This is a genomic window from Trichocoleus sp. AS-A1 (genome assembly GCF_039962015.1).
In the GTDB taxonomy this organism is placed as follows: domain Bacteria; phylum Cyanobacteriota; class Cyanobacteriia; order Cyanobacteriales; family FACHB-T130; genus FACHB-T130.
Genome location: NZ_JAMPKG010000004.1, coordinates 1 through 57,671 on the forward strand (window position 1 = coordinate 1; position 57,671 = coordinate 57,671).

49 protein-coding genes, 1 tRNA gene and 1 pseudogene (1 of these 51 running past the window's edge) are annotated in these 57,671 nt (G+C 47.3%); 25 read left to right on the top strand and 26 right to left on the bottom strand.

Features of this window, described 5'->3' with window-relative positions; all coding sequences use genetic code 11:
* Positions 1–206 precede the first annotated feature (206 nt).
* The 4 genes from clpB to NC994_RS04400 form a co-directional block, all read right to left on the bottom strand.
* Entirely contained in the window at positions 207–2,834 is a 2,628-nt protein-coding gene (gene clpB / locus NC994_RS04385) for an ATP-dependent chaperone ClpB (RefSeq protein ID WP_190412691.1), read from the bottom strand.
* 158 nt (positions 2,835–2,992) lie between these two features.
* Positions 2,993–3,715 (bottom strand): Uma2 family endonuclease, encoded by a 723-nt coding sequence (locus NC994_RS04390; protein WP_190439617.1) that lies wholly within the window; start codon positions 3,713–3,715, stop codon positions 2,993–2,995.
* A 310-nt stretch (positions 3,716–4,025) separates the two neighbouring features.
* A complete protein-coding gene (locus NC994_RS04395) occupies positions 4,026–5,525 on the bottom strand; it encodes an HlyD family efflux transporter periplasmic adaptor subunit (protein ID WP_190439911.1) in 1,500 nt (499 codons plus the stop codon).
* Positions 5,526–5,664: 139 nt separating this feature from the next.
* Positions 5,665–5,871: a hypothetical protein gene (locus tag NC994_RS04400; protein ID WP_190429472.1), complete on the bottom strand. Its 207-nt coding sequence runs from the start codon at positions 5,869–5,871 to the stop codon at positions 5,665–5,667.
* A gap of 187 nt (positions 5,872–6,058) precedes the next feature.
* Here NC994_RS04400 and NC994_RS04405 point away from each other — a divergent pair, with 187 nt between their 5' ends.
* The gene (locus tag NC994_RS04405) at positions 6,059–8,116 is read left to right on the top strand and encodes a pre-peptidase C-terminal domain-containing protein (RefSeq protein ID WP_190439618.1); all 2,058 of its coding nucleotides are present in this window, start codon (positions 6,059–6,061) and stop codon (positions 8,114–8,116) included.
* Between the two features lie 152 nt (positions 8,117–8,268).
* Positions 8,269–8,835 (top strand): hypothetical protein, encoded by a 567-nt coding sequence (locus NC994_RS04410; RefSeq protein ID WP_348225572.1) that lies wholly within the window; start codon positions 8,269–8,271, stop codon positions 8,833–8,835.
* A 52-nt stretch (positions 8,836–8,887) separates the two neighbouring features.
* On the opposite strand, the gene NC994_RS04415 is transcribed toward NC994_RS04410, so the two are convergent.
* From NC994_RS04415 to NC994_RS04430, 4 genes are all read right to left on the bottom strand, one after another.
* Positions 8,888–9,763, bottom strand: coding sequence for an SDR family oxidoreductase (locus tag NC994_RS04415; protein WP_190439623.1), 876 nt, complete (start codon positions 9,761–9,763; stop codon positions 8,888–8,890).
* Between the two features lie 49 nt (positions 9,764–9,812).
* Entirely contained in the window at positions 9,813–10,592 is a 780-nt protein-coding gene (xth, locus tag NC994_RS04420) for an exodeoxyribonuclease III (RefSeq protein ID WP_190424877.1), read from the bottom strand.
* A gap of 87 nt (positions 10,593–10,679) precedes the next feature.
* Positions 10,680–12,323 carry an acetolactate synthase large subunit gene (locus tag NC994_RS04425; protein WP_190439625.1) on the bottom strand — a complete coding sequence of 548 codons (1,644 nt, stop codon included), beginning with the start codon at positions 12,321–12,323 and terminating at the stop codon, positions 10,680–10,682.
* 177 nt (positions 12,324–12,500) lie between these two features.
* The gene (locus NC994_RS04430) at positions 12,501–13,868 is read right to left on the bottom strand and encodes an NAD-dependent succinate-semialdehyde dehydrogenase (protein WP_190439626.1); all 1,368 of its coding nucleotides are present in this window, start codon (positions 13,866–13,868) and stop codon (positions 12,501–12,503) included.
* Positions 13,869–14,427: 559 nt separating this feature from the next.
* Here NC994_RS04430 and NC994_RS04435 point away from each other — a divergent pair.
* Complete coding sequence (locus NC994_RS04435; RefSeq protein ID WP_190439628.1) at positions 14,428–14,916, top strand: response regulator; 489 nt, start codon at positions 14,428–14,430, stop codon at positions 14,914–14,916.
* Here NC994_RS04435 and NC994_RS04440 read toward each other — a convergent pair.
* Positions 14,894–15,271, bottom strand: a complete 378-nt coding sequence (locus NC994_RS04440) for a DUF2294 domain-containing protein (protein ID WP_190439629.1) — start codon at positions 15,269–15,271, stop codon at positions 14,894–14,896. The two genes, NC994_RS04435 and NC994_RS04440, sit on opposite strands and share 23 nt — an antisense overlap.
* 686 nt (positions 15,272–15,957) lie before the next feature.
* Here NC994_RS04440 and NC994_RS04445 point away from each other — a divergent pair.
* Positions 15,958–16,389 carry a response regulator gene (locus tag NC994_RS04445; RefSeq protein ID WP_190439632.1) on the top strand — a complete coding sequence of 144 codons (432 nt, stop codon included), beginning with the start codon at positions 15,958–15,960 and terminating at the stop codon, positions 16,387–16,389.
* Between the two features lie 191 nt (positions 16,390–16,580).
* Here NC994_RS04445 and NC994_RS04450 read toward each other — a convergent pair whose 3' ends face one another.
* The gene (locus tag NC994_RS04450; RefSeq protein WP_190412703.1) at positions 16,581–16,949 is read right to left on the bottom strand and encodes a DUF2294 domain-containing protein; all 369 of its coding nucleotides are present in this window, start codon (positions 16,947–16,949) and stop codon (positions 16,581–16,583) included.
* 124 nt (positions 16,950–17,073) lie between these two features.
* The gene (locus NC994_RS04455) at positions 17,074–18,132 is read right to left on the bottom strand and encodes a zinc-dependent dehydrogenase (protein WP_190412704.1); all 1,059 of its coding nucleotides are present in this window, start codon (positions 18,130–18,132) and stop codon (positions 17,074–17,076) included.
* A gap of 99 nt (positions 18,133–18,231) precedes the next feature.
* Here NC994_RS04455 and NC994_RS04460 point away from each other — a divergent pair, with 99 nt between their 5' ends.
* From NC994_RS04460 to NC994_RS04500, 9 genes and pseudogenes are all read left to right on the top strand, one after another.
* On the top strand, positions 18,232–20,160 hold the full coding sequence (locus NC994_RS04460) for an FAD-dependent oxidoreductase (RefSeq protein WP_347276588.1): 1,929 nt from the start codon (positions 18,232–18,234) through the stop codon (positions 20,158–20,160).
* 136 nt (positions 20,161–20,296) lie between these two features.
* Positions 20,297–20,503 (top strand): hypothetical protein, encoded by a 207-nt coding sequence (locus tag NC994_RS04465; protein WP_190439638.1) that lies wholly within the window; start codon positions 20,297–20,299, stop codon positions 20,501–20,503.
* A 362-nt stretch (positions 20,504–20,865) separates the two neighbouring features.
* On the top strand, positions 20,866–21,765 hold the full coding sequence (hetR, locus tag NC994_RS04470) for a heterocyst differentiation master regulator HetR (protein ID WP_190412890.1): 900 nt from the start codon (positions 20,866–20,868) through the stop codon (positions 21,763–21,765).
* Positions 21,766–22,122: 357 nt separating this feature from the next.
* Complete coding sequence (gene nirB, locus NC994_RS04475; RefSeq protein ID WP_190439640.1) at positions 22,123–24,666, top strand: nitrite reductase large subunit NirB; 2,544 nt, start codon at positions 22,123–22,125, stop codon at positions 24,664–24,666.
* Between the two features lie 44 nt (positions 24,667–24,710).
* The gene (locus NC994_RS04480; RefSeq protein ID WP_190412708.1) at positions 24,711–25,136 is read left to right on the top strand and encodes a hypothetical protein; all 426 of its coding nucleotides are present in this window, start codon (positions 24,711–24,713) and stop codon (positions 25,134–25,136) included.
* A gap of 66 nt (positions 25,137–25,202) precedes the next feature.
* Positions 25,203–25,565 carry a nitrite reductase small subunit NirD gene (gene nirD, locus NC994_RS04485; protein WP_190412709.1) on the top strand — a complete coding sequence of 121 codons (363 nt, stop codon included), beginning with the start codon at positions 25,203–25,205 and terminating at the stop codon, positions 25,563–25,565.
* A 100-nt stretch (positions 25,566–25,665) separates the two neighbouring features.
* Positions 25,666–26,235, top strand: a pseudogene (locus NC994_RS04490) (Uma2 family endonuclease).
* 81 nt (positions 26,236–26,316) lie between these two features.
* Entirely contained in the window at positions 26,317–26,502 is a 186-nt protein-coding gene (locus NC994_RS04495; protein WP_190412710.1) for a hypothetical protein, read from the top strand.
* Between the two features lie 112 nt (positions 26,503–26,614).
* Positions 26,615–26,857 (top strand): hypothetical protein, encoded by a 243-nt coding sequence (locus tag NC994_RS04500; protein ID WP_190412711.1) that lies wholly within the window; start codon positions 26,615–26,617, stop codon positions 26,855–26,857.
* A gap of 29 nt (positions 26,858–26,886) precedes the next feature.
* On the opposite strand, the gene NC994_RS04505 is transcribed toward NC994_RS04500, so the two are convergent.
* Positions 26,887–26,960 (bottom strand) — tRNA-Pro (locus tag NC994_RS04505).
* A gap of 137 nt (positions 26,961–27,097) precedes the next feature.
* Between NC994_RS04505 and lipA the strand changes: the two genes are divergently transcribed.
* The 4 genes from lipA (at position 27,098) to NC994_RS04525 (ending at position 31,461) form a co-directional block, all read left to right on the top strand.
* Entirely contained in the window at positions 27,098–27,982 is an 885-nt protein-coding gene (lipA, locus tag NC994_RS04510) for a lipoyl synthase (protein ID WP_190439643.1), read from the top strand.
* Positions 27,975–28,958: an NAD(P)H-dependent glycerol-3-phosphate dehydrogenase gene (locus NC994_RS04515; RefSeq protein ID WP_190439646.1), complete on the top strand. Its 984-nt coding sequence runs from the start codon at positions 27,975–27,977 to the stop codon at positions 28,956–28,958. Before lipA ends, NC994_RS04515 begins: the two co-directional genes overlap by 8 nt.
* 386 nt (positions 28,959–29,344) lie before the next feature.
* Complete coding sequence (gene sigC / locus NC994_RS04520; RefSeq protein ID WP_190439649.1) at positions 29,345–30,622, top strand: RNA polymerase sigma factor SigC; 1,278 nt, start codon at positions 29,345–29,347, stop codon at positions 30,620–30,622.
* A gap of 383 nt (positions 30,623–31,005) precedes the next feature.
* Positions 31,006–31,461 carry a transcriptional repressor gene (locus NC994_RS04525; protein WP_190412715.1) on the top strand — a complete coding sequence of 152 codons (456 nt, stop codon included), beginning with the start codon at positions 31,006–31,008 and terminating at the stop codon, positions 31,459–31,461.
* A 90-nt stretch (positions 31,462–31,551) separates the two neighbouring features.
* On the opposite strand, the gene NC994_RS04530 is transcribed toward NC994_RS04525, so the two are convergent.
* The 13 genes from NC994_RS04530 to NC994_RS04590 all read right to left on the bottom strand — a co-directional run bounded on the left by NC994_RS04530 (position 31,552) and on the right by NC994_RS04590 (position 42,089).
* The gene (locus NC994_RS04530) at positions 31,552–32,922 is read right to left on the bottom strand and encodes a peptidoglycan-binding protein (protein WP_190439652.1); all 1,371 of its coding nucleotides are present in this window, start codon (positions 32,920–32,922) and stop codon (positions 31,552–31,554) included.
* A 73-nt stretch (positions 32,923–32,995) separates the two neighbouring features.
* Positions 32,996–34,225: a peptidoglycan-binding protein gene (locus NC994_RS04535; protein ID WP_190439659.1), complete on the bottom strand. Its 1,230-nt coding sequence runs from the start codon at positions 34,223–34,225 to the stop codon at positions 32,996–32,998.
* A gap of 62 nt (positions 34,226–34,287) precedes the next feature.
* Entirely contained in the window at positions 34,288–35,166 is an 879-nt protein-coding gene (locus NC994_RS04540; protein WP_190439663.1) for a peptidoglycan-binding protein, read from the bottom strand.
* 188 nt (positions 35,167–35,354) lie between these two features.
* Positions 35,355–35,525, bottom strand: a complete 171-nt coding sequence (locus NC994_RS04545) for a hypothetical protein (RefSeq protein WP_190439665.1) — start codon at positions 35,523–35,525, stop codon at positions 35,355–35,357.
* 209 nt (positions 35,526–35,734) lie between these two features.
* Positions 35,735–36,217, bottom strand: coding sequence for an SH3 domain-containing protein (locus NC994_RS04550; protein WP_190412720.1), 483 nt, complete (start codon positions 36,215–36,217; stop codon positions 35,735–35,737).
* Positions 36,214–37,743 carry an AAA family ATPase gene (locus NC994_RS04555; protein WP_190412721.1) on the bottom strand — a complete coding sequence of 510 codons (1,530 nt, stop codon included), beginning with the start codon at positions 37,741–37,743 and terminating at the stop codon, positions 36,214–36,216. Before NC994_RS04555 ends, NC994_RS04550 begins: the two co-directional genes overlap by 4 nt.
* A 274-nt stretch (positions 37,744–38,017) precedes the next feature.
* Positions 38,018–38,524, bottom strand: a complete 507-nt coding sequence (locus NC994_RS04560) for a YceD family protein (protein WP_190439669.1) — start codon at positions 38,522–38,524, stop codon at positions 38,018–38,020.
* Between the two features lie 80 nt (positions 38,525–38,604).
* Positions 38,605–39,120 (bottom strand): R3H domain-containing nucleic acid-binding protein, encoded by a 516-nt coding sequence (locus NC994_RS04565; protein WP_190412723.1) that lies wholly within the window; start codon positions 39,118–39,120, stop codon positions 38,605–38,607.
* Between the two features lie 2 nt (positions 39,121–39,122).
* Entirely contained in the window at positions 39,123–40,271 is a 1,149-nt protein-coding gene (yidC, locus tag NC994_RS04570; protein ID WP_190412724.1) for a membrane protein insertase YidC, read from the bottom strand.
* 180 nt (positions 40,272–40,451) lie between these two features.
* Positions 40,452–40,847, bottom strand: a complete 396-nt coding sequence (locus NC994_RS04575) for a PH domain-containing protein (protein WP_190412725.1) — start codon at positions 40,845–40,847, stop codon at positions 40,452–40,454.
* Positions 40,819–41,217, bottom strand: coding sequence for a ribonuclease P protein component (rnpA, locus tag NC994_RS04580; protein WP_190439914.1), 399 nt, complete (start codon positions 41,215–41,217; stop codon positions 40,819–40,821). Before rnpA ends, NC994_RS04575 begins: the two co-directional genes overlap by 29 nt.
* Before the next feature lie 77 nt (positions 41,218–41,294).
* Positions 41,295–41,432, bottom strand: coding sequence for a 50S ribosomal protein L34 (gene rpmH, locus NC994_RS04585; RefSeq protein WP_190412727.1), 138 nt, complete (start codon positions 41,430–41,432; stop codon positions 41,295–41,297).
* Positions 41,433–41,555: 123 nt separating this feature from the next.
* On the bottom strand, positions 41,556–42,089 hold the full coding sequence (locus tag NC994_RS04590; RefSeq protein WP_190439672.1) for a DUF2808 domain-containing protein: 534 nt from the start codon (positions 42,087–42,089) through the stop codon (positions 41,556–41,558).
* Positions 42,090–42,669: 580 nt separating this feature from the next.
* On the opposite strand from NC994_RS04590, the gene NC994_RS04595 reads away from it, so the two are divergent.
* The 6 genes from NC994_RS04595 to NC994_RS04620 all read left to right on the top strand — a co-directional run bounded on the left by NC994_RS04595 (position 42,670) and on the right by NC994_RS04620 (position 53,127).
* Positions 42,670–43,815 carry a Re/Si-specific NAD(P)(+) transhydrogenase subunit alpha gene (locus tag NC994_RS04595; RefSeq protein WP_190439674.1) on the top strand — a complete coding sequence of 382 codons (1,146 nt, stop codon included), beginning with the start codon at positions 42,670–42,672 and terminating at the stop codon, positions 43,813–43,815.
* Between the two features lie 133 nt (positions 43,816–43,948).
* Entirely contained in the window at positions 43,949–44,239 is a 291-nt protein-coding gene (locus NC994_RS04600; protein ID WP_190412730.1) for an NAD(P) transhydrogenase subunit alpha, read from the top strand.
* A 115-nt stretch (positions 44,240–44,354) separates the two neighbouring features.
* On the top strand, positions 44,355–45,758 hold the full coding sequence (locus tag NC994_RS04605) for an NAD(P)(+) transhydrogenase (Re/Si-specific) subunit beta (protein WP_190439677.1): 1,404 nt from the start codon (positions 44,355–44,357) through the stop codon (positions 45,756–45,758).
* A gap of 183 nt (positions 45,759–45,941) precedes the next feature.
* Positions 45,942–47,303 carry a serpin family protein gene (locus NC994_RS04610; RefSeq protein ID WP_190439679.1) on the top strand — a complete coding sequence of 454 codons (1,362 nt, stop codon included), beginning with the start codon at positions 45,942–45,944 and terminating at the stop codon, positions 47,301–47,303.
* Positions 47,304–47,395: 92 nt separating this feature from the next.
* Positions 47,396–50,392 (top strand): L-glutamate gamma-semialdehyde dehydrogenase, encoded by a 2,997-nt coding sequence (gene pruA, locus NC994_RS04615; protein ID WP_190439682.1) that lies wholly within the window; start codon positions 47,396–47,398, stop codon positions 50,390–50,392.
* A 158-nt stretch (positions 50,393–50,550) separates the two neighbouring features.
* On the top strand, positions 50,551–53,127 hold the full coding sequence (locus tag NC994_RS04620) for a glycosyltransferase family 39 protein (protein WP_190439697.1): 2,577 nt from the start codon (positions 50,551–50,553) through the stop codon (positions 53,125–53,127).
* 40 nt (positions 53,128–53,167) lie between these two features.
* On the opposite strand, the gene NC994_RS04625 is transcribed toward NC994_RS04620, so the two are convergent.
* On the bottom strand, positions 53,168–56,272 hold the full coding sequence (locus tag NC994_RS04625) for a response regulator (protein ID WP_190439717.1): 3,105 nt from the start codon (positions 56,270–56,272) through the stop codon (positions 53,168–53,170).
* Between the two features lie 911 nt (positions 56,273–57,183).
* On the opposite strand from NC994_RS04625, the gene NC994_RS04630 reads away from it, so the two are divergent.
* Positions 57,184–57,609 carry a BON domain-containing protein gene (locus tag NC994_RS04630; protein ID WP_190439720.1) on the top strand — a complete coding sequence of 142 codons (426 nt, stop codon included), beginning with the start codon at positions 57,184–57,186 and terminating at the stop codon, positions 57,607–57,609.
* A gap of 35 nt (positions 57,610–57,644) precedes the next feature.
* On the top strand, positions 57,645–57,671 hold the beginning of the coding sequence (locus tag NC994_RS04635; RefSeq protein ID WP_190439723.1) for an RsmE family RNA methyltransferase. The gene runs 810 nt beyond the window's last position; the window shows 27 of its 837 coding nt (coding positions 1–27); the start codon lies at positions 57,645–57,647; its stop codon lies off the right edge, out of view.

Below are 57,671 nucleotides of genomic sequence, written 5' to 3' on the forward strand. Positions count from 1 at the left end.
GTGAAATACCAGTGGCTTTCTGATTCCTTGATTGAGGAACTGAAACATCCTTCTATTCCCATGCAACTTGTGTAACTTGTACGCTATATCTAGCGCCTTTGCGTAAGTCCTGAAAAGGCAAAATTCACGTTTTGTAGGGGAATGGCACGGCCATTCCCCTATCGAGTGCCCCTTCCCTCGTTGGGAAAGGGTTAACTGAGCGTCAATTAGCTGGACTGAGTAGCTAGTAAATCAGCAGGAAGACGCTTGAAGGCAAGGCGCTCATTTTCCACATCGACAAAGATGGTGTCGCCGTCGTTGAATTCGCCTCGCAAAATCCCTTTAGCGATTTGCGTTTCCAGTTCCCGCTGAATCGCACGCTTGAGCGGACGCGCTCCATAAACGGGGTCGTATCCGACTTCCGCTAAGAAGTAAAGGGAAGCATCGGAAAGTTTCAGGGACATCTTGCGATCGCTCAACCGTGATTCGAGTCGCTTGACTTGCAACTGCACAATCTGCCGCAATTCCTGCTTGTTCAAGCCGTGGAAGATGATAATCTCGTCGATCCGGTTCAGGAACTCCGGACGGAAACTTGTCCGCATCGCATCCATCACCCGACTCCGCATTTCTTCATAACGGGATTCATCGCTAGCAACATCTAGGATGAACTGCGATCCGATATTGCTGGTCATGATAATAATCGTGTTCTTGAAGTCTACGGTGTGACCGTGAGAATCGGTGACGCGACCATCATCAAGAATTTGCAGCATGATGTTGAACACATCCGGGTGCGCCTTTTCGATTTCATCGAACAGCAACACTGCGTAAGGACGACGCCGGATGGATTCTGTCAGCTGTCCGCCTTCGTCATAACCAACATAGCCGGGAGGCGCACCAATTAAGCGAGAGACGCTGTGCTTCTCCATATACTCAGACATATCGATCCGTACCAAGGCTTCTTCTGTATCGAACAGGTAAGCTGCCAAGGCTTTTGCGAGTTCTGTCTTCCCGACGCCCGTGGGACCGAGGAAAATGAAACTAGCCGTTGGGCGATTCGGATCGGCTAAACCAGCACGCGCCCGTTGGATGGCATCAGCAACTGCTGTCACCGCTTCGGCTTGCCCAATCACGCGCTTGTGCAGTTCATCTTCCAATTGCAGAAGTTTTTCTTTCTCCGATTCCACGAGTTTGCTGATGGGGATACCAGTCCACTTGGAAATGATTTCAGCAATGTCGGACTCGGTGACTTCTTCTCGTAAAAGTGACTTACCACTATGCTGAGTTTGAACGAGTTGGGCTTCTGTCTCTTCTAGCTGATGTTGCAACTCGGTCAACTTGCCGAATTTCAGCTCAGCGGCTCGGTTAAGATCGTATTCTCGTTCCGCTTGTTGAATTTCCACATTCACCCGATCGATTTCTTCTTTCAGGGTTTTGCGGCGTTCGAGAACATCTTTTTCAGCTTGCCATTGTGCATTCAGTGTCCGTTGATCTTCTTTTAGATCGGCAAGTTCTTTTTCCAGTCTTTGTAACCTTTCTCTAGAAGCCGGATCGCTTTCTTTTTGCAGAGATAGCCGTTCCATTTCTAACTGGAGGATCTTGCGGTCGATTTCGTCGAGTTCCTCTGGTTTGGAGGTACTTTCCATCTTCAACCGTGCCGCCGCTTCATCTACCAAGTCAATCGCTTTATCTGGAAGGAAGCGATCGCTAATATATCGAGTAGACAAAGTAGCCGCAGCCACTAACGCACTGTCGGAAATTTTCACGTTATGGTGCGTTTCATAGCGATCTTTCAAACCCCGCAGAATCGAAACCGTATCTTCTACACTCGGCTGATCGATATAAACTTGCTGGAAACGACGTTCTAGCGCCGCATCTTTTTCGATGTATTTACGATATTCATCCAGGGTTGTGGCACCGATACAGCGCAATTCACCCCGCGCCAGCATCGGTTTGAGCAAGTTACCCGCATCCATCGCGCCTTGAGTCGCACCCGCACCAACAACGGTGTGGATCTCATCGATGAACATGATAATGCTGCCCTGAGAATCGGTGACTTCCTTGAGAACTGCTTTCAAGCGTTCTTCAAATTCACCCCGATATTTGGCACCCGCAATCAACGCACCCATATCCAGCGCAATCAGTTTGCGATCGCGCAACGACTCCGGTACATCCCCGCTGACAATTCGCTGTGCTAAACCTTCAGCGATCGCAGTTTTCCCTACACCCGGTTCGCCAATCAGCACCGGGTTATTCTTGGTGCGACGAGACAGAATCTGAATCGTGCGGCGAATCTCATCATCGCGCCCAATTACCGGATCTAACTTCCCTTGGCGAGCGAATTCTGTCAAGTCGCGCCCGTATTTTTCTAAGGATTCGTACTTGCCTTCTGGATTTTGGTCAGTCACTTTTTGGCTCCCGCGAACTTGGGCGATGATAGTTCTTAGCTTGTTTTCGTCCAGCTTAAATTCTTGAAACAAAGCCTTACCAAAGCGATCGTCTTTGGGATAAGCCAGCATCATGTGTTCGATGGAGATAAAATCGTCTCCATACTCTTTGCGAAATGCTTCAGCCCGATCCAGCAGAGAATCTAAGCTACGTCCGACATAAACTGAGGTGCTACTGCCGGAAGTTTTTGGCTGACGCTTGATGAAATCTTCGGTGCGTTCTCTGACTCGCGACACATTTACGCCCGCTTTGTTCAGAATACTGCTGACGAGTCCTTCTTGCTCCAGCAGTGATTTCATCAAGTGTTCGCTTTCGATTTGTTGATGCTGGGCAGATTTAACAATATCTGGGGTGCGAGTGATGGCTTCCCAGGCTTTTTCTGTAAATTGGTTGGGGTTGGTTGGTTGCATAAGGAGTTACTCAATTAATAAACCCTAGAGACACCCATAACATACAGAAATTTGCAGTTCATCCCACTTATGGCTGTCCCTATCAGTCATTGTAAGTAGACTGGCTACACTCTTAGGATCGGTGTTCACGGCTTTTAGATAGGTATCTCCGTCCGTTTTTAAGCTTCCGGTTCAACTCCAAGCGCCCGTAACTGTGCGGCTAATCGCTCGGCGCGTTGACTTTCTTGCTCAGCGCGTTCGTAACCCGTCAACAAGAGATTTCCTTCTCGATCCCACCAGCGCAACCAGGGCAGCGTAGCATTTTGATATTCACCCTGCCAAATTCCCAACTCTACTCCTAGAAGTGAAATTGGATAGTGCCCCCGCTCGTTAGCACTAAGGAGTTCATAGCGATTTTCTATCAAATGATACACCTCGACACTGGCTTTTTTCACTTCATAAATGCCGTAAAATGCCGGACGAATCACCGTTTCATAAACCCAAAATTTGCCAGTTATCGGTGTAGTGTCTCGTTCTTCCGTTCCATCGCCAGAAACAAATTCTAATACAATCAACGGGGGAATGTATTCTTGCCACAAGACATAAGAACGCCGGAGTTCACCATTAAGTGTTGGCGGGACATTCGGTATATAAAACCAATCTGGTGCTTCTGCTCCTCGCTCTGGTGGTTCGGCAAGACGCCAGTAAATCCCGGCGTCTTGTCCAATGCAGTATTGTCCATCCGAATGAAGTTGCTGCAAAACGGGTAACAAAGAGTCAGTCAGCAGAATACTTTGAGGGTGTTCTTGGAAATTTTTCACAAATGTGCCATCAGAGTCTGGCAGCTGGGTGTGGTCGGGTAAGCTTAAGCCTAAGCCTGACTGAGGGACAGCAGAAGTCATAAAATTATCTCAAAAATCTAAATTTAAGTTCAACTTTATCCATTCAAGCAGCGCACAGCAGATTCTTGGTTAAAAATTCGCGCGAAAACTGGAGAACTTTTACCATTTCGCTTAGTTGGGGCAAAGTGGCATCGCTAGAGTAGCAAGAAACTCTAGCGCTACTTTCTTGACGATATATTTTTTAGGTTTAATTTTCGTGTTTTTATTCCGCTCAATCCGATGTTTCATGGTTATAAAGATTATTGTCTTTTTTTATCTCTTAATTCCAGCTTTTTATTGCCTTTTGCTAGTGCAAATGGATCAAGTCGAGCTAAGACCTGACCGAAAATGCCTCGCTAAACCGGCGAGTCACCGGCTCAATTAAGAAAGTGAGAACTGATTTTTTGCGAGTAACAATTTCTCCGGTTGCCGCCATACCTGGAGTAAAAGCAACCTTCTGACTTTGCACCTGAAGTGAATGCTGTTTAAGCCGAATTCGGGTAGGGAAAACTAAGCCTAATTCTTTGTCAGCGATCGCATTCGGACTCACTTGCACCACTTCACCCTCAACTGTGCCAAATTCCTGAAACGGGAAAGTAGCCATTTTGACTTTTGCCTTCATTCCCTTACGGATAAAGCCAATATCGCGGTTGAGGACTTTTACTTCTACCAACAATTCTTCGGATTCCGGAAGAATCGATAACAACTCCTCTCCCGCCTGTACCGGCCCTTTGGTTGCTTTGACGCTGTAAACTGTCCCCGTAACCGGCGAGGAAATTGTTTCTACTTCTCGCTGCTTTTTCGCCTCCTCCAACTGACCGGCAACGGTTGTTAGTTCTTCTTGGCGCTGGTTAAACTTAGTTAGAATTTCACTCTGGCGCTCAGACTGTAATCGATCTGCCTGATTGCGAACTGATTGATACGCTTGTTCAGCTTGGCGAATAGTTTGCCCTTGAGCAGCGATATCTTTTTCCAAGGAGGTTATTTTGTCCTGAGCTTCCGTGACTTTGTTTTGAACATTCGTAATACTATCTTGGGCTGTGGTAACTTCAGCTTGCGCCCTCACGACTCTCTCTTGTGCATCAACGTAATCGAGTCGAGGGACAGCACCGGGAATTAGGAGAGTGGTAAGCGCCTTTTCTCTTTTTTCGGCTAAAGCGAGGCTGTTGTTCGCTTTGTTGAGAAGGCTTTTGCTGTTGGCGAGATTGGTTTTGGCGTTGACGAGGTTGATTTTGGCGTTGACGAGGTTTTCTTGCAGGCGGGTGAGGCGAACTTTGGCTTCATTGATGACTGCAATTTGGCGATTCGCTTCTGCGATCGCACCCGCTCTTTTTGCTTCAAAATCTTGTAGCCGAGCGGTTAAAAGCTGGTCTTGCAAAGCGGTTCCGGCAGTTGCAGCTCCAGTGCGTTCGGCTTCCAGACGCCCTAAATCTTCCCGAATCAGCTGGGTAGATTTAGCGAGGCGGTCAACTTCTGCTTGCGGCAGATCGGGGTCGCGTTCGATCAGGATATCGCCTTTTTTAACGCGATCGCCTTCTTTGATTTTTACCGCTTTGATTGTGCCTCCTCCTAGCGATCGCAGGGGTCGCACTTGCGTTGAGGCAATCAGTTCGCCGGGAGCGATCGCGACTTCATCCACTTGGCTGTAGTGTGCCCAAGCGATCGCCCCAAATACCAGTAAGCTAATGCTTGCTGCCAATAACCGCGTGTACAGTGGCGGCAGCTCTTGCACTGCTTTCCCTAATTCATAGGAGAGTGAATCCTCTGGATTCGCTAGCTGCTGTCTTGTTTGACGAGCTTGAGCAGGTGTTGACGCTAAGGGCGATCGCATAAAATTTTGACTCAAAGGCTTTGAGCGGGCAGAGAGACACTCTAGCTGTGATTCTATCGACTGAATCCGGCAATGGATTGTCGAAAATTAAGAATTTTGGCGTAAGTTATTGTAATTGTAAGTAAATTTACGCGAAAAACTATTGTCCTTCTCCCCTTAGAGAGATTTTGATCGAGTTATATATAAGATACTTTTTTGAATTGTTGGGTGCATTTAAAACCGTGAATGTGGTGAGCAAGACCTTAGAGACGCTTGGCATCGACATATCGCGGCAAATCCTCAGATATTCAATAATTTCGATTACCTCACCATCGGCAATTGGCGCAACTTCAATTTTTGCATTCATGGCTTCAGTGAAGGTGCTAGTTGTTGCGTTCAGATAATTTAAAAACCACTATTAAATCAATTAATATAGCTTTAGTTATTGCGCTTGCGATCGCAGCATTCTTAAAATTTTCTGTCTCCAGCCTTGAGAAATTATCCCGTTATTGCCCAATTTTTTAGGGGCTTAAAATCGGGAGTATAACAGTTCTATGATGCTCCATCGTGGAGAAAGCAAGCAAATGTTAAATGGATTTAAATTTTCAAATGAGCGCCAGCTTTTAAGTGCAGATTTCGCTAATTCTGCACCGCTAGAGTTTGATTCAAAAATAGCCGGAATCTGGTCAGGATTTAGAGGACTGGGCGATCCGCTACAGCAAAGAAGTCTATTTAAAAGTAGCGCGATCGCTGCGGCTTCTACCGTCAGTGAGGTCGGCGGTACAATTGACATCACCGACCTGAAAAACCCACTCCGTGGCGGTAGCCTTCGGGATGACTATCTGTTGACTGGCATTAGCGCCGGAGAGCAGGTGGAGGTGAAACTAAACTCCACAGAATTTGACGCTTACCTGCAAGTGGTAAATGCCTCTACTGGAGCGGTTGTTACCTTCAACGATGATTTTGAGGGTCTGAACTCTCAAGTAACTTTTACAGCCGCTCAGGGCATTGATTACATTGTTCGAGCCACGACTTATGAACCAGATGCTACTGGTAACTATACTCTTCGTAGCAATTTGGGAGTCCTCAAACCAGCGTCTCCCATCAGTGGAAACCAAAGCTTTAACGGCGCGATCGCGAATAGCGACCCAAGCAACCCCATTCGTGAAGGCAGTTTTTACGATGGCTATGTGTTAGGCAATTTAGTTGCCGGTCAGCAGGTGCAGGTGAACCTTGATGCGCCCAGCTTTAATGCCTACCTGCAAGTGGTGAATGCTGGAACCGGAGCAGTTGTTGCAGAAAATAATGATTTCAGCGGTACGAACTCGCAGCTAACTTTCACGGTTGCTGAGGGAATTGATTATATTCTGCAAGCTACAACTTTTGAAAAGGGTGCGACTGGCGGCTACACTCTAACTACTAAAATCGCAAGTATTCCAGACCCTTTAGATGCCGGTAATACTCTAGGAACCGCAAAAGCTCAAACTTCAGCAGTTTTCTCAAACAACCAACAAGTCAATGCTAGCGATCGCGATGACTTTTATAGCTTTAATGTTGCTCAATCTGGCATCTTTACCGCTAATTTATCTGCATTGAGTGGTGATGCCGATGTCCGACTCATTCAAGACAGCAACAACAACAGCATTATTGATCAAGGCGAAGTGTTGGGTTGGCAATGGGAGCGCGGGACTAGCAACGAATCAATCCGTCGTTTCCTGAGTGCTGGTAATTACTTTTTGCAAGTAATGAGCTACAACAACCAAGCTGCTAACTATTCTGTAGCGACTACCTTTACTGCTGCTACCAGCGATCCTCTCAGTTTTTCAATCAAAGTCAATTTTGGTCAAGGCTTGGGTAGTTTGAGTACAGAAGCTCTCAATGCTATTACAGAAGCTGCAAAAGTTTGGGAAAAAATTATTCCCTACAGCACCTTTAGCGATTCCCAAATTCTAACCATTGATGTTACGGGGGATACTTTTGGTGAAGATGAATTTCTTGCTTTTGCGGGGCCAAAAGCCTTAGCCTCCGATGCTTTTGGTAATCAAATGACGATATCAGGAGCTTCAACGATTAACACGAGCTTGGCAAATACATACAACAACAATCCAAGTTTCTTACAAGAAACGATGGTGCATGAATTTGGTCACGTTCTAGGAATTGGAACACTTTGGTCAGATTACGGACGCGATTTAATTAATGTCTCCGATGCGACGTATAGTGCTAATACCTATGCAGGGTGGGCTTATGGAGAATTAAAAGGTACATTTTTACAAACTGCTGTTCCCGTTCAAAAAGGCGTGTTTGGTCATTGGGATGAAAATGTCTTTGACAATGAATTAATGTCACCTATTGCTGAAAAAAGCTCTGAGTTATTGAGTCAATTAACGATTGCTTCTTTAAAAGAGATTGGGTGGAATGTGAACTATGGGGGAGCTGAATCTTACACTCTACCTGGATTCAATACTCTTTCAAATTCATTAAATGCTAATGCTTCGCTGATTAATTCATCTTTTCCTTTACGCTGTGGCTGTGCCGCTCACTTAGCATCTTCAAGCTTAGCGACACTCGGATCTTCGAGCTTAGCTGAGCATATATTTAGTAAAGTAGCTTAATTCTCATCTTTCAAAATAATGTACAACCCCATAGGAGTTAGAAACCTCTAAGGAGCTTTTGAGTCAAATTTGCTATATTCCGACCTGGGAGGAATTCTTTCGTGGATTTTCTAACCTGCGTGACTTGCATAACGATAGGAACTCATACTAAGTTGCTTTCAGACATAGTAGGTTGGGAAGCCGCACGAAACGTAGAGTTTCTGCCCTTGAGCAACGTGGCGCTTGAGGGAACGAAACCCAACAAGCTGTTAGAGTTGGGTTTCACGATCGCTCAAACTAACCTACGAGATTCCCCTCAACAAAGTTTAAGTAGGGAAAGGCAAATTGGGATAAATTCTCAAAGAGCGAATATGACGATGACAATCCAGTTACTTCCCTACGAAATTTTAGCAGGGACAGCAATTAGCTATGCTGATATTTCTCTAGTTTTTACCAATCTATCTAAAAAAAATCAGGTGATTGAAATTAGCCAAATAGAAATTGTTCCGGTGAATTCTGAGCAGGTTCTCATGAGTGCAACTCCCCAAGAATTAGAACGTCCCGCTAAAGTATTGCTAAAGCCAGGAGAAAGTAAAGTATTAGAGTATCGCCTCAAATGCAAATCGAAAATTTATCGGCGGGGTGAAAACGCGATCGCTCACATTCACTATCAGCTAAATGGTCGAACCCAAACCGTTGCTCAGTCAGAATCTCAAGCAGTTGCCTTTATGATTCCTTAAAATCACCAGACAATTCTGAAGCACGGTAATCTCTGCATCTAGCGGTGCAAAATCAAGTACCCAGGTAACGGCGCAAGAAAGTCTCTAGGGATTCCATCTTCATTCCAAAAATCGACTCTAAATGCTCAACTTCCTGGGGTGTGCAGAAAAATTCATTATCCAGTAACGTCCGGAGAGTCCCCAAAGCTTTAGACGCTTGAGGATTCAACAATCCCAGCGCCCCACGTACCCCATCAAACACCAATAACGGTGGGTTAATCACGATCGGTTCCTGATTGAAGATGCGACTAAAAATGCGAGGAATATCTTGGCGCTGGAGGATATCTGGACCTCCGACAGGGAAAATTTGATTCCGGGCACCTTCAACGTTGACGGAGTCTATCGCAATCTTCGCTAAGTCATCGGTACTCACAATCGAAGTCCGGCTTTTGGGATCGCCGATAAGCAGATAAATCCCAGTATCCCGAAATCGTTCTGCTAAGGGTAAAAGGTTAGAGGCAAAACCTGAAGGGCGCAGGATGGTGTAATTGAGTCCGCTGGATTGGAGATACTTTTCTACTTCCCGCTTCGCCTTAAAGGATGGTGCGTCTTCGTACCCGCGATCTGCTCCCAGTACCGAAATGAAAACAAAGTGCTGGACTCCAGCTTCTTTTGCCCGGTCAATGAGTTCAATATTCGCTCGGTAGCCTAACGCTTGAGCATCGCTCTCACCGCCGTGAGCAGCGATAATGTACTGAACGCCTTGGCAAGCTTTTTCAATATCTTTATCGCGCTGCAAATCACCAATAAAAATTTCCGCTCCTCGGTGTTCCAGTTCGCTGTAACGGGATGTCAGGCGGACAAATGCTCGCACCGGCATTTCCTTCTCCCGCAGCAGCCGCACAATTCGGCGTCCGAGTCCGCCTGTAGCTCCAGTTACTAAAAACATGATTTTAAGTTCCTAATCAATTTTGGGTATGGGATTGATGCTGGAAAATTTAAAATTCTACAATCACGGGGGTATGGTCGCTGGGTTTGGGCAATTTTCTGGGGGAGCGATCGATGGTGCAGCTGGATGAACGTTCGTAAAGGTCTGGCGTCAAGTAGTGATGGTCAATCCGCCAACCCCAGTTGCGTCGAAACGCTCCAGTTCGATAGTCCCACCAGCTGAAGTGTCCTGTTTCTATTGTGAATTTTCTAAAGGCATCTGCCAAACCCAACTCTAAAATGCTGCTCAAGGCTTGACGCTCTAGATCGGATGCCATAATCCGACCCTTATAACCGAGTGGATCGTGAATATCTCGGTCTTCGGGGGCAATATTGAAATCGCCGCAGATACAGAGGGAACTGGGTTGTTTTTCGAGTATTGCTTGCAGGTACTCGCGGAGGGCTTTCAGCCAAAGCAGCTTGTATTCGTATTTCTCGCTACCGACGGCTGAGCCATTGGGCACATAGAGATTCACGATGCGAATGCCATCGATAACGCCAGTAATGACCCGCTTTTGTTCGTCAAAATCCTCTCTACCCAAAATTGGGGCAAACCCGGTGCTGACATCCTCAAGAGGCGCACGGCTGAGAAGGGCCACCCCGTTATAAGATTTTTGACCGGAAATGTAGAGGTGAAGCCCTAATTCCTCAAAGGGCGATCGCGGAAAATCCTTATCTACGACTTTAGTTTCTTGCAGGCACAGGACATCGACCGGATTATCCTGCAACCACTGCACCACCTGCTCTAAGCGAGAGCGAACTGAATTGACGTTCCAAGTAGCAATTTTCATGGATTATTCACGATTGGTCATTGGTCATTGTTCATTAGTCATCGCTCATTGACAACCGACTGATGACGAATGACCAATGACTCATGATTATTCCCAAATCTTGCAGCTCAAATCGCCAGCCTTTTGCGTGAGGCGGAAGTTTTCGCGGTAATCTACTGGACAATCAATCACCGAGGGAACGTCCTGTTCTAGGGCAGTTTTCAAGGTTGGAATCAGATCCGCAGCGGATTCAACCCGATACCCCTTCAGCCCCATACTTTCTGCCAATTTGACAAAATCGGGATTGCTAAAGTGGACAAACGCAGATTCGCCAAAGTGATTGTGTTGCTTCCACTCAATCAAGCCATAGCCCCCATCATTAAAGATTAAGGTGACAAAAGCAGTGCCGACGCGAAGGGCAGTTTCTAATTCCTGGCAATTCATCATAAAGCCACCATCACCCGTGACGGCGATGACTTTTTTCTGGGGATAAACTAACTTGGCGGCTAAGGCACCTGGAATGGCGATTCCCATTGCAGCAAAGCCATTAGAGATGATGCAGGTATTCGGGCGATCGCAGTGATAGTGACGGGCGATCCACATTTTGTGCGCCCCGACATCTGAAATCACAATATCTTCTGGCCCCATGACTTGCCGCAAGTCATAAATTATTTTCTGCGGCTTAATCGGAAACCCATCATCATTGGCATACTCTTCATAATCCGCCCGGATATCTGCCCGTAATTGCAAGGCATAAGGATCGGGTTTGCCTTGCCGGTCAGCTCGGTTTAAGATTTCCCGTAGCGAGTCGGAAATATCCCCCACTACTTCTACTAGGGGAATATAGCTACTATCAATTTCTGCTGGCGTATCTCCAATGTGGATAATCGGAATTTCTCCGAGGGGATTCCACTTTTTCGGGGAATATTCAATCAAGTCGTAACCGATTGCAATCACTAAATCCGTTTGGTCAAACGCACAACTGATATGGTCTCGCTGTTGCAATCCTACCGACCACAAGGCGAGGGGATGGGTGTAGGGAATGACTCCTTTGCCCATAAAGGTATTCACTACGGGAATATTCAACTTCGTGGCAAATTCGGTCAGTGCAAGGCTAGCGTCTGCACGAATCGCCCCATTTCCCACCATAATCAAAGGATTTTTTGCCTGGGAAATGGCTTCAGATGCCTGTTCAAGGCTATGGAAGGCAGCAAAGGTTTTTTCCCCACAATTCTTGTGTAGGGGCTTGCCAGTGGCTGTCATTTCGGCAATGTTTTCCGGCAAATCGATGTGAACTGCCCCTGGTTTTTCGCTCTGAGCAATTTTAAACGCTTTGCGGATAATTTCCGGTGTGTTGCTGGGACGAACAATTTGAGTATTCCATTTGGTGACTGGCTCAAACATCGCCACCAAATCCAGATATTGGTGGGATTCGATGTGCATCCGGTCTGTGCCGACCTGTCCGGTAATTGCCACTAGTGGCGCACCATCCAGGTTCGCATCGGCAACGCCAGTCATCAGGTTGGTCGCACCTGGCCCTAGGGTGGAGAGGCACACTCCGGCTTTTCCGGTCAGGCGTCCGTAGAGATCCGCCATGAAGGCAGCACCTTGTTCGTGGCGGGTAGTAATAAATTTAATCGAAGAGGTTTTTAGGGCTTCCAATATGTCTAGATTTTCTTCGCCAGGAAGCCCGAAAATGTATTCGACTCCTTCATTTTCCAGACATTTAACTAATAGTTCAGCAGTATTCATTTTTCTTACTCCCCTCTGTATGCTCTTGGCATCTGTAGTGGTTCGTTTCTATGTAGGGGCCAGATGCGCGGATTGCCCCTATTTAGCCCAATACGGGCGCACGGCTGTCCGCCCGTATTGACATCCCCATCCCGCAAGTGGGATGGGATTTAATTCATCGTTGGAATGCACCACCGCTTATTTCACCCACACGGTTTTGATGTTGACAAACTCGTGAATTCCCTCTTTGCTTAACTCGCGTCCGTATCCGGAACGCTTGATACCGCCAAAGGGGAGACGGGGATCGGATTTAACCATGCCGTTAATAAACACGGCACCCGCTTCGAGTTCTTCAATCAAGCGATCGCGTTCTGTCTCTACTTGAGTCCAAGCACTAGCACCCAGTCCAAAGGGCGAGGCATTGGCAAGTGCGATCGCGGCGTTGATATCTGGCACCCGAAATAGCAGCGCCACGGGACCAAAAAATTCCTCCGCTTCGGCTGGGCTACCGGCTGGGATATCTGTCAGAATTGTGGGCAGATAAAAGTTACCCGGACGGTCAGATAATGGCTGTCCACCCGTGAGAACTTTTGCTCCCAGCTTGGCGCTTTCCTGAACTTGCCAATCCAAATCTTTGAGAAGCGATGGGGTTGCCAGTGGCCCTATATCGGTTTCCGGATGCATCGGATCGCCGATTTTGAGTGCCTCAAACTTCTCAATCAGGCCTTTTTCAAATTGGTCTGCGATCGCATCCACGACAATGAACCGTTTCGCAGCAATGCATGATTGACCGTTATTCAGCATTCTGGCACTCACTGCTGTGGCAATGGCTGCATCCAAATCGGCGCTTTCTAGGACAATATACGGGTCGCTTCCCCCCAATTCCAGAACGGTTTTCTTAATTTGTTTCCCGGCGGTAGCGGCGAGGCTCATCCCAGCAGGTTCGCTTCCGGTCAAGGTTGCGGCTTTCACTCGCTCGTCTGTTACAATTGCAGCGACTTTATCTGCTCCCACTAGCAAGGTTTGAAAGACACCTTCTGGGAATCCTGCTTTGTGGAAAATCTCCTCCAGTGCTAATGCACACTGAGGCACGTTAGAGGCGTGCTTGAGTAACCCGACATTTCCCGCCATCAGCGCTGGTGCGGCAAACCGAAACACTTGCCAGAAGGGGAAATTCCAAGGCATGACTGCCAAGATGACGCCTAAAGGCTGGTAGCGCACAAAGCTGTGGCTGGCGTCGGTTTGGGCTGGAACATCCGCGAGGAATTCGGGGGCGCGTTCGGCGTAGAAGCGACAGACGAGGGCGCATTTTTCCACTTCTGCGATCGCTGATTTTAAAGTTTTCCCCATTTCTAGGGTCATGATTTTGCCAAAGCGTTCGCGATCGCTCTCTAAAATCTCAGCAGCGGCATTCAGCCAATCTGCCCTTTTTTGCATGGGTGTCTGCCGATACTGTTTAAAGCTTGATTGCGCTAGTGCTAGCTTCGTTTCAATCTCCGTATCTGTTAGTGCCTCAAACGTTTGAAGCGTTTCCCCAGTTGCTGGGTTAATCGTGGCTATACCCATTGCTTCAACCTCCAATGCCTAATTAGATCGGGGTAGCCCTCAAATCGTGAAGGCTGATTCACCCCATTCATCAACCCGCGCTTTTCTCAAATGCGAACTCCTAGCCGCATCTAAAACGGCATCTACTCTATAGGTCGCATCTGCTTAAAGTTAGTTTCCAGACGCAATTCCTCGCGTCTTATTGCTCCGGTTAATCCCGGGCTAACTCCGGATGATGTGGTACGACTACCAGTCTGCTATCTTGCTACTCCCGAAGATTTCTATTCTAGGTTGCCCTCTAGCCTATGTTTAGTAAGTGCTAAGCATACTTACAAGAATTGTATTTTCTTAACAAATTCTTTAGGTTATTGTAAATTTTATGTACAATAGCAATGTCAATAATAATAAGGCTCCTACTAACTTGGCTCGTCTTTTCCTCTAGCTCGAGCATCGGCTCTCCAACTTAGTAGGTTACACGCGAGCCATTCCATTGCAAGCGCTTCGCCACCGCTTAAGGAGTGCCTCGTCCACTCTTCTGGTGAGGGTGACTGCCAGTCTAGAAATTAGCTGGAAAAAGAGGATGGATGATTTGGAACTTTCCCACCGTACCCGTCAAAATTTTTTGAGCAGTAGCAATCAGTGTCTTACTGCCAAGTTGCCTGTGGTATTGGCAGTCGATGACGATGAAGACAACTTATTATTGCTTGCTTACGTTTTAGAGCCGTTAAATTGCTCAATCATCACAGCAATTGACGGTCATAGTGCTTCTGAAAAGGCACGAACCGAACAGCCAAACCTGATTTTGCTGGATATTATGTTGCCTGACTTAGATGGTCTTCAAATTGTCCGTCAACTCAGGGAAGATCCTGAAACCCGGACAATTCCTGTTATCGCCGTCACGGCGCTGGCAAGGGCGGAAGACAGAGATCGCATTCTCACGGCAGGCTGCAATGACTATATTAGCAAGCCTTACTTGCTGGAGGATCTAGAGGCTGTTGTCCGGCGCAACCTGAGATGGAATCCGTCTCAGGTCGATTCGGTGGAATTCAGTCTGGATTGCGCGTCGTAGGGGTTGCGGCTAAAATCGCAACGGTACTGGTACGACTTGTTTTTAGGGCGGAGTCGATCATCAGATCGATGACTGGGACTTTCACCACTTCCTCAATTAGCTGTTTAAGTTGCAGTTGTAGGACGTGGTTTATATTCTCTCGAACTCTCTGTGCCAGCCTTTGCTGACCGCTTTGTGCCAGAAGTTGTTCGGGTCGAGTAATAGAATCTTCGATAAGAATCGCAATTTTGTCACCCATAAATTGGCAAGTCACCTGACCAGGCTGGTGACTTAGTTGGGCGTGGTAGAAAGCCCGAATTTCCTGTGACAGGGTTCGTTCTAATTCACCACGAGTGGGTTGGATTGTGTCCTGCATAGCGATCGCTCTCAGGAAAGGTAAATTCTTTCACCTTTTTTATTAGACTGTAACAGTGCGAGCAATTTTCCGGACATCTCCTAAAGATAGATATCCACAACATTGGAAAATTTCAATATTTAGTATCTTGACAAGGTTAGTTGTTAAGCGCTAAATCCCTGATGAGGGTAGAGAGTGCCAATCTTACAAAGTAGGGATAGGGTTCAATTCCCCCAAGTATCCGAAACGGTTTTCAATATATTTGTGATGCTTTGCAGCTAACCAAGAAACGCCAAATGTATTCAAAAATTTAGTTTTTCAACGATTCTTAGCACAGAAGTGTGTATATATCTAGTGCTAAAAGTAACAATGAATATTAATGTTTAAGTTGTGCAGTTTTTTAACTAATTTTTTATAGAATCAGGGGACAAGCAACATCACCACTAGCTTGCTGTGTTCTCTTGCCAAGATGAACTTAAAAGATCAACCTAGTGGGGAAGCTACGAGCCAATCGATTCCAAGCGCCAAAAAATGCCGCCTGGGGAATGCCTCGTAATACCGTTTCACTTTTCCCGCAGCCGATCCCTAAACCCTTGTAAAACAAGGGGCAAACAGGGAATCATTCGTGTACCGTCAATCAAGTGAATGGGTATAACTTGGGCAACCCCTCGGTTGTCCACTTCTGGAGAGGATAGCTTCGTATTTTGATGAGTTCCCCCGAACAACGCTTAAATCTGCACTCTTTCTCAAAACCTGCCTCCCAGGCAAATATCGAATCGCCTCTCATTTTGGTTGTAGAAGACAATGAAGACAACTTGCTACTCATGAGCGAAGTGCTGCTCGCTCTTGACTGCTCATTTATTACGACAAAGGAGGGTCGGGCAGCTTTATTTATGGCGCAACATTATCAGCCAAAGCTGATTTTGTTGGATATTCTTCTACCTGACATCCACGGCGTAGAAGTTGTGCGTTCTCTGAAACAGAACCCCGAAACGATGAAGATCCCCATTGTTGCTGTGACGGCTTTGGCAAGAGCAGAAGATCGGGAACGTCTTCTGTTTGCAGGCTGCAATGACTACATTAGCAAGCCTTATGTCATTGATGAGTTAGAAGCTCTCATCGATCGCTATCTCAATTAATTTAAATAAATAAATCTAGATTTATAGATTGAGTCATCAATTGATAAATGGTTGTTTGTTAGTTGTTATAGAGAGACGGGATGCCGCGATCGCATAAGGGTCAGATACACCCTAAAAACTGAAAAAGGCTGCTGAGTGCAAACCATCAATATGAATCTATGCTGAGCTAGATACTTAGCAGAGAAGGGGGATTAATTACGAACTTTAGGGGCGTTTGCTAATACAGCAATCGTACCAGTACGACCTGTATCTACTTTGGCATCACTGAGCAGGTCAATCACGGATACGCCAACTACTTCCTCAATTAGCGCTTTCAGTTTTGGCTCAAGTGCTTTTTCTAAATCTGTCCTTACTTGCTCAGCCAGCTCTTCTTGACCACTATTTGCTAAAAGTTGTTCTGGTGCCGTGATGGCATTTTCTAGAATAATCGCAATTTTTTCATCAAAAATTTGACAGGTAATTTGACTAGGTTGATGCCCCAGTTGATCCCGGTATAAAGCTTGGATGCGTTGCGATAGAGTTCTTTCTAGTTGTCCGCGCGTCGGAGAGGAAGTATCCATACTTTAAAGATTTTAAAAAAATTCTATCATCAGATAGATGATAAATCTATCTGGTTGCCATGTCAAAATCTTTAAAAAAAGACTCTCTAAAAGAGAGTTAAATGAAGACAGACTGTTACTAAAATCACTCGGCTGTTTGGGGATAGATGAGAATTTTGTAAGTTTCGGGGGTGGGAGCGATCGCTTGTTCCACAGCAGCAGCTAAATTTTGCAAAGGATAGCGATCGCTAATTAATGCTTCCACATCAATTCGCTGGTTGAATACAATATCTGCTGCCAAATTTTGTATCCGGTAAGAAGAACTATAGCTACCCATTAAATCAATTTCTCGGCGGTAGAGAATATTTGGATTAATCGGGATTTCTACTTCATCAGGAAACTCCGCAAAAAACAAAATTTTACCGCCCCGACGGGTACAATCGAGGGCTTGGAAAAACGCTTTGTCACTGGGAACTGCAAGTAAAGTCGTATCCACTCCCAATCCACCAGTCAGCGCTTTAATTTTAGTGGATAAATCCGGGTCGCGGGGATCGAATGCAGCTTCTGCCCCCACGCTCAAAGCTTTCTCAATCCGAGAAGGAATTAAGTCAGTCGCGATCGCTCTGGCTCCGAAATACTTCACCAGCATGATAAACATTAGCCCAATTGGGCCAGCACCTGTAATCAAAACGGTTTGACCAGGAGCAACCTGGGCTTTTTTAACTGCTTTTAGACAGCAATTTGTCGGCTCCACAAAACTCGCTTGCTCAAAGCTGACATTGTCAGGAATGGGAATTAATCCGCCACTGCGGACAATGTGACCGGGCACTTTCACATAATCTGCAAAACCGCCGCCGCTAGGAGTAAATCCAGCCGTGGTCGTGACGTTTTTGTAAACATCGCACATCGAGAAGTTGTCGTTGAGGCAATAGTCGCAGCGCATACAAGGAATATGGTGCATAACCACAACTCGCTGCCCAATCTGCCAGCCAGTCACTTCACTTCCTACAGAAGTAATTACTCCAGCAGTTTCATGACCAAAAATGCGCGGTGGCTGGTAGAGAGGATAGCGAATTTTCTTGATGTCAGACTGACACAATCCCACAACCTTTACTTGTACCAGCACTTCATCGGGTGCAATTTCCGGCGTCGGCACTTCTTCGTAACTGAGCTGATTGACGCCTCTGAATACTTGTGCTTTCATGCTTTTCCTTAAACGATGGACTTTATACTTTCGATAGCCGATTGTTTATAGCTAATTGTCTATTGTTCGCGATCGATTGTCTATTCTGAAACGGAATTGCTGATGAATGAATTAATAGAAGTAGATGTCTTGGTTGTGGGAGGCGGAACGGGAGGAACCGCAGCTGCGATACAAGCTGCCCGTCGCGGTGCCAAGACAATGCTGGTGAGTGAATTTACCTGGCTGGGGGGAATGCTCACCTCAGCGGGGGTTGCTGCCCCAGATGGTAATGAACTTGCTGCCTTTCAGACGGGGCTTTGGGGTGAGTTTTTAGGGGAATTGCGTTCTCGGCAGATGGGGGGCTTAAACAATAGTTGGGTGAGTCTGTTTAGTTACGATCCCCGGATTGGTGCCCAAATATTTGCCGATTGGGTACGAGAATTGCCAAATCTAGACTGGGTTGCGGGGCAAGTGCCCTTAGAGGTTTTGCGAACAGGCGATCGCATCCTTGGGGTTCGATTTGCCGATTTCACCGTTCAATCCAAAATCACCCTAGATGGCACCGAACTGGGAGACTTGTTGCCTCTAGCATCTGTGCCCTACCGCTGGGGATGGGAATTGCAATCGGAGTTTGGAGAACCCAGTGCGCCTGTTTCTTACAATGAATTGACTCAGCGATACCCAGTGCAGGCTCCCACTTGGGTGGCAATTATGCAAGATTTTGGTGAGGAAGCAAGTGCGCCGGAAATTCCCCCTCCTCCTTCATCTTTTATCCTTCCTCCTTCATCCTTCCAAGGTAGCTGGGATCGCTACGGTTGGGAGAAGTTTCTCAATTATGGGCGTTTACCGGGGAATCTTTTCATGATCAATTGGCCCCTATGCGGCAATGACTATGGGGAAGGAGTGGGGCGTCTGATAGAGTCGGAGGCGGCGTGGCATCAATTTCTTCAAGAGAGTCTGTGGCACACTCAAAGCTTTGTCCGCTTTATTCAATCTAAGCTGGGGCGGCGTTACGGCTTAGCGACTCAAATCTTTCCCTCACGCTTGACTCCCAAACTCAATCAAAACTCAATCAAAACTCAAAACTCTCTCGGTGGCGGTGGTTATGCGCTACACCCTTACTATCGGGAAAGTAGACGCCTTGTGGGACTCGCGACCGTGCGAGAGCAGGATATCTTGCCAGTGGCGGGGGGAAAGGTTGCACCCCTACCTGTGGATGCGACTGGGGAGGTGAATGCGATCGCCCTCGGCAACTACCCCAACGACCACCATTACCCTAACTACAACTTTCTTGTTAAACCAAAATCAATTCGCTGGGGTGGACGCTGGACTGGCACTCCTTTCACCCTTCCCTACACTTGTCTAATTCCAGAGTCTGTGGATGGACTGCTGGTTTGCGAAAAAAATATCTCCGTCTCCCATATTGCCAACGGTTCCACCCGGTTACAGCCCATCGTCATGAATATTGGTCAGGCGGCGGGAATGGCGGCGGCGCTTTGCGTGCAGCGAAGTTGTCAACCCAGAGATTTACCTGTCCGAGTCCTGCAAGAAGCATTGTTACAAGATGAGCGATCGCCAGCAGCAATTTTCCCGCTGTTCAATTTACCGCGCGATCGCACCGACTGGCTGCACAAGCAACGGGATTACTTGGATCGCCCTGACACCTATCCCTCCAATGGCAACTGCCCTTACCTCGAACCCCAGACGCCACAGAATTCAAAATATATAGGCAATCCCTCACCCTTTACAAAACAGAGAGATGGGGAAGAGGTTGGGGGAAGCCTTGAAGAATCCGCTTCAAACTCAGCACTCTTCTGTGGTGTATTCAAGCGCCATGCCGAGCAAGATTACACCTTTACTTTAAAGGAGCCAGCTGCTGGGGAAGAGCAAACCTGGATAGCGATCGCCTTGCGCCCAGAAGTAGACCGAGAACTCCAAACCTGCCTCGATCGGCAGATGCTCTGTGTGCGGGGATATCTCAATCAATCGGGCAAATGGTTGATTGTGGAAAAAATTATCGCTCCTGGGTGCGATCGCACCCATTTTTGAGCCTTAGGCATCGTACCTCTAACCTCAAAAAAAAGCAGAACTCGATCGGAACCAACTAAGCTCTAACCGAAATTTTTCCTGGTTAACGATCAAGAACTCCGTATCAGGGACTATAACCCTGACACGGACATCTGCTATGCGCCCTTACACCTCTATCATGTTGTTGAGCTTACTATCAATCTCTTCAGGTAATTTCTTAGGGATCGAGTCCGCCTCTGCCAAGCAACTGCCATCCACGTCTTCCGAGCTAGCCGTATCCATGAAACCTAGAAATGAACCGTCTCCGGATAAAGGAACCGGACGCCGAGATGCGTTTTCGCCCGAATATATCTCTATCGTCTAGAATTATCCTCTATTTAGCCAAATCTGAACAAGTCATCGATCCGCTTTTCACCTTGCGACTGAGGTCGATGAAAGCTCATTTGAAGGCAGCAAACTAAGCTCTAGCGGGTTTGTGCCGGTGTACTTGGGGCACTATTTTTCTAATTTTTCCGGTCACGGAGAATTTATTCCCTGACAAAAGCTATATATTAGGCCGTCCTTTTCTATAATTAGAGATTATTTACGTTCATGCTATCGGGGTGCCTAGAGTTCAATAGTTTCAGCGAGTGAATTGAACTCACTGCGAATGTGGAAACATAAGCTTTTCACCATTTTCACCAAGGAACCAGTGTTTTGTCCCCTTGCGATGCGATCACCCCTGATATGAGCAACGACCTGGATCTGATCAAAAGCCTTAGCCCCGGTGCAATGGATCAGATCATGTTTTATCTGGCCTTTAGTGCGATGAGAACCGGCGGGCACCGACACGGAGCCTTCCTGGATGCTGCTGCCACGGCAGCAAAGTGTGCGATTTACATGACTTATTTGGAGCAGGGTCAAAATATCCGGATGACGGGGCACCTGCACCACATTGAGCCGAAGCGAGTCAAAGTCATCGTCGAGGAAGTTCGGCAAGCGCTGACCGAAGGGAAACTGCTGAAGATGCTGGGTTCCCAAGAACCTCGGTATTTAATTCAGTTTCCCTATGTTTGGATGGAGCAGTTTCCGTGGCAACCGGGGCGATCGCGCATCTATAGCACCAACCTGACCGCTGACGAAAAGCGATACCTTGAGGAAAAACTGCCAAATAATCTGCCGGATGCCCAGCTAATCAACGCTTTTCAGTTTCTAGAATTAATTGAATTTCTCCACAGTCGTTCCCAGGAAGACTTGCCAGAAGAACGCCGCATTCCTTTAAGCGAAGCATTCGCCGAACACATCAAGCGGCGCTTAATCTATTCCGGTACGGTAACGCGAATTGATTCTCCTTGGGGATTGCCCTTCTACGCCCTCACCCGTGCTTCCTACTCACCCGCTGAGGACGAAGAACGCACTTATATCATGATTGAGGATACTGCCCGGTACTTCCGACTGATGAAAGATTGGGCAGACCGACAGCTAAATGTGATGCGAATACTAGAGGAACTCGATATTCCACCGGATCGCATTGAGGCAGCCATGCAAGAACTGGATATGGTCATCCGGGATTGGGCAGATAAATATCACCGCGCCGACGGTCAGCCAGTGCTTCTACAAATGGTTTTTGGCCCAAAAGAAGAATAAAACACTTAACTCACATTTTCGTTGAGCAGGGTGGGCAATGCCCACCCTGCTTCAGTTAGAAGCTACATCGGTAAAACTTTTGCCTGAAATCGGGGAAAAATTAACTTAGCCTTGTGTAGGCATTGCCCCAATAGTTTGATGCTGAATGCGGGGTTCTACAAACAAATTTGAAATGAGTATCGCTGCTCAGTTGACCCACATTGGTATAAAGTTTTTCCTCCTCATGCAAAAACACAATCGGGATCATTCGCACACTGCATAGCCAAACAGTTTAGTGTAACAATTTTTACAAACTTACTTTGAAATTTTTTATACGACTAATTAAGAAGATTGTAAAAATAGGCGTTATAAAACTGCATGACCGGCAAAAAGAATCTTATTGTTATTGGCAACGGTATGGTAGGACACAAGTTTCTAGAACTGATAATCGCCAAGGGAGCGGCGCAGGAATGGAACTTGATCGCATTTTGCGAAGAGCCGCGTGTTGCTTACGATCGGGTTAATTTGAGTAGCTTCTTTTCGGGCAAAACTGCGGCAGATTTATCATTAGTTCAACCAGGTTTGTACCAAGAAAATGGAGTTGAGATTCATATCGGTGATAAGGCAGTTGCGATTAACCGGGAAGAAAAAACAGTTACATCAGCGAATGGTATAACAATCGCCTATGACAAAATTGTTCTAGCAACAGGCTCCTATCCTTTTGTACCGCCAATTAAAGGGAATGATGCGAAAGGTAATTTTGTCTACCGGACAATAGATAACCTTGAGGCAATGTCATCCTATGCGAAAAATTGCCAAACTGGTGTCGTCGTTGGGGGTGGATTATTAGGTTTGGAATGTGCGAACGCTCTCAAAAATATGGGTTTAAAAACCCATGTTGTTGAGTTCGCACCCAGATTAATGCCACTACAAATTGATGATGTCGGTGGCAGCATCCTTCGCAACAAGATAGAAGAACTTGGGGTTTCAATTCATACCAGTAAATCTACAACGGAAATTGTCAGCATTGATGGCAAGGTTACTAAAATGACCTTTGCTGATGGTGAAGAGTTAGAGACAGATATGATTGTCTTTTCTGCGGGAATCCGCCCTCGCGATGAAATCGCGAGAGGATGTGGATTAGCAGTAGGCGATCGCGGCGGGATCGTTATCAACGATTCTTGCCAAACTTCAGATCCAAATATTTATGCCATTGGAGAATGCGCCCTCTATCAAAATCGTATCTACGGCTTAGTCGCTCCTGGCTATACAATGGCAAGCGTAGCGGCAGATATCCTGAGCAAAACAGGGACGAGCAGCTTTACTGGCGCGGATATGTCCACCAAGCTCAAACTGTTGGGAGTGGATGTTGCCAGTTTCGGGGATGCCTTTGCCAAATCTCCCGGCGCTAAAGAAATTGCCGTTACTGATACCATCCAGGGTGTTTACAAAAAACTGGTTTTAAATGAAGATGGTAGCCATCTTTTAGGTGGAATTCTGGTAGGAGATGCAGCAGCTTACGGTACGCTGCTGCAATTTGTGCAGAATGCGATCGCGCTCCCGCCTCATCCAGAAGATTTGCTGATGCCACCCCGCGAAGGCAAGTCTGTTACAGTCGGTATGGGTGTGGAGAGTTTACCAGATACTGCCCAAATTTGCTCTTGCAATAATGTTAGCAAAGAGCAAATTTGTAGTGCCATCCAAGAAGGGCAACTCACTGATATTGCCAGTGTAAAGAAATGCACTCAAGCCGGCACAGGTTGCGGCGGTTGCGTACCACTGGTAACAGATATTCTCAAAGCTGAGATGAAGAAAGCAGGGATAGAAGTAAAAAATCATCTCTGCGAACACTTCGCCTATTCCCGTCAGGAACTTTATCACTTGGTGCGTTCTCAAAAAATCCTGACTTTTGAAGATTTAATTCAAAAACATGGAAAAGGGAAGGGGTGTGAAATTTGTAAGCCTGCTGTAGCTTCTATTCTCGCTTCAACGTGGAACGAGTATATTTTAGAAATGCCGCATGTGGGGTTGCAGGATACCAATGATTATTACCTGGCAAACATTCAGAAGGATGGAACTTATTCAGTAATCCCCAGAGTTCCCGGTGGTGAACTAACACCAGATCAGCTGATTGTGTTGGGAGAAGTTGCTAAAGATTTTGGTCTTTATACCAAAATTACAGGTGGACAACGGATCGATTTATTAGGTGCGCGGGTAGATCAATTACCCCAAATTTGGCAGCGACTGATAGATGCTGGATTTGAATCGGGACACGCTTATGGGAAGGCACTCCGCACGGTCAAATCTTGTGTAGGTAGCACCTGGTGCCGCTTTGGGGTGCAGGATTCAACCAGTTTGGCGATTGAAATCGAACTGCGATATCGAGGCTTGCGAGCGCCCCACAAATTAAAATCAGCAGTATCCGGTTGTACCCGCGAGTGTGCTGAAGCTCAAAGCAAGGATTTTGGGATCATTGCTACCGAAAATGGCTGGAATTTGTATGTATGTGGCAATGGTGGAATGAAGCCACAACACGCAGTTTTGTTAGCAACAGATATTGACAAGGAAACGCTGATTAAATATTTGGATCGGTTCTTGATGTTCTATATTCGCACCGCGAATCGACTAGAACGCACTGCAACTTGGTTCAATAAGCTGGAAGGAGGCATCGAGTACCTGAAGCAGGTAGTTATTGAAGATTCTCTGGGCATTTGTGCTGAATTAGAATCAGAAATGCAGCATCTTGTCAATACCTATCAGTGTGAGTGGAAAGCCACAATTGAAGATCCAGAAAAAGTGAAGCGATTCCGTCACTTTGTCAATTCTGACCAACCCGATCCTGGTTTAGTTCATGTAGAGGAACGGGGGCAAAAACGTCCAGCTTATGACCACGAGAAGGTTTTAGTTGGTATTTCCGAATAAGCTGACTGTTGCTCTGGTGCATTACCTACAGTTTAAAAAAACTGATGTTATTTCAAGTAGGAAAAACATACACACGCTATCAAATTCATTCTGCATTGGGTGGAGAACTCCAAACTTATCTTCCTCAGCGTGCTGGAAAGATTGTGTGTGGATGTTTTAAGCCTACCCTGGACTCAAAAGCTCCTGATGAAGTTTTGGTAGAAGATTCACCAAAAGTAAAACAGAAAGCTGAGATACTCTGCCAACAAGGAGGTGCTATTCCAGTGTTCCTCAAGCTACATCGAGCTAGGTGGAAGTATATAGGAATGTTTCGTGTCAAGAAACATTCCGTTGACCTAGAAGAAATTAGGCGTAAGCAGCAGGAATCAGGCAGAAATAACATTGCAGCCGTGCTGTATTTGGAACCTGTGTTAAGCGAACTATGCAGTACGGTTCAAATAACCAAAGAGCGAGTTTTTGAGTTAGTTTGACTTGCTGCAATGTGTTGAATTTTTCAAGCTAGGCTACACCAATCCGTTAATCAATAGGAAAAGAAAATGGTTCAAGCATTACCGATTCGTCAGACAATTTCTACATGGGTTGATATTTGTCCGCTGTCAGCGATCGCGCCCAACACTGGAGTTTGCGCTTTAGTTGAAGATCAACAGGTGGCAATTTTCCGTGTGGGACAAGAAACTGATGTATTTGCGCTAGGCAATTACGATCCCTTTAGTAAAGCCTTTGTCCTATCGCGGGGAATTTTAGGCGATCGCAATGGCATTCCCAAAGTTGCATCCCCTATCTACAAGCAAAATTTTAACTTGCTCACCGGAGAATGCTTAGACGATGAAACCGTAAGCGTTCCTACTTTTCCTGTAAGAGTGGTGGAAGATAAAGTGCAGGTAGCTATTAGCGAATAACTACTGCTACATTTCATCAAAGAACCCGGTTTCAGAAGAGAAACCGGGTTCTTTAATAGGGATACTACTATATATACAGCTAATGAAAAGGAGTTCTCCTATGCAGCCTACGGTAACTAATGGAGTGCGTTGGGCTACTACAGATATCAACCTCTTACCTGAAAACGAAGGCACGCGCTATGAGATTATTGATGGAGAGTTGTTTATGACCAGAGCGCCCCACTGGAAGCATCAACGCACCTGCTTCAACATCTGTTGAGAAGTCGATGCTTGGTCTGTTTTTAGTGGTTTAGGGCAAGCCAGCATCACTCCGGGTGTGCTATTCAGCGAATCAGATAACGTCATACCAGATGTAGTGTGGGCTAGTAACGGAAGATTAGCTGTATTGCTAGACGAGGCGGGACATCTAACAGGCGCACCAGAATTAGTGGTGGAAGTGTTATCACCTGGTATAGAGAATGAACGCCAAGATAGAGAACCTAAACTCAAACTTTACGCATCACGGGGAGTCCAAGAGTATTGGATTGCTGATTGGCGCTTGCAACAAGTTGAAATCTACCACCGCGAAAATGCGACGCTAAAATTGATAGCAACGCTACTAAATAATGATGAGTTAAGTTCACCTCTATTGCCAGATTTTACCTGCACTGTGGCTCGGTTTTTTGTGTAGGAAAGTGGTAGGGAAAAAGGCGATCTCCACTAGCTGTGCTTACTTTTAGAAGCTGTTTTAAAAGTCTAATAAGTTGTTATTTTGCATCCTGAGTGGAGTGAAGCGCAACGCTCAAGGCGCGATCGCTTCCCTCATTCAGTGTCCCCACCCACCCCTAAAAAAATACATCTAGCCAGAGCAAAATTACTGGCTGACAACGGGGTCAAGATGCGATCGCACCCCATCTCACTCCATCAGCAAAGTGCGATCGCACTCAACTCGGACTAAGTCTTCAGACTGATGTAGAGCTGCAATAAAATTTCAACACTTATGGCATAACTAACAGAAAAAATCTGTAGTTATGAAATCTTATTTGTGCCTTATAACCGGAGGAAAAACAATGTTTTCAAATCAACCGAAGCACGTTGATGCCGTAGGCGCTGACAACACTGGCAGTGGGTTTCTCACCCCTGATGCTGGCCCCGATACCGCACGCGCCGATTATTCTGAGGAATCGGATCTAAATGACGCAACTCATGATTATGACAACGTTGATGAACTTGTTCCCGATACCTCTGTTGAGGAGTCTAGGGGTAACGTTGTCGATCGTCAAATGAGAATTATTGGACGCACTTCAGGATGACATCGCAAGTGTCATTCAAAAAATCAAAATCGGGATGACAGGATTTGAACCTGCGACCCCCTCGTCCCGAACGAGGTGCGCTACCAAGCTGCGCTACATCCCGTTGTCATAAGTGACAAACTAGATCCACAATATCACGCCAAATCCCAAATCACCAACCCACTCCACCAGAAATTAATTCACTGAGTCCGTTGCTTGCTACGATAAACTCTGTATGACTGAAAGTGGAAAAAGCGGGTTGTGGCTGTTAAACCAGATTGGTTGCGCGTCAAAGCGCCTCAGGGGGAGCGGGTCGGTAGTGTTAAAGAAATTCTGCGGGATTTGGGGCTGAATACTGTTTGTGAGGAAGCCTCTTGCCCCAACATTGGCGAGTGTTTCCAAGCCGGTACAGCGACATTTTTAATTATGGGGCCAGCCTGCACGCGGGCTTGTCCCTATTGCGATATCGACTTTGAGAAGAAGCCCAAAGCGCTTGATCCCACGGAACCAGAAAACTTGGCGGAGGCAGTTAGACGGCTCCGACTGAATCATGTCGTAATTACCTCAGTGAACCGGGATGATTTGCCGGATGGCGGTGCGTCTCAGTTTGTGCGCTGCATTCAAGCGGTTCGCGCCATCTCACCGAAGACGACAATTGAGGTATTGATTCCTGACTTGTGCGGCAACTGGAAGGCACTCGAAACGATCCTCCAGGCAGCTCCAGAAGTGCTAAACCACAATACAGAAACGGTTCCCAGTCTTTACCGGCGGGTGCGTCCTCAAGGAAATTATCAGCGATCGCTCGAACTACTACATCGAACCCGCGAGTTAGCCCCTTGGGTCTACACAAAATCTGGTTTGATGGTAGGGCTGGGAGAAACTGACGCCGAAATCCGGCAGGTAATGCAAGATTTACGAGATGTCGATTGCGATATTTTGACGATTGGGCAATATCTCCAACCCTCCCAAAAACATTTGAAAGTCGATAGCTTTGTCACACCTGCTCAGTTTGATGCTTGGAGACAGTTTGGCGAGTCGCTGGGTTTCCTGCAAATCGTCTCCTCTCCCCTGACTCGGAGTTCTTATCATGCCGAACAGGTGCGGGAATTGATGGAACGCTATCCTCGATTCAAGAGTTATGAGTGACCAGAATTCCTCTAACTCAATCAAAATCATTCCCTTGAGGGAAGCGAAAGGTCAAAACTCAAAACTCACGATAGCGATTCTTGGATCGGGCGCTTGGGGTACGACCCTTGCCTCTCTCGCATCTCAGAACGGTCATCACGTCCGTGTGTGGTCGCGTCAGTCTTCCCTATGCTTAGAGGCGGTTCTAGAGAATGCTGAAATTGTTTTATCCGCCATCTCGATGAAAGGTGTCGGCGAGGTTGCGGCGAATGTAAAAAAAGCTGTCTCTTCTAAGCCAATTTTCGTTACTGCTACCAAAGGATTAGATCCCGTTACCACCTGCACCCCTTCGCAGATTTGGCAGGCGGCATTTCCGACTCGCCCAGTGGTCGTTCTATCGGGGCCAAATCTTGCTAAAGAAATTCAACAAGGATTGCCAGCTGCTACGGTGGTAGCCAGCCGGGATGCTGCCGCTGCCTCGTCGGTGCAAGCGGTGTTTTCGTCCCCCAGTTTTCGGGTTTATACCAATGCTGATCCTTTGGGAGTGGAACTCGGTGGAACGCTAAAAAACGTGATGGCGATCGCTGCCGGTACTTGTGATGGGTTGCAATTGGGAACGAATGCCAAAGCCGCTTTGTTAACCCGTGGTCTTACTGAAATCATCCGCATCGGCAACTGCTGGGGGGCACAACCTGAAACGTTTTATGGATTGTCAGGACTTGGTGACTTACTCGCCACCTGCAACAGCAGTCTCAGTCGCAATTATCAGGTTGGTTACAGGTTGGCTCAAGGTAAGACACTCTCCGAAGTTTTAACCGAGCTGGAAGGAACCGCTGAAGGGGTCAACACCGCTTCCGTGCTGATTCAACGAGCGGATCGAGAAGAAATTTCAGTTCCGATTTCTTACCAAGTCTATCGCTTGCTCAAAGGGGAAGTTACCCCACTCGCAGCAGTTGAAGCACTCATGCTAAGAGACAGCAAACCTGAGTATAGCTAGGTTTTAGCCCTTAAAACCATCTATAGGGAACTCTTTGAGCCAATATTCTTTCTTAACCCTAGGGATTTTTCAGGAAATCCTTCAATTGGTGATGTAGATTAACTTGGCCTTTGACCCAAATCACTACTCTAAGATTGAGCGCTGCCTATACTACCCAAAGATAGAAATCTGAATCCTACTAGAGACAGGTTTTTCTGAATGTCACGTCGTCCCTACCTGCATAACCATCGATATCGATGAATTCAGTAAGTGTCATGCAGCTAAATGTAACAGAAAGTAACAGAAAGGTAAGCATTAGCTGTTTCGTCCTGGAGGGTGGGAATTCTAGCAATAAGTAGTGAAGTGATTAATTGAAAGACTATTCCGGACGCAATTGAGAGATCCCTATGCCAGCCACTCCTTTTTATGCAGAGACAGATACAGAATTTGACTCCGAGTTGCCAGATTACAACTTTGGGTCTGCCGTGTTGAACGACGATGCTCGACCCCCGGTGGATGATCTCGATAGCCCTGAGATGGAAGGTCTAGATGCAGAGTACGGGCGACTCGGCGAGGCATCTCTACGGGCAACTGCCAGCCGTCGTACTACCGATCTGGTTCGGTTATATCTTCAGGAAATTGGCCGGGTTCGGTTACTAGGGCGAGATGAGGAAGTCTCGGAAGCTCAAAAAGTCCAGCGTCATATGCGGTTGCTGGAGCTGAGAAATGATACTGCCAACCAGGCAGATCCAGTGATTCAGCCGTATGTGCATCTGATTGAAGTACACGATCGTCTAGCATCTCAGTTGGGGCACCGTCCTTCTTTGGAACGGTGGGCGACGGAAGCGGGTATTGAGCTGAGCAACCTGAAGCCTACATTAGCTGCTGGGAAGCGTCGCTGGGCAGAAGTAGCAGGTCTGGCAGTTGAAGAGCTAGAGCGGATTCAGGCCACTGGCATTCGCGCCAAAGAACACATGATCAAGGCCAACCTGCGTCTAGTGGTTTCTGTGGCGAAGAAGTATCAAAATCGCGGACTGGAATTGTTGGATTTAGTCCAGGAAGGAACCCTTGGGCTAGAACGGGCGGTTGAGAAGTTCGATCCGACCAAAGGTTATCGGTTTAGCACCTATGCTTACTGGTGGATTCGCCAAGGAATTACCAGAGCGATCGCAACTCAAAGTCGTACTATCCGCCTGCCGGTTCACATCACCGAAAAGCTCAACAAAATTAAGAAAGCTCAGCGCAAAATTTCTCAAGAAAAAGGTCGCACGGCAAGTATTGAGGATATCGGCGTTGAGTTAGAAATGACACCGGAGCAGGTACGGGAAGTTTTACTCCGGGTGCCTCGCTCTGTCTCTTTAGAAATTAAAGTAGGAAAAGAGAAAGACACGGAACTAGGAGACTTGCTGGAAACAGACAGCATATCTCCCGAAGAAGTGTTAATGCGAGAAGCTTTACACCGAGATTTGCAGCAGCTGCTTGCCGATCTCACCAGCCGCGAGCGAGATGTGATTCGGATGCGGTTTGGCTTAGGAGATGGTCATCCTTACTCCTTGGCAGAAATTGGTCGCGCTCTGGATTTATCTAGAGAACGAGTTCGTCAAATTGAAGCCAAAGCTTTACAAAAGTTGCGGCAACCCAAGCGCCGCAACCGTGTACGCGACTATCTGGAGTCCTTGGGCTAAGAAATAGTAATTTCATTTTCACAACTGCCCAATACTAATTTCTCAAAACCCCCCTTTTTAAGGAGGGTTTTGTGATTTCAAATATAGAAAGTCAGGGAGCGGCAAGCAGTGGTAAAAAGCGGTAAATACTGCACCCAGCAGGGACAAGGCATAAAACTAGATCCTACAACTAACAACTGACACGCACAGCAGCGGTCAAAAGGAAAAAAGAAAAAAGTAAAAGATATAATTCTTTACTTATCTTGTTTCCTTTTTCCTATTGCTTTCCCTATCTCTTAGCCTTGTTTCTTATTAGACATTATTCTCAATAAGCTTCGATTGTTGCAAATATTCTAGGAATTCGCTATTCTTCTCAATAGGGCTACTTTCTTGAGAAGGTCAACATGTCTTTCTACACAGCAACCTCACTCAAGGCTGAACTGAACGAGCGGGGCTGGCGTTTAACTCCCCAACGGGAAACCATCCTGAATGTCTTTCAACATCTTCCCAGAGGTCAGCATCTTAGTGCTGAAGACCTCCACGAGTTGTTGCACAGTGAAGGTGAGGACATAAGCTTATCCACCATTTACCGAACCTTAAAGTTGATGGCTCGGCTGGGCATTTTGCGCGAACTTGAACTGGCAGAAGGACATAAGCATTACGAACTCAATCAACCTTATCCTCATCACCATCACCATTTGATCTGTGTTCGGTGTAACAAGACGATTGAATTCAAAAATGACTCGATTTTAAAAACCGGCACCAGAACAGCCAGAAAAGAAGGGTACCACCTGCTTGACTGTCAGATGACGATTCACGCTATCTGTCCAACTTGCCAGCGGGCGTTACTACCCATTTAAAAAGCGATCGAGTAGGGTTAGGGCGGGATGCACCACTTCTACCATAGCGATTAGCTAGTAGTATAGCTAATCGCTAATTGCTATGTTTGTTTAAAAACGTCCCTTGACGATGTCATCAGCGCTGAGACCATAAGCACGTTGGGCAGCTTCAACTGCTGCTTTGGTTTGCGCCTCGAAAACCCCATTTAAGGGTCCGCGATAAAAGCCGTTTTCTTTCAGACGCTTTTGTAAAGACAATACATTAAAGCGATCGCTTGTATTTTCCAGAGCCAATATAGTATCGGGTCTAGCGATTCCATCAGCTGTTAAACCTTGCGATTTCTGAAACTGAATCACGGCGTCTTTGGTGTCTTGATCGAAGTAGCCAGTCATGGCACCTTGAAAAATTCCCATCTGCCGCAACCGTCGCTGGAGTTCTACCACCTCCCGGTTGTTACTGCCTAACTGTAGGAGCTGTCCGCTAGAAGCTGTATTAAAGCGATCGCTTGTATTTTTCAGAGCCAATATAGTATTGGGTCTAGCGATTCCATCAGCTGTTAAACCTTGCGATTTCTGAAACTGAATTACGGCATCTTTGGTGTCTTGATCAAAGTAGCCAGTCATGGCCCCTTGCAAAATTCCCAGTTTCCGCAACCGTCGCTGGAGTTCTACCACCTCCCGGTTGTTACTGCCTAATTGTAGGATCTGCCCACTAGAAGCGATATTTTTAGGCTGAGTCCGATCCTCTCCGCCTCCCACACCTATCAAAGCTGCCTGGGTATCCGAACCGACAATGCCATCTACTGGCATTCCCGCCGCTTGCTGAAATCGGTTAACGGCTGCTTTTGTGATCGGGCCATAATAGCCAGTGATATTTGCTTGAAAATAGCCCTGTTTTTGCAACCGTTGCTGGAGGGCTACTACCTCCGGACCGCTGTCTCCTTCCTGTAGGACTCCACTCCTCGGACGTTGGCTGACCTGAGAAGCCTTGCTGACCGGCTGAGGACGTTGCCTGACAGACTGGAAACGTGGGCGGCTGACCTGTCTGACCTGCCGAGATTGGCTGGCCTGCGCCTGGATTGGCTTGCCTCGCTTCTTCTGTAAGGCGGCTTCGGTTCGCGGTCCCACAATGCCATCCGGTTCCAGCCCGTTAGCTTTCTGGAATTGGATCACAGCTTCCGTTGTAATCGGGCCAAAATTGCCTGTGATACCTGCTTTGAAATAGCCTAGCTGCTGTAAGCGCTGCTGGAGAGTGGCTACCTCCGCGCCAGTGTTTCCTGGCTCAAGTATTGCTAAAGCTTGAGACATTCCTAAAAGGCTTAGTGAGACAAAAAGCGATAGCAGAGACAAAGTCGCTCTACTAGACAGCTTTTGGCGGTTCAGTCCTTCAAAAATTTTTTGGCTATTCCAGACTATAGGAAACTCGCTGTTCGTAGATGCTTCGTAGGCTAGGGCAAGATGCAGGTAGGCAAGGGTTTCCATAATTTTACTGGCAAACTCTTGATAGACAGTTTAAGAAGGTCAATTTCATCAACTAGCTATACCATACCAGTGCCTAGGGGCGATATACCACCCGTGCATCTAGTCCGCGCGATCGCAGTAGCTCAGAGCGGCTTTCGGCAAGATTTCGATTGGAAAATGCCCCGGCATTTACATAGGGACCTCGTTTCGATTTCGGCCCTAGATCCGCATTCGGTACATAGCGGAGAACTTTATTCAATGTTGCGTAATTCCCTGGTACGATTACCACGTAGCGATTCTCGGCAAAATCAATTCCTAATTCCCGTAGGGTTCGCGCATCTGCAATGCCGTCAGGATATAAACGCCGAGCTTGCTGGAACTGCCTGACAGCTCGCTGGGTATTGGAACCATAAACCCCATCAATGCGACCAGGGTTGAAGCCTTGCTCGCTCAATCGCCGTTGGAGATCCTCGACCTCGGAACCGCGATCGCCAGGTTGGAGACTTCTACGACTCCTGTCGTTCCGGTTGCTGTAGTCACTTAGTTGTTGACTTGGACGACCGGCAACGTAGTCGTCTAGTGCCCGCAGCGTTTCTGAATTAATCGTACCGCTGGGGGATAAACCTACAGTTGTCTGAAACTCCCTGAGAGCTTGCGCCGTATTTCGACCAAATACTCCATCAATACGACCGGGGTTGAATCCTGCCTGTGCTAACTGTTCTTGGACAAGCCTAATGTCTGAATAGGTATTTTCTGAATAGGTATTTTCTGAATAGATATCTTCTGGATAGATATTTTCTGCTCTCAGTGTAGGGGTGTTGGGAGGAGACAGTGTAGGGTTTTCCGGAAGCGAGTCAAGAGTTCTGTCCGGAGGTGGCAGGGTAAACGGGTCATTGTTGAAGCTTTGGCTTATAGTCGGTCTAACTTGATTAAATAATTCTGCCCTGGTTCCTCGACCCACAATCCCATCTGGTGTGAGCCGATTGGCTTGCTGGAATCGAATCACCGCATTTTTAGTTTGCGAGCCAAAATTGCCAGTGGCGGGCACACTAAAGCCTCGTGCCTGTAACTGCTGTTGTAATGCGCGTACCTCAGAACCGCGATCGCCTTGTTTCAGCGTTCTCTGTGCTAACGCCTGAGAAGAGATTCCTAGCATCGCTAAGGCAACGGCAATCGATAGAAAATGAATCGTTGCGTGGCTAGAAAGTTTTTTCCAATTCAATCCGGTCAGAAATTCCTGGTTTTCCCCAACCGGAGAAACACCGGCTTCTTGTACAGGTGTTTCGTAGACTAAGGCTAGATGAAGATAGGCAAGGGTTTCCATTACTTTTTACAGCATAGATTTTAACGCCAGTCTAGCCGATTGATTGCATCAAATCGCACTCTCTATCGACGATATACCACTCGTGCATTCAGTCCTTGCGATCGCAACATCTCTGACTGACGTTCTGCCCCAGACTCAGTGGCAAATGCTCCTGCCTGAATATTGGAATCGCTACTGGAAGTATCCAGATAAGCATTCGGCACATACTGGCGCACTTGGCGCAGCGTTTCGGTAGTCTCAGCCATTACGATCACCGAGTAAGGAGAATTTGAAGTCGCAAGATACCCGGCAGCAAACCAGGTTTCCCGCCCCATAATGCCGTCAATCTTTAAACCCCTCGCCACTTGAAAGCGCTTCACAGCTTGCTCTGTTTTCCAGCCAAATTTTCCATCAATAGAACCCGGATCAAAACCAGCCGCTTTCAGCCTTTGCTGAGCTTCGGTGACTTCCCGACCGCGATCGCCCAGTCGCAACCCGCGCTTACCAATGTTCATTGCACTCGTCTGCGGAGTGTTGTGCGACTTTTTACTTTTCTTGCTTTTGCTCTCCAGATATCGCTTTAATGCTTCTAGTGTCTCCGAACCCGCGATGCCGTCAGCATCTAAGTCACTGATCGCTTGGAAACGCCTCACCGCTGCCTCGGTCAACTTGCCGTAGTATCCAGTGACAGGTCCCTTATAGTAGTTGGCTGCCATCAAGTTTGTTTGCAAAGCCGTCACTTCAGCACCCCTATCCTCTATCTGTATTGCGCTAGCACTGTGGAGCAAACTGAGGAAAGCTAGATTTAGAGCCAGCGATAGCAGATAGCTTGTCGCGGTGCTAGAAAGCTTTTGCCGATTGAGATCCTTAAAAAGTTCTAACTTTTCTAGAACTGGAAAAGCCAGAGGATCTGTCGTTTCCTCGTAAGCTACTGCTACATAAAGATAGGCAAGCGTCTCCATTCTTGTCCTGCAAAACTCTTAGCAGCTAATCCACTCACTGAAGTTTTCAGAGAAGTTTTAACTGCTATTTTTGGCTTATTTTACGTTATTTTCACGTTTTTTGTTTACTAACTACAGAGAGAATACTTTAAGCTAGATGATTTCTAGGTCTTGTTTTTGAGAAACTCTAGACATTTTCAGCTATTAAACTAATCCTTGGCATCAAAAATTAAGGCAACTATCACCGCTACACCAGTAATGCCTAAAGCTACGAGCGGGTGTTGACCTTGACTTACAGCAAAAGAAGTAACGATACCAGCACCCAATGCCGCGATAACGGCAGATCCTAATAAATCTTGATGAGAGTTTTTATTGAACATTGTTGCGCTCCAGCAGCCAAGTTAAAAATAGCTGTGACTTACAGTTTTACAACCTACCACCAGACTTTAGTAGGTTGAAAAGTTGCTGGAATATTGCAATTAAGATTTAAATTAAGCTAATTTTCTTAACACGTCCCAAGGTTACAAAAACAGGGGATCTCTATGCTTGTACTGCAATCCCCCGCACTGAAATCTCTGTCGGATTTCGCCTATTGCTGTTGTTCTGTCTCAACTCGCTCAATGTTACCGGCTTTGATCCAACCTTGTTGTTCGCCCTCTTCCAGACGGATCTGTTGCCATCTTTTATCATCGCTTTCTTTGATGACTACAATCCGCTGATTGTATCCGACCCCACCGACGCGGTTAGCTTCCAAAGTTGGTGCCTCTCGTAGGCTTAAACCTTCGCGCCAGGTAACGCGAGCGGTATACGCTCCAGGTTCTAGCACTTTAGCAGGAGCAGTGCTGGGCGTCGGCGTTGGGTTGGGTTGAGCGGAGGACGCCGATGTTGTCTTGACAGCGCCAGGAGAAGCTTTGGCTTTTACCTCTGGTTTATCATTTGCATAAACCGGCTTGGGCGGAGGAGCCGACAGTTTAGTTAAGAAGTAATAGGCGGTAGCACCACCACCCACAGCGAGGAGGACGATCGCTAGGAAGAAACCAATTATAAATTTTGCTAAACCCGACCAACTCATGCTTGTGATTCCGGTTGTTGCAGCTGATGAAAGCGACTACTCAAAGGGCTGTGTCTCGATGCCATACGGGCTTTACCGGCGGCTGCCCAATCTTGCAAAAACTGGATTTGCTCTTGGGCAGTCCGAGCTAGGGGCACAATCTGACTGGCGGCTTCTAAAATATCATCGGTAGTGAAGTCTCGATTCTGGCTAAAGCCAATGTGCATCGCTTCTATCAAGGTTTGCTCAATTTCTGCCCCAGAAAAATCGGGGGTTTCGTATGCTACCCGATCGAGATCGTAACTACTCAAGTTGTGAGGCCGCAGCCTGGATAAGTGTACCGCAAAAATGGCACGGCGTTCCTCTTGTTCGGGCAAACCCACAAAAAAGATTTCATCAAATCTACCTTTGCGAAGCATTTCCGGAGGTAAAGCTTGAATATTGTTAGCAGTCGCCACGACGAATACAGGTGAAGTTTTTTCTGCCAGCCAAGTAATAAAGGTACCAAAGACGCGGCTGGTTGTTCCGGCATCGCTTTTCCCATCAATGCCAGAGAAAGCTTTGTCAATTTCATCGATCCAGAGTACGCAAGGAGCTAAAGCTTCTGCTAGTTGAATCATTTGCCGAGTGCGAGATTCCGATTCTCCCACCAATCCTCCAAAAAGACGCCCCACATCTAAGCGTAATAAAGGTAAGTGCCAGTGATGGGCGATCGCTTTTGCCGTCAGCGATTTTCCGGTTCCCTGAATTCCTACAAGGAGTAACCCTCTGGGATAAGGTAGACCATATTGCCTTGCGCGTTCTGAAAAGGAACCACCACGCCGTAGCAGCCAGTCTTTTAGGTTATCTAAGCCGCCAATATCAGAAATTTTCTCGCTACTCGAATAAAACTCTAATATTTGGGTCTGGCGAATGGTTTGACGCTTTTCTTCCAGCACCAGTTCCACGTCTTCAGGGCGCAATTCGCCGTGAGTCGCGATCGCGCGTGCCAAGACACGACGAATCCGTTCCATCGATAGCCCTTGGCAGGAACGCACCAGTTCATCCAAAATTTTGCTGGTGAGGGATTTACCTGTGGCACCGAGTAAGCGTTCCACTTCTGTCTTGATCTCAGCTGGCGCTGGCAACGGAAACTCCAGGATGGTTAAGACTTCACTCAAGTCCGTTGGAATGGCAATTTGCGGCGCGACGATGACAATATTTTTCGGCTGGGATTTCAGACGCCGTGACAGATTCCTCAGCTTGCGATAGACTGATATATCTTCTAAAAAACGGGAAAAATCCCGCAAAATAAAGATTCCTGGGGCAGATGCTGCCACTTTTTCTACAAATTCTAATGCTTGAACCGGATTGCGTCGTCCAAAACCGGCATCGTTGGGGTTGCCCTGATAGCCATCGACAAAATCCCATATATAGACTGGGCGATCGCCTAACCGTTGAGCTACCTGCGCGATCGCTACTTCTACTCTCTCCTCTTCGGGAGTAGGAATATAAATTAATGGATATCGGGCGCGTAGCAGCAGTTCAAACTCTTCACTGAAGCTCATAGCTGTTATAGGATGTCAGTTGGTAGAAGACTTGCGGTTGTCGCGTCTCCAGGTCAGTGGTCAGTTGGTAGGGGCGCGAACAAAAATCTTGGCAACCCAAAACTCTCTCCATTTAACCCGCCCGTACAATCATTGTTGCTTGATTAGTTGCCAACTCCCTGTAAAAACCAAGAAAAAGCATCTCGCCTTACGGTTCAGTTAGTATACGCAAGGGCGATGCTTGTTCCCTTAACTTGTTTGTTTCTTGCCGCTGACGCTAACCACTGACCGCTGACTATTTAGGAAATTGTTTTTTGAGTGCTTTTAAAGCTTCCCATCGGCGGTCAGATAAACTGTCCGAGCCATTCGTATTTGCTGGTTGAATCCCCAAACAATCTTTGTCACAAAGCTGCCTTGGGGGAATCGCCAAACACATTTGTTCGTATAGCCAAACATCAGGTTGAAAATGACCCTGTGGCGGCAGCATTTCCAACAAATCTTCGAGTGGTGTTTCTCGTTCTACAGGCCCTGTGTCTGGTTGCTCAGCCGCTTCATCTAACCAAATCATTTCTGATGTGTTGATAGCTAGACGGTGATTATACTGTTGCAAGCAACGATGACAAGTGAGAGTGACAATTGCTTCTGCTTTCACAGAAACATCCAGGTAATTTCCTTGATGGGAAACTTTTATCTGTCCGCGCACGGGCGTCAAAGTTTCCAGTTCTGGTAAAAACTCATCAATTTGAATGACTTCTGAGCGCTCTGGCGCTTTCAGAAGCCCAGGAATATAAATCGCCTTCATAATGCTTCAGCCATCCTTCCAACCCGATTAAAAAAGGAAAATAAAAAATAAAATTATTTCTCATTTTCCTTTTTTAACTCTTAATTTTTTAATCGTACAACCAGACGCCGGTCTGGTTCTTGACCCCGACTATAGGTTTCTAAATCGTCGCACTCTTGGAAAAAAGTATGAACTTGACGCCGCTCTGCTGAAGACAAGGATTTTATTTCAAATTCTTGACCAGAAGAGCGAACTTGCTGAGCGGCATCCTCAGCAAGTTCCTGGAGTTCCGCTTGACGCCGAGCGCGATAGCCATCAAGTTCAATGGTGTAAGCCGTCTGCTCCTCCCGCTCTTGACCCAAGTTCAAAATGGCATTGGCAAGGTACTGGATGGCATCGAGAGTCGCACCTTCAGAACCTACTAAGGCTTGAATTTGTGCGGATGTTAGTTTAGTTTCGTCGATTGTCAACCAGTAAGTTTCTAATTCTGCTTGGGAGGAGTCGCTGCTTTGTGGAATCGTTTGGATTGCGGTTTCTTTAACGCCGGTAGGAAATTTGGCTAGTTGTAGGAGTTGCTCTAGCCACTGCTGACCCCGCTGCATTCTGCGATCGCTCATAGTTAACTCGAAGCCTTTTTCTTAGAACGACCCGGTTCAAAGGGAAGTGCTTCTCTTTCCTTTGCTTTCGTTTCTTTTTCTTGAACTTCTACCATTTTCTGAAGGTTTTCTGGCAGGGGTTCGCGCGACAAAATAAACGTCTGAGCAGTTTGGAAAATGTTAGCAATGACCATGTACATCAACACTCCTGCTGGCAGCGGGAAGAACAAAAACATCCCAGAAAAGAGGATTGGGGTAATTTTGTTGACCGTAGCCTGCTGGGCGTTTGCATCGCTGGAATCGTTCTGTCCGGAGAGAACCTGGTTGAGATACAAACTGATGCCAAAGAATAGCACCATGCCGATAATATCCCAGTGAATGGTTCCGTCTTCATCAAAAGCGCCCACACGACCTAACGCATCAATAAAGAGAAATCCTTTATCTGCCGCTAGTCCTGGAACTGTTCCCTGAACGGTGACTTCCCCAGGCTGAAGAGCTTCCACGCTGCCATCTTCATTCACCTGTACCCGTTCTTCGCCTTTAGTGACCTTCCAGCGGGGAATCAGCTTAGTTTCAGGATAGTCGGCGAGGAGTTCCCGAAGGGGTTTGCCCTCCACGGTTTGAAATTCAATTTTAGCCTTTTCCCCAACCGTCAGGCGGTTCCCTCCCGGCAGCAGCGCCGCAATCGGGGCATGAACGCCATCTGAAAAGTAAATGTTTTGTGGCGCTGTCACGAAAGCTTGCGGCTGAATCCGTTCAATTTGTTCTTGAGGAAAGATTTGCAAATTGACCGTGTAGTTCACATCCGAGAATGGCGATCCCCGCAAGGTGGCAAACAATGCAAAGAGAATCGGCATTTGCAGCAACACGGGGAAGCACCCGGCTAAGGGATTGCCAAATTCTTTGAACAGCTTGCTCATTTCCTCCTGCTGTTTTGCAGGATCGTCCTTGTAAAGCTTCTGAATTTCTTCTTGTCGCTTTTTCATCAGCGGTTGGGAAACTTTCATCCGCCGCATATTGCGAATGGAGCCAGCACTCAGGGGATAGAGAGCAAAGCGAATTACAAGTGTCAGCGCCACGATGGCGAGACCATAGCTAGGCACAATCCCGTAGAAGAAATCCAGGATTGGCAGCATGACATTATTGGAGAGAAACCCGATACCAAAGTCCATTCGTTCTGAGTTAGAGGGGGCGCTAGTAGCTTGTGGAGAATCTTAATCTAAGTTATCTAATGTTTGTGATTTTTGGGTTATAAAACACACAAAAGCCAGGGTAGAGTCGCTGGGGAATTTTAGATAAGCCATTGACAATTCAATTCGAGCATCTAAAATTTCTTGACTTTTGAGGCAATCTTATCGACTTGCGGAACCATCCGCTGGTTTGCCGGTTCTGGCTGCCATTTTCTCGTTGATGTAGTCATAAATTTCCCGGAATCGAGGTAAGGCTCTGAGTTCCAGGCGACTGCCATCTCGAAGAGTGACTACCATATCGCCCCAGAGACCAATTCCACGGGGAACCTTCACGACATTAACAATTTCTGAGTAGATAATGTCGGTGCGATCGCGTCCCATCCAACCACCCGTTACCGAGATGCGACGAGTGGTAATCCGGTAGCGCAACCAAAGCGCTCTCACAATTGCCCCTACCGTCAGAGGTATACAGATGACTGTAAATCCGAGCAGGATATTAATAATCAAATCACCTATGTGGGGACCACCTTCATAGAAGGTTTCCTCTTTGATGCCCATTGAGTACCTCTGCTTCTGCCAACAACTGCTCTAATTCTCGCAAAATTTGACCATAATCGCACTCCACTGCTATGGGTCGCACAACGATGACCAACCGCCAGCCAGGTGCAATGCGAGGTAAGATCTGACGAATCGCTGCCCGAATCCGTCGCTTGATCCGGTTCCGGATGACTGCTCGCTTGCTGACTTTTTGGCTGATGGAGATGCCGATGCGGGTTGGCATCACTTCAGCAGTTTTCATGCCCTTCGCGCCGCTTGATTGCCTCAACGCTCTTAAAGCAAAGTGAGGGGCGTTGCGACGCAGACCGCTCTGGTACACAGCGGTAAAATCTTGCCGGTGCCTGAGTCGATTTGCTCTGGATAATGCCACTAGAAACTCCGCCCTCCTGGGTGGCTTAAAAGAAGGATGAAGGCGAAATAAATTCATCCTTCATCCTTCTTGTGTTTCTAAACGGAAAGGCGATAACGTCCCTTTTTTCGGCGAGCTTTGATGACAGCCTGACCATTTTTGGTACGCATCCGTGCTCGAAAACCAGATGTTCTTTTTTGCTTACGATTAGTGCCGCCCAGAGTGCGCTGAGTCATCGGTTTTTACTCCAGATTTAGAATCGCCGCTATAGAAAAATCCACGATTCTCCAGCATAGCATCACATTGCGCTCCTTTTACAGGTGCCCCTTAGCGGCACAGAAGCGGACGTGGATTGTGCCTTAATTAATACTCAGAATCCAGGTACCGAGATAACGGGGCAACGGTACATCGCCGGGAGTAAGAATCGCACCTGTGAAATAATAAGTTCCACCAAAAGGCGGGTTTTTCACGTTAGACAAGATTAAATCTACGCTGTTACCAGCAGCCACTGGCTCCTGCATATAAATCAGAAGCTTGTAATTTTCTTTGTCCCAGACAACCTCTTTGAGGGGCAATTTTTTTCCTTTGACGCGGACTTCAACGTTTTTGGTGTCAAATTTGCCCTTGTAGTAATCCGGATAAGTGATGACAAACTGAGCTGCCCCTAATTCCATCTTTTTGCCAGGAATCTTGAGCCGGTAGCGATCCCAAGCATCCGATTGACCGCCAAAATCTAACCGATAGCTCAGCTGATTTCCTCGTTCAACACCGCTAAAAATGGTTAAACCGGGTAGACTCTGTGCTTGGGTGAGGCTGGCAAAGCCCGTTAGCACGCAACCCGTCGCCGCTAGGGCAGAAATTAGGCGTCGCTTAGAGGATTTTGTTGACAACATAGGCTCTTGTACCTCAACTGTAGAGAGTGGGCTTCGTTACTAAACTTTACTATTTTTGACTCAAGCGGGGATGTAGCCGCCCCGAATGAATCCTCCCCCGTGACGCGGGAAGCGAGAAGAAAGTGCCCCCAGATGCAAGCTTGGTGAGCTTTTGAGTCGAGCGATCGCTCAGGTTAGGGCAATGGAACCAGACCGGCTCATAAAGACAGTTGATTTTAAACTAGTTGCCGCTCGGCGCGATCGCGCTGCTCGGCATTTTTTTATGTACTAATGTATATCATTATGTATTTTTTTGGTTATTTATTGAATAAATTTGAAAAAATCAGCCGGAAACAAACCCTTCAATTAATCTGAATTGACGCCAGAGATTATAGGCACCAGAGGGTTTAAGAGAAAGCTTTTTATCATTGGTTAAAGCTTTGAAAACGGGTTCTAGGTGATATCGTCTTAGGACGTGCGTGAGTGTGGAACTCTAAATTCATAAAACAAAGTTAAAGATACGGATCGGAATTTAGAAATCCGCCTAGGATGCAAAAGGATAGGATGCAGAAGGGTTTCGTAGAATTGATTGGGAGAGTTCATGAGAATTGCGGTTGCAAAGGAAGTTGAAGTTGGCGAACGTCGTGTGGCACTGGTGCCTGACACTGTAGGCAGGTTAGTAAAACAGGGTCTAGAAGTGTGGGTAGAGGCGGGTGCTGGTGAGCAAGCATTTTTCTTTGATGACGCCTATAAAGCAGCTGGTGCAACGATTGTCTCGGATACAGGTGCTTTGTGGCGCGAGGCGGATGTTTTATTAAAAGTTAATCCGCCGAAAGAGCATGAAATTCATCAGCTCAAGGAAGGAGGCGTGTTGATTGGGTTTCTAAATCCTTTGGGAAATCCAAACCTAATCCAGCGTTTAGCCGAGCGCCGAGTCACCGCCTTCAGTATGGAATTGATCCCCCGCACCAGTCGGGCGCAGAGCATGGATGCTTTGTCTTCTCAGGCGGGAGTGGCTGGATACAAGGCGGTACTGATTGCAGCGGCGGCTGTGCCGAAGTTCTTCCCGATGTTGACGACAGCAGCTGGGACAATTGCACCGGCAAAAGTATTTATCATGGGTGCAGGAGTAGCGGGACTGCAAGCGATCGCTACTGCTAGACGCCTAGGTGCCATCGTAGAAGCCTTTGATATTCGTCCTGCCGTGAAAGAAGAGGTGCAAAGCCTAGGGGCGAAATTTATCGAAGTGCAGCTGAATGAAGAAACTGTGGCAGCGGGCGGCTACGCGAAAGAAGTTTCTGAAGCCTCTAAGCAACGCACCCAGGAAGTCCTCACCGAGCATGTCAAGCAAGCCGATGTCGTCATTACCACAGCTCAGGTTCCGGGCAGAAAAGCGCCCATCCTGGTGACTGAGGAAATGGTAGCCCAGATGAAACCGGGTGCGGTCATTGTCGATTTGGCAGCTGAGCAAGGCGGCAACTGCGCCTGCACGGAACCTGGCAAGGATGTACAGCGCAACGGAGTCACGATTATTGGCCCGATGAATTTACCTGCGTCTATGCCGGTTCACGCCAGTCAAATGTATGCCAAGAATGTTTTGACTTTGGTGCAATACCTGATTAAAGAGAGTGCATTGCAGCTGAATTTTGAGGATGACATCATTAGTAGTACCTGCGTCTCTAATAACGGTGAGATTCTCAATCAACGAGTCCGGGATGGTTTGACTCAGGTAAAGATTAACGCCTAGAAAAATGGTGGAGGAAACCGATTTTCTCTCTAGAAAACGGGTTTCTTAGCTATCAAATTAGGTATCCAATTTGAAGATTGTCGGTGGGCAGTGTCCACCTTGACCGCTGAATCAAGAAGGAGTATTGAGCTGAATGACAGAAACCTTAATTGGCGCTTTGTTTGTATTTGTATTAGCGTCTTTTATCGGATTTGAAGTAATTAACAAAGTGCCGCCGACACTCCATACTCCCCTCATGTCTGGGGCAAATGCAATTTCTGGAATTGCCGTGATCGGGGCGCTGATTGTCTGTGGACCGCGCGAGTCAAATCTCAGCGTCATTTTGGGCTTAATTGCCGTAGTGCTAGCAACCATCAACGTAGTAGGTGGTTTCTTAGTGACGGATCGGATGTTGCAAATGTTTAAAAAAAAGGTAAGCGGGTAATGGATAAGCTTTGAATTTTGAACAGAAGAAATTTCTCACTCAAAATTCAAACCCGAACACTCAAAACTTTTCTGATTACCAATCACCAATTACCCATTACCGACGAACAAGTGATATGACGGAATTTCTGCCAACTGGGATACAGCTGACTTACTTAGTAGCAGCGTGTTTGTTTATTCTGGGATTGAAGAAGCTGGGTTCACCGGCGACAGCTCGCACAGGCAATCAGTGGGCAGCTGTCGGGATGCTACTGGCTATCGTGGCAACACTGCTAGATAGGCAGGTGTTGAACTACGAAATGATTTTGTTGGGTTTGCTGATTGGTTCAGTGTTGGGAGCGATCGCAGCCTATAAAGTAGAAATGACCGATATGCCCCAAATGGTGGGTCTACTCAACGGTTTGGGAGGCTTAGCTTCTGCCCTCGTCGCTGTAGGAGAATTTTGGCGGCTCTTGGGCACGCAGCAAGCAATCCCCTTCGACGCCAACCTCTCGATTATCAGTAGCGTATTTATTGGCGGCGTCACCTTCACTGGCAGTATGATGGCCTTTGCCAAATTGCAGGGACTCATTAGTGGTTCTCCCATTACTTTTCCCTTACAACAACCCATCAACGCCCTCCTATTAGTAAGTTTTGTAGCAGCGAGTGCCTTCCTGCTAATTACCCCAGACAACTTACCTGTATTTCTAGCAATGGTAGGGATTTCCTTACTGCTGGGCGTGCTGTTCGTGATTCCGATTGGCGGCGGCGATATGCCTGTCGTAATTTCACTGCTGAACTCGCTTTCTGGGGTCGCTGCGGCGGCTGCTGGTTTCGTGGTGATGAACAATATGCTGATCATCTCCGGAGCCTTGGTAGGCGCTTCAGGCTTAATCCTGACCGAAATTATGTGTAAGGCGATGAACCGCTCGCTCGCTAGCGTGCTGTTCGGTGCCTTTGGGAAAGCTGGAGCATCTGGTGGTGCTGGTGGTGCAGATGGGGGCGATAAAAATGTCCACAGCATCGATACAGAAGAAGGTGCGATGATGTTGGGCTATGCTCGTTCCGTCGTGATTGTTCCCGGCTATGGCATGGCGGTGGCGCAAGCACAACACGCTGTCCGCGAATTGGCTGACGGACTAGAAAAACTAGGCGTTGAAGTGAAATATGCCATTCACCCAGTGGCAGGACGGATGCCAGGTCACATGAACGTATTGTTAGCGGAGGCGAACGTGCCTTATCCGCAGCTATACGACATGGATGATATCAATCCGCAGTTAGAGCAGACGGATGTGGCGCTGGTGATTGGGGCGAATGATGTTGTGAATCCAGCGGCTCGTCACGATTCTGCTAGCCCGATTTACGGGATGCCGATTCTGGAAGTAGATAAGGCAAAACACACGATTGTGATTAAACGCGGGATGAGTGCGGGTTTTGCCGGTGTGGATAACGAGCTTTTCTACAAAGACAAAACGATGATGCTATTTGGCAGTGCGCGGGATGTCGTGGCGAAGCTGGTTGCTGAAGTGAAGCAGCTATAAACAAATTTTGAGTTTTAGATCATCACTCAAAATTGCGATCGCGATACGATACCAGTCTGCTTCAGGAGTTTAATACTCCTGAAGCTATCTTTTCTTTGGAATAAAAGATAGGTTAGGCTGGGCTTACCAGAGGCATCTGCTACATTCAGAAACCACGGCTATGTGATTTTGCATGAAAGCAGCATGAGACAATTCATCGCGGGTTTTACCGCCGCTTTAGTAGGTTTGGCGATCGCTTCGGTTGGTTCCGCTGTGGCTCGTGAACCTGGTATCTATTTTAGGAATTCCTCTGCGTTGTCAGACAAGGCAGATGCGATTGGGACTCCAAAGCCGATTTTAACCAGCCAAACCGCGTCCTCCACTCCAAAACAACCAACAGAGGAACTTTCCGCACTTTTAGATACGGTGGTGGAGGGCAACAGCTCGTTTGCCCTCGATCTCTATAACCGTCTGCGGAAACAAGAAGGAAACCTATTCTTCTCCCCTTACAGCATTTCAACGGCACTCGCCATGACCTACGCTGGAGCTGGCGGACAAACGGCGACCGAGATGGCGAAAGTTCTCCACTTCACCTTAGAGCAAGAACGCCTACATCCGACTTTTGCCGCGCTCATGGCTGAGCTAAACGCCAGCGAACAGCAGGGATATCAAATTGCAGTTGCGAATCGGCTTTGGGGTCAAAAGGGCTATGGCTTTAGCGATCGCTTTTTGAAAACCACCCAGAACGACTACGGCGGGGGACTCCAAGAGGTGGACTTTGCCGGTGCGACTGAACAGACTCGCCGCACGATCAACAACTGGGTCGCAAAAAAAACTGAAGACAAAATTCAAGACCTGATTGCGCCAGGGACGATCTCTTCTAAGACCAAGCTGGTGCTGACAAATGCCATTTACTTTAAAGGTGCCTGGTTCAGCCCGTTCGATCGGCAAAAAACCAAAGATGAGCCGTTTTATGTCACTCCAACGCAGCAGGTTAGCGTGCCGATGATGTGCAAGACGGAGCAATACGGCTGGGCAGATATTGGCAGCTTGAAAGTGTTAGAGCTACCCTACGGTCAAGGCGAGGAGATATCCAAGGAATTATCGATGGTCATTCTCTTACCCAAGCAAGTGGATGGGTTGGCGAAGATGGAGCAGCAGCTGACGCCAAAAAACTTGGAACGGTGGCTATCGTCCCTCAAATACGAGCAGATGGTTGAAGTTTGGGTGCCTAAGTTCAACCTCACTTCAGAGTTTGACCTAAGCAAGGTACTGGCAAATATGGGGATGCCCGAAGCTTTCAGCGTTCAAGCTGACTTCTCGGCGATGACCGGCAAGAAAGGGTTGTTCATCTCCAAGGTGATTCACAAAGCCTTCGTGGAGGTAAATGAGGAGGGCACTGAGGCAGCTGCGTCTACAGGGGTTGGGATGACTAGGGGGGCAAACAAAGAGTTTCGAGCCGATCGCCCATTTGTGTTCCTGATTCGGGACAAGCAGTCGGGTAGCATTTTGTTCCTGGGTCGTGTGTTGAATCCGCTACAGTCAACAGCGGCTGTTGGGAAGTAAAGTTGATGCCGATCGCTTGGGAAATCGAGAAAATAGAAGATAGAGGGTTCCCAGCATTGATGCCTTTATCCTGAATTAGGAGTCTGCCAGCCGTGGTTGTACAAATATCTGATAGCACCTACGAAGTCAAGACCCAAGAAATTGCCAAACAACTGTTGGCAGCAACGAGAGAAAATCGCTCCTTTTTTGCCCAAATGCGCGACCAAATGCGCTGGGATGATAAATTACTTGCCTGGGCAATGGGCAACCCTGGTTTGCGGGTGCAGCTGTTTCGCTTCATTGACTGTCTGCCTGCGCTGCACAGTAAACCGGAAGTTGCTCGTCACTTGCAAGAGTACATGGCGGATGAGTCGGTTGAACTGCCGACGAGCCTGAAAGGGATGCTCAACTTTGCTTCTCCTGACTCGATGCCCGGTCAGGTAGCAGCGACAACAGTGAATACAGCAGTTGAAACCTTAGCGCATAAATATATCGCTGGGGAAAACATTAAACAGGTTATTAAGACGGTTGAGCGATTGCGTAAGGAGAAAATGGCTTTCACCATCGACCTGTTAGGGGAGGCGGTGATTACGGAAGCTGAGGCGCAATCGTATTTAGACAGATATTTAGAATTGATGCAGCAGCTAACGGACGCGGCGAAGACGTGGACGCGGGTTCCGGCAATTGACCAAGCAGATGGAGAAGAAATCCCCCAAATTCAAGTATCTGTCAAGCTGACAGCGTTTTATTCGCAGTTCGATCCGTTGGATGCAAAGGGAAGCGAGGAGCGAGTGAGCGATCGCATCCGGCTTCTATTACGTCGCGCCCAAGCGTTGGGGGCTGCTGTTCACTTTGATATGGAACAGTATGCCTACAAAGATTTGACGCTCTCCATCCTGAAACAGTTGTTGATGGAAGAGGAGTTCCGGAGTCGCACGGATCTAGGGATAACGCTGCAAGCTTATCTGCGCGACAGCGAACAAGATTTGCGCGGCTTGATTGACTGGGCGAAACAGCGTGGCTATCCTCTGACAGTGCGCTTGGTAAAAGGGGCGTATTGGGATCAGGAAACCATCAAGGCAATGCAGAAAGATTGGCCGGTGCCAGTTTACAGCGATAAAACTGCAACCGATGCCAATTTTGAGAAGATGACCCAGCTGTTGCTGGAAAATCACGAGTATTTGTACGCAGCAATTGGCAGTCATAACGTGCGATCCCAAGCACGGGCGATGGCGATCGCGGAAAGTTTGAAAATTCCCCGCCGTCGCTTTGAGATGCAAGTTTTGTATGGCATGGGGGATAAGCTGGCAAAAGCGCTCGTCGATAAAGGTTATCGAGTGCGGGTGTATTGTCCTTATGGAGATTTGCTACCGGGGATGGCTTATTTGATTCGCCGCTTGCTGGAAAATACTGCCAATAGTTCATTCTTACGGCAAAATCTGGAAGAGCGCCCGATTGAGGAATTGTTAGCGCCTCCCGTCGTAGAAAGTTCGGAGTCTTTAGTCAAAGCTCAAAACTCAAAACTCAAAACTCAAAACTTGCCTTTTCACAATGCAGCGGATACGGATTATGCAGAAGCTGAGGAAAGGAAGCGATCGCAACAAGCTTTGCAAACGATGCGCGAACAGTTGGGTAAAACCTATTTACCTCTGATTGACGGTGAATATGTAAACACATCCGATCTCGTCGATTCAGTGAATCCTTCCAACCCCAGTGAGGTGGTTGGCAAAATCGGGTTGATTAGCGTAGAACAGGCAGAACAGGCTATCCAAGCCGCAAAAGCAGCATTTGCCAATTGGCGGCGGACTCCGGTGCCAGAAAGGGCTGGAGTGTTGCGGAAAGCCGCAGATTTGATGGAAAAACGCCGCGCTGAATTATCCGCGTGCATGGTATTAGAAGTTGGGAAGCCAGTGCGGGAATGCGACGGTGAAGTTTCCGAGGCGATAGACTTCTGCCGTTACTACGCCGACGAAATGGAACGGCTGGATGCTGGGCACCATTATGACATCGCCGGGGAAACCAACCGCTATAACTACCAACCACGAGGGATTTCCCTGATTATTTCCCCTTGGAATTTCCCCTTGGCGATTCCCACCGGAATGACAGTGGCGTCACTGGTGGCTGGAAATTGTACGCTTCTCAAACCGGCTGAAGTTTCATCGGTGATTACAGCGAAACTCAGTGAAATTCTGGTAGAAGCAGGCATCCCTCGTGGGGTGTTCCAATACGTACCCGGAAAAGGTTCAACGGTGGGTGCTTATATGGTGAAGCATCCCGACGTCCACATGATTACTTTCACAGGTTCTCAGGAAGTCGGCTGTCGGATTTACGCCGATGCGGCGATTTTACAACCAGGGCAAAAACACCTGAAGCGGGTGATTGCCGAAATGGGTGGCAAGAATGCGATTATCGTCGATGAAAGTGCCGATCTCGATCAAGCTGTGCAAGGTGTGGTGCAGTCCGCCTTTGGTTACAGCGGACAGAAGTGTTCGGCGTGTTCTCGGGTAATCGTTCTAGAACCCATCTATGATGCCTTTGTAGAGCGTTTGGTGGAAGCAACGCGATCGCTCAATGTTGGCCCTGCGGAGGCACCCAGCACCCAAGTTGGCCCCGTGATTGATGCAAACGCACGCGATCGCATTTTGGAATATATCGAGAAAGGGCGTCAGGAAGCCAAAGTGGCGCTGGAAATGCCCGCACCCAACAATGGCTATTTTATCGGTCCAACGATTTTCTCAGAAGTCTCGCCAGAGGCAACGATTGCCCAAGAAGAAATTTTTGGTCCGGTTCTAGCCGTCATGCGGGTGAAGAATTTTGAGGAAGCGATCGCAGTTGGTAATAATACCAACTTCGCCCTGACTGGCGGTCTATATTCCCGTACACCTTCCCACATTCAACAAGCTGAAAGCGAATTTGAAGTCGGCAACCTCTACATCAATCGCGGCATCACTGGCGCAATTGTAGCAAGACAACCCTTCGGCGGTTTCAAACTTTCTGGCGTCGGTTCTAAAGCAGGTGGCCCAGATTACTTGCTACAATTCCTCGAACCCCGCGTAGTGACAGAAAATATCCAGCGCCAAGGATTTGCTCCGATTGAAGGAGTAGATTAGAAAGGCAAAAGTAAGAAGACAAAAGTAAACAGAAAGAATTGTTTCTTTTACTTTTGTCTTTTTATTGGGGTAAGGTAATTGGGAGAAAATAATAGAGCGGTTCTCAATTTGATGCAATACAAAATGAGAAAGAAGTTAAAAGAACCTATCTGGATTCTGTGACCGATAAAGATAAAAGCACTAAGTTTAAAAATAGAAGTCTGCTAATTCTAGGAATCATTTGGCTGGTGGGGGCAGTTAGCGATCGCATTTGGTTTGCGCTTGATCACTCAGTGCCAGCTTGGGATCAGGCAGATTACTTGACGGGATCGTTGAACTACTGGAGGGCTTTGCAACAACCCCAGTGGTTTTCAGGGGAGTGGTGGACGAGTTTTTGGCTTTTGACATCCAAAGTGCCGCCTTTTACCTACATTGCGGCTGCTATCGTCCAGCATCTCTTTGGGACGGGGGCGGATCAAGCCACGCTGGTTCTGTTGCTATTCAGTGCGATGCTTTTGGGTTCGGTTTATGGTTTGGGTGTCCAGCTATTTAGCATTGAAGTCGGTTTATGGGCGGCTGGGCTGTGCCAATTGTTACCGGGAATTTATCAATATCGTCTGGATTTTCTGCTAGATTATCCGCTGACAGCGGTTGTGACATTGAGTTTCTTTTGCTTGACGGTTTGGCGGAATTGTCGAACCGCAGAGGCACAGAGGACGCAAAGAACAAGAGAATGGGTTTGGGCGGCGGCGTTTGGGCTTTCTTTGGGGCTGGCGCTGATGGTAAAGCAGACAGCGCTGTTCTTTCTGTTGACGCCGATTTTGTGCGTGGGGTTTGGGGCGATTCGGCACCGGGCATGGGGACGCCTCGCGCAACTGGTTTCTGGGTTGCTGCTTTCGGTTTTGGTCTTTGGTCCTTGGTATCGCACCAATTGGCTGCTGATGCTGACAGCGGGAAAACGGGCAACCGTGGATTCAGCGATCGCGGAGGGAGATCCCGCCCTCAATACTCTAGACGCCTGGACTTACTACTGGAAAATTCTTCCTTACCATGTGTCTTGGCCTTTGTTACTTATTCCAATTGTAGGATTGCTGATTTATTCAATTAAAAAAATAAAAACTCAACAAGAGATTTCTTCAACTTTTAATCTTTCATTTTTACATTTTGATTCAATTGCTTGGCTTGCAGTATTTTGGCTGGGAGCTTATTTACTGGGTTCGCTGAATATCAATAAGGATTCTCGCTATGTCTTGCCTTACTTGCCAGTAGTGGCGCTGTTTTTGGCTTATGGTTTGACGCGCCAGACAGGACGCTGGAAACATCATACCCGTTGGGGAACCGTTGGTTTGGCGGTGCTGCTAATGTTTCTGAACCTGTTCCCCGTGGGAGGGATGTTTGCCAATTTCACGCAAGTCCTCAGTCCCTACGCCCAGCATCCCGTTTATTTGGGAGAAAAATGGCCTCACCAACAAGCGATCGCCCAAATTATTCAAACCGAACCTTATCTGCGATCCACACTGGGAGTATTGCCCTCAACCGCCAAAATCAACCAGCATAATTTCAATTATTACGGTGCGTTAGAAAATTTTCAGGTGTATGGGCGTCAGGTGGGAACCCGAAAAAAGTTTGTCCCTCAAGATGCGCGATCGCTTTCCTGGTTCCTGACGAAAACTGGCAAGCAAGGATCGATTCCAGACGCGCAAGCAATCATCGTCCAAACTGTTGAACAAGGTTCGGATTTCCAGTTGCACAAAACTTGGGATTTACCCGATGACAGCGTTCTGAAACTCTATCATCGCAAAACGCCACCCATCCAAGTACAACCCCTCACAGAACCCCGCACTCAAGTCAACCTAGAACGGGTGAGTGTACCGAATCAAGCCCCACCAGGGATTCCCGTACCGATTACCTACGAATGGTCTGGTTCCTGGGAACAGTTGCAATCTGGGTTAGTGCTGCTGACTTGGCGAATAAGCGATCGCATTGTTGAAAATTCCACAGTTAACAATTCCAAAGTTGAAAATTCCAAATCTGAATGGCTGCACGATCACGGGATTGGCATGGGAGAATTGTATCCAAAAGTTCTTCCCTCTAAGCTTTCTGCGAATGGCTTTCGAGTTACCGAACAGATGGCGATGCTGCCGCCAGCAAATATATCGGCTGGAATTTACCGCCTAGAAGCGACTTACCTGAACCGGCAAACGGGTGAAACTTACCCGATACAGGTTCCCTCCGTGACACTGAAGATTGAACCCCTTGCCGCCGCCACACCCGCACCTGAATTGGATTTGCTGACTCAGTTGCGGACTCTAGCGGCTACCTTACCCCAAGGGACAGAAGCTCTAGAGTCGATATTTGAAGAAACTGGGCGCATCAACCAGTACGACCCGATTCAAGACTATCTGAATCAAACCTTGACGGCATTGGAATACCGACTGCAACGGGAACCGCAAAACCGGGATTGGGCATACACGCTGGCTTTGTCAAAGGCACTAAAGCGACAAGTCAAAGGTGCGATCGCTGCCTTAGAACGAGTCGTTGAGATCGACTCCCAAAATCCCTACGCTTATGCCTATCTCGCCTTTGTCCATCTGTACGATTGGCATCCCGCCGCCGCCCAGAAAGCTTTGAAACCGGCTCTTGCCATCAACCCGAACTTATCCGAACTTCAAGCCCTGAATGGCGTAGCAACGCTTCTGCAAGGCAATCTCGTCAAAGCTTGGCAAATTCTGAAAGAATTAAAAATTCCGAATTAGAAACAAAATTCTTGCTTTTGCCTTTTACTTTTTGCCTTCTTCAGAGATGTTTCATCAAAATTAACTCCAACTGAGGAATGCCTATCGGCTTGCTGAGATAATCATTAGCACCAGCCTCTAGAAAACGGTCTCGATCTTCTGCCATTGTATTTACCGTCACCATTACCACTGGCAGTCTTTCCAGTTCCGGCTGCTGTTTTAAGTCTTTTAGTAAATCTAACCCGCTGTATCCACCGGGTAAATTTACATCCAACAAAATCAGATCGGGCTGGAAGTTTCGCACCCGCTGGAGGAAATCCGTCCCATCAAGCAAATGTTCGACGGTATGGCCTACGACTTGGAGATAGTCTTGCAACAGCAACCCACTATTTTCATCGTCTTCCACAATTAGAATTCGTCCTTTGCCAGGGATAGAAAAAGGGTTGGCGGCGGCTTTTAACTCGCCTTTTAACTCGCCATTGTTAAGTCCAGAAGACAATGAAGAAGAATCGCCCCCCTCGCTTGGAAACTGATAGATGGAGACTGATTCATTGCTCATATCGGGCAGATATAGAGTAAACTCACTGCCTTTTCCTAGGGTTGAGGAAACCGTCACATCTCCACCATGAAGTCGGGCTAAACTGCGAGTCAGTGACAACCCCAAACCAGTGCCAGCAAACTGCCGGTTCAGTCCGCTGTCCAATTGGCGAAATGGCTCAAATAACAATGACAGCTTCTCAGGGGCAATACCAATGCCCGTATCCGCTACGGTAAACGCAATGCATCCAGGCTGCTTTTGCACAATTAGGGAAACTTGACCCGATGGTGTGAACTTAATTGCATTCGATAGCAGATTCAATAACATCTGCTTTAGACGTCGTTCATCGGCGACACAAACATCAATTTCTGTGTCAATCTGACTGGTGAGTTGTAGCCCTCGTTCGTAGGCTTGTTCCCTCATAATCGTAACGATGTATTCGCACAAATTCGGCACGATAATTGGCATCGGGCAGAGTTTCTCTTTGCCTGCTTCGACTTTAGAAAGGTCAAGAATATCGTTAATCAGCGATAGGAGATGTTCGCCACTGTTATTAATGCAGGTGACATACTCTTTCTGTTTCTCATTGATTGTGCCAAAAATTTCTTGCCGCAGGATGTGAGAGAGTCCTAAGATGGCGTTAAGGGGCGTTCGGAGTTCGTGGCTCATGGTGGCAAGGAATTCACTTTTTGCTCGACTTCCCGCTTCTGCCGCTTCCTTTGCTTCCCGCAGTTCGATTTCTTTGTTCATGCGATCGCTAATGTCATACACGACCGCTTGCAACACTTTTCGGTTGTCCAGCTTGATTGCCGTTAGCGTCACCTCTGCCGGAAAATCTTTACCATCCAACGTCCGATGAATCCAATCAAAGCGACAGTTGCCTTCTGTTAGGGCAGTGGTAATGCGATCGCAAGCTAGACTCAGGGAATCTTGACCATCGGGCTGAGTTGGTGGTGAGAATGTGCTGGGATGTTTGCCGCAAAACTCTTCCAAGTCATTACAGCCAAATAGCTGTAGGGTGGCACTGTTGCAATTGAAAATTTCTTGTTCATCCAACAGCATTACCGCCGCACTGGTTGATTCATAGAGCGTCCGGAATTTGATTTCCGATTCCCGCAGTGCCTTTTCTGCTTGTTTGCGCTCGGTAATGTCTCGCGTCGTATTGACCGCCAGCAGGACTTTCCCCCTGTCATCGCGGATTGCCGCCCCATTGATACTTACCCACTTGCGCTCTCCATTGAGACCGTGTACCACCAGCTCCTGATCGGTAAAAACTTCCCCTTGAAGTGCCCTTGTTAGGGGTAACTCCGACCGACGAGGGCGGGAACCATCGGGGTTACGGACTTTTAATTTAGTTAAGAAATTCTTGACGTGAGGCACAGAGCCTGGAGCGGAGGTAGGTGTGACACCATTCCCGACCAGACCATATATCTGCAATGCCGCCCGGTTTAACAGCACGATTTGACCATCGGGTTGAGTGACAGTAATTCCCTCTTGAATGGAATCAAGAATGGCTTCCAGCAGTGTTTTTTCCTGAGCGAGTTGCTGAGTGCGCTCCTGAACGAGGCTTTCTAGCTGTTCAAGCTCGTGGGCATTGTAGAGTGCGATCGCTGTCTGTCCAGCTAACTGTTGCAGCAGTTGGATTTCCCATTCTAAGAACGGCGGACGCGGCTTGATCGAGCCGACAACTAGATAGCCGTAGAATTGCTCTCTTACGAAGATAGGAGCCAAGAGCATCGTACTTGGTCTCGTTTCCGCGCAAAGCGCTTGATAGGCTGGGGTCAACCAAAAGTCAGTAGTGTTTGCGATCGCTACCGGACGGTTTTCGAGCAACTCACTTCGCACCATTTCCCAGCCTTCTACGGACAGGGTTGTCCCTTGTAGGGGCGATTGAGAAATCGGCTTTACGGCATCTGATAAATGGGGCCAATATTCCGCTTCAATGTAAACTCGGTTTGATTCCGACAAGTCTCGGACTACCATGCAGAAATCGCAGCTCATCGGGACTGCCGTCTGTCGGACAATTTCATCAACGACTGATTTTGGATCGAGATTAGAATTTAAGGCAGTCGTGATGCGGTTTACTAAGGCTTCTCGCTCCAGTTGTTGCTGCAAGGCTCGCTGGGTTTGTTGGAGTCGTATCTGCATCCGCTGACGCTCAATGGCATATCGCACGGTGCGGAGCAGCAGATGGCTGTCGGCATGACCTTTGACGAGATAGTCTTGCGCTCCTTCTTGTACAGCAGAAAGTGCGATCGCTTCATCGGCTAGCCCCGACATCACCACAATCGGCACTTCTGGTACAGCATTGCAGACTCGTCTGACGGTTTCTAAACCCTGAGCATCTGGCAGCGATAAATCTAACAAAATCACCCCGATCGATAGTGGGAGGCGATCGCCTTTCAGCTCAAAAGGTTGCTGGTTCGCTGGTTGGTTAAACCTTTCAATCTTCAACTTCTGAACGTTCAACCCTTCTGAACTGACGAGGCAATCCAGGGCTTCTGTGAGCGTTTGAACGTGGATCAGCGTTATCTGGGGAGCATTGACTTCCCGCAGCAGTTCCCGCACGAGACGGGCATCGCCAGGGTTATCCTCCACAAGCAATACGGCGATCGGTTCAGTCTGCATGGGTTGCACTCCAATTCTTTTACTGGAGGGTCTTCTTCCAGCATTTCCCCTCTCTTTCGGCAGCGTTACCATCTTTATGAGCTAAAACTTCCAGGGTTACTTTGAAAATTCTTAGGAACCAATCCACCTCTACTGGCTTGGTAATGTAATTGAGATGCTATGTATTGTAAATATTTTAATCTTTCATCAATGTTATCGGGATTACTTGCGGAGTCCCTCCAGTGTGCTGGTTTGGCTTGTTTTTTGCCCACACTCGATCAATATTTTTTTAGAATTCGTATCTACAAGCATGATGTCTGACCCTACCTACAGGGTGAATTTACTCTACTTCGCCCCCTGAAATGCCACGTTTGAGAAGTTGGTTATGACATTATCCCTCTGTACAGGCTTTCCGATTCGGGCGGCAATTTCTTAGGATTTGCAACAGTAGCTTCTTGACCGAATAAATAACTCCTCGTAGTTGCCGATATGACTTTTAAAAAATTTCTAAATTCTTAAAGCTTGTAAAGCTAATAGTTGGTCATTTTTTTGCTTGAATGATTGCTGAAATTTAATTTTTTTAAGACTTTCTAAATAAAAATAAATTTTGTATGTCTAATTTTTTTACTGGATGTTAAATTAGTGATATAGTAGCAATCTGATTTGAGCTGTAAGATGCCAGCAGTTCAGATACCTGACTTCTTAGAGAAGTCGGGTATCTCGCCTTTAGAAACCATTTAGGCTGGCTATATATATTATTAAATTAAAAGAATTTTAGTTGACAAATGCACCTAAGCTAGGTTTATTGTTTAGCTAAAAAAACAGTAATTTGTCCTATATCTGAAGACTGATTTCTGATGAGGGATGTAATCAGAACTGGGATAGATGTGTAATAGAAAATATAAAACATCCTTAGAAGGCAAACAATAATTATGACTTGGTTAGAAAGGCAATTTGGACAACAGAAGACCAGCACAGAAGGAGACAGCAAACATGACGCTCAGGCTGTCGAAGAACAAATGAGTCCAGGACTTACGGGTGAGTATGATTGGGAGTTGCGTGAGAAGGCTGGGATGCATAAACCTCCCACATTGCCAGAATACATGGGCTTTGAGGGGGAATACGATGCTAACGGATTAGCTAAGCGCGTTGCTGCTGCATTTGATCAAGAGCCGAACCTCAAAAATATTGACACTCTTGAAATCGCTCAAGACGGTGGCACGATTATCCTCACGGGTTCTGTACCCGATCAATCAATTTTGAGCCATGTCGAAGCGGTTGCTGCCAAAGTAGATGGCACCAAAGCAGTAGACCTTCACCAAGTGGAAATTAAAACCCACGAAGGTTCCGTCCGATAAAATTAGAAAGGTCTGCTGTTAGTGGGAGATAAAGATTGGCTCAGCTGCAACGATTAGCGATC

Coding starts and splice junctions, on each gene's coding strand:
- clpB (WP_190412691.1), bottom strand. CDS start 2,834: ATGCAACCAACCAACCCCAACCAATTTACAGAAAAAGCCTGGGAAGCC.
- NC994_RS04390 (WP_190439617.1), bottom strand. CDS start 3,715: ATGACTTCTGCTGTCCCTCAGTCAGGCTTAGGCTTAAGCTTACCCGAC.
- NC994_RS04395 (WP_190439911.1), bottom strand. CDS start 5,525: ATGCGATCGCCCTTAGCGTCAACACCTGCTCAAGCTCGTCAAACAAGA.
- NC994_RS04400 (WP_190429472.1), bottom strand. CDS start 5,871: ATGAATGCAAAAATTGAAGTTGCGCCAATTGCCGATGGTGAGGTAATC.
- NC994_RS04405 (WP_190439618.1), top strand. CDS start 6,059: ATGATGCTCCATCGTGGAGAAAGCAAGCAAATGTTAAATGGATTTAAA.
- NC994_RS04415 (WP_190439623.1), bottom strand. CDS start 9,763: ATGTTTTTAGTAACTGGAGCTACAGGCGGACTCGGACGCCGAATTGTG.
- xth (WP_190424877.1), bottom strand. CDS start 10,592: ATGAAAATTGCTACTTGGAACGTCAATTCAGTTCGCTCTCGCTTAGAG.
- NC994_RS04425 (WP_190439625.1), bottom strand. CDS start 12,323: ATGAATACTGCTGAACTATTAGTTAAATGTCTGGAAAATGAAGGAGTC.
- NC994_RS04430 (WP_190439626.1), bottom strand. CDS start 13,868: ATGGGTATAGCCACGATTAACCCAGCAACTGGGGAAACGCTTCAAACG.
- NC994_RS04435 (WP_190439628.1), top strand. CDS start 14,428: ATGGATGATTTGGAACTTTCCCACCGTACCCGTCAAAATTTTTTGAGC.
- NC994_RS04440 (WP_190439629.1), bottom strand. CDS start 15,271: ATGCAGGACACAATCCAACCCACTCGTGGTGAATTAGAACGAACCCTG.
- NC994_RS04445 (WP_190439632.1), top strand. CDS start 15,958: ATGAGTTCCCCCGAACAACGCTTAAATCTGCACTCTTTCTCAAAACCT.
- NC994_RS04450 (WP_190412703.1), bottom strand. CDS start 16,949: ATGGATACTTCCTCTCCGACGCGCGGACAACTAGAAAGAACTCTATCG.
- NC994_RS04455 (WP_190412704.1), bottom strand. CDS start 18,132: ATGAAAGCACAAGTATTCAGAGGCGTCAATCAGCTCAGTTACGAAGAA.
- NC994_RS04465 (WP_190439638.1), top strand. CDS start 20,297: ATGCGCCCTTACACCTCTATCATGTTGTTGAGCTTACTATCAATCTCT.
- hetR (WP_190412890.1), top strand. CDS start 20,866: ATGAGCAACGACCTGGATCTGATCAAAAGCCTTAGCCCCGGTGCAATG.
- nirB (WP_190439640.1), top strand. CDS start 22,123: ATGACCGGCAAAAAGAATCTTATTGTTATTGGCAACGGTATGGTAGGA.
- NC994_RS04480 (WP_190412708.1), top strand. CDS start 24,711: ATGTTATTTCAAGTAGGAAAAACATACACACGCTATCAAATTCATTCT.
- nirD (WP_190412709.1), top strand. CDS start 25,203: ATGGTTCAAGCATTACCGATTCGTCAGACAATTTCTACATGGGTTGAT.
- NC994_RS04500 (WP_190412711.1), top strand. CDS start 26,615: ATGTTTTCAAATCAACCGAAGCACGTTGATGCCGTAGGCGCTGACAAC.
- NC994_RS04515 (WP_190439646.1), top strand. CDS start 27,975: ATGAGTGACCAGAATTCCTCTAACTCAATCAAAATCATTCCCTTGAGG.
- sigC (WP_190439649.1), top strand. CDS start 29,345: ATGCCAGCCACTCCTTTTTATGCAGAGACAGATACAGAATTTGACTCC.
- NC994_RS04525 (WP_190412715.1), top strand. CDS start 31,006: ATGTCTTTCTACACAGCAACCTCACTCAAGGCTGAACTGAACGAGCGG.
- NC994_RS04530 (WP_190439652.1), bottom strand. CDS start 32,922: ATGGAAACCCTTGCCTACCTGCATCTTGCCCTAGCCTACGAAGCATCT.
- NC994_RS04535 (WP_190439659.1), bottom strand. CDS start 34,225: ATGGAAACCCTTGCCTATCTTCATCTAGCCTTAGTCTACGAAACACCT.
- NC994_RS04540 (WP_190439663.1), bottom strand. CDS start 35,166: ATGGAGACGCTTGCCTATCTTTATGTAGCAGTAGCTTACGAGGAAACG.
- NC994_RS04545 (WP_190439665.1), bottom strand. CDS start 35,525: ATGTTCAATAAAAACTCTCATCAAGATTTATTAGGATCTGCCGTTATC.
- NC994_RS04550 (WP_190412720.1), bottom strand. CDS start 36,217: ATGAGTTGGTCGGGTTTAGCAAAATTTATAATTGGTTTCTTCCTAGCG.
- NC994_RS04555 (WP_190412721.1), bottom strand. CDS start 37,743: ATGAGCTTCAGTGAAGAGTTTGAACTGCTGCTACGCGCCCGATATCCA.
- NC994_RS04560 (WP_190439669.1), bottom strand. CDS start 38,524: ATGAAGGCGATTTATATTCCTGGGCTTCTGAAAGCGCCAGAGCGCTCA.
- NC994_RS04565 (WP_190412723.1), bottom strand. CDS start 39,120: ATGAGCGATCGCAGAATGCAGCGGGGTCAGCAGTGGCTAGAGCAACTC.
- yidC (WP_190412724.1), bottom strand. CDS start 40,271: ATGGACTTTGGTATCGGGTTTCTCTCCAATAATGTCATGCTGCCAATC.
- NC994_RS04575 (WP_190412725.1), bottom strand. CDS start 40,847: ATGGGCATCAAAGAGGAAACCTTCTATGAAGGTGGTCCCCACATAGGT.
- rpmH (WP_190412727.1), bottom strand. CDS start 41,432: ATGACTCAGCGCACTCTGGGCGGCACTAATCGTAAGCAAAAAAGAACA.
- NC994_RS04590 (WP_190439672.1), bottom strand. CDS start 42,089: ATGTTGTCAACAAAATCCTCTAAGCGACGCCTAATTTCTGCCCTAGCG.
- NC994_RS04595 (WP_190439674.1), top strand. CDS start 42,670: ATGAGAATTGCGGTTGCAAAGGAAGTTGAAGTTGGCGAACGTCGTGTG.
- NC994_RS04600 (WP_190412730.1), top strand. CDS start 43,949: ATGACAGAAACCTTAATTGGCGCTTTGTTTGTATTTGTATTAGCGTCT.
- NC994_RS04605 (WP_190439677.1), top strand. CDS start 44,355: ATGACGGAATTTCTGCCAACTGGGATACAGCTGACTTACTTAGTAGCA.
- NC994_RS04610 (WP_190439679.1), top strand. CDS start 45,942: ATGAGACAATTCATCGCGGGTTTTACCGCCGCTTTAGTAGGTTTGGCG.
- NC994_RS04625 (WP_190439717.1), bottom strand. CDS start 56,272: ATGCAGACTGAACCGATCGCCGTATTGCTTGTGGAGGATAACCCTGGC.
- NC994_RS04630 (WP_190439720.1), top strand. CDS start 57,184: ATGACTTGGTTAGAAAGGCAATTTGGACAACAGAAGACCAGCACAGAA.